Annotated in this window: 58 protein-coding genes (1 of these 58 running past the window's edge); 22 read left to right on the forward strand and 36 right to left on the reverse strand. The window is 52.9% G+C overall.

Annotation, left to right across the window (positions count from 1 at the left end):
* Positions 1–295: 295 nt before the first annotated feature.
* The 5 genes from ACEVJL_RS07515 (at position 296) to ACEVJL_RS07535 (ending at position 2,739) form a co-directional block, all read left to right on the forward strand.
* Positions 296–709: a hypothetical protein gene (locus ACEVJL_RS07515; RefSeq protein ID WP_374737374.1), complete on the forward strand. Its 414-nt coding sequence runs from the start codon at positions 296–298 to the stop codon at positions 707–709.
* 59 nt (positions 710–768) lie between these two features.
* Entirely contained in the window at positions 769–942 is a 174-nt protein-coding gene (locus tag ACEVJL_RS07520) for a hypothetical protein (protein ID WP_158097384.1), read from the forward strand.
* A 276-nt stretch (positions 943–1,218) separates the two neighbouring features.
* Complete coding sequence (locus ACEVJL_RS07525) at positions 1,219–1,380, forward strand: hypothetical protein (protein WP_006571801.1); 162 nt, start codon at positions 1,219–1,221, stop codon at positions 1,378–1,380.
* Between the two features lie 341 nt (positions 1,381–1,721).
* Positions 1,722–2,273, forward strand: a complete 552-nt coding sequence (locus ACEVJL_RS07530) for a DUF3793 family protein (RefSeq protein ID WP_087260118.1) — start codon at positions 1,722–1,724, stop codon at positions 2,271–2,273.
* A gap of 43 nt (positions 2,274–2,316) precedes the next feature.
* The gene (locus ACEVJL_RS07535) at positions 2,317–2,739 is read left to right on the forward strand and encodes a flavodoxin (RefSeq protein ID WP_337927494.1); all 423 of its coding nucleotides are present in this window, start codon (positions 2,317–2,319) and stop codon (positions 2,737–2,739) included.
* 97 nt (positions 2,740–2,836) lie between these two features.
* Here the strand turns inward: ACEVJL_RS07535 and ACEVJL_RS07540 are convergent, their stop codons facing one another.
* Entirely contained in the window at positions 2,837–3,526 is a 690-nt protein-coding gene (locus ACEVJL_RS07540) for an SAM-dependent methyltransferase (protein WP_374737375.1), read from the reverse strand.
* Positions 3,527–3,837: 311 nt separating this feature from the next.
* Here ACEVJL_RS07540 and ACEVJL_RS07545 point away from each other — a divergent pair, with 311 nt between their 5' ends.
* Entirely contained in the window at positions 3,838–5,097 is a 1,260-nt protein-coding gene (locus ACEVJL_RS07545) for an IS110 family RNA-guided transposase (protein ID WP_009261187.1), read from the forward strand.
* Positions 5,098–5,183: 86 nt separating this feature from the next.
* Here ACEVJL_RS07545 and ACEVJL_RS07550 read toward each other — a convergent pair whose 3' ends face one another.
* Complete coding sequence (locus tag ACEVJL_RS07550) at positions 5,184–5,570, reverse strand: metal-dependent transcriptional regulator (protein ID WP_374737377.1); 387 nt, start codon at positions 5,568–5,570, stop codon at positions 5,184–5,186.
* Positions 5,571–5,805: 235 nt separating this feature from the next.
* Here ACEVJL_RS07550 and ACEVJL_RS07555 point away from each other — a divergent pair, with 235 nt between their 5' ends.
* The 8 genes from ACEVJL_RS07555 to ACEVJL_RS07590 all read left to right on the forward strand — a co-directional run bounded on the left by ACEVJL_RS07555 (position 5,806) and on the right by ACEVJL_RS07590 (position 12,482).
* Entirely contained in the window at positions 5,806–6,018 is a 213-nt protein-coding gene (locus ACEVJL_RS07555) for a FeoA family protein (RefSeq protein ID WP_006571806.1), read from the forward strand.
* Positions 6,019–6,131: 113 nt separating this feature from the next.
* Entirely contained in the window at positions 6,132–8,135 is a 2,004-nt protein-coding gene (gene feoB, locus ACEVJL_RS07560; protein WP_374737379.1) for a ferrous iron transporter B, read from the forward strand.
* The gene (locus ACEVJL_RS07565) at positions 8,135–8,308 is read left to right on the forward strand and encodes a FeoB-associated Cys-rich membrane protein (protein ID WP_006571808.1); all 174 of its coding nucleotides are present in this window, start codon (positions 8,135–8,137) and stop codon (positions 8,306–8,308) included. Before feoB ends, ACEVJL_RS07565 begins: the two co-directional genes overlap by 1 nt.
* 183 nt (positions 8,309–8,491) lie before the next feature.
* Entirely contained in the window at positions 8,492–8,848 is a 357-nt protein-coding gene (locus ACEVJL_RS07570) for a metal-dependent transcriptional regulator (RefSeq protein ID WP_374737380.1), read from the forward strand.
* Between the two features lie 121 nt (positions 8,849–8,969).
* The gene (locus ACEVJL_RS07575; RefSeq protein ID WP_374737381.1) at positions 8,970–9,884 is read left to right on the forward strand and encodes a helix-turn-helix transcriptional regulator; all 915 of its coding nucleotides are present in this window, start codon (positions 8,970–8,972) and stop codon (positions 9,882–9,884) included.
* A gap of 72 nt (positions 9,885–9,956) precedes the next feature.
* A complete protein-coding gene (locus ACEVJL_RS07580) occupies positions 9,957–10,037 on the forward strand; it encodes a DUF6219 family protein (RefSeq protein ID WP_227605409.1) in 81 nt (26 codons plus the stop codon).
* Between the two features lie 18 nt (positions 10,038–10,055).
* Complete coding sequence (locus ACEVJL_RS07585) at positions 10,056–10,328, forward strand: DUF6110 family protein (RefSeq protein ID WP_006571811.1); 273 nt, start codon at positions 10,056–10,058, stop codon at positions 10,326–10,328.
* A gap of 54 nt (positions 10,329–10,382) precedes the next feature.
* On the forward strand, positions 10,383–12,482 hold the full coding sequence (locus tag ACEVJL_RS07590; RefSeq protein ID WP_374737382.1) for a heavy metal translocating P-type ATPase: 2,100 nt from the start codon (positions 10,383–10,385) through the stop codon (positions 12,480–12,482).
* A gap of 112 nt (positions 12,483–12,594) precedes the next feature.
* Here the strand turns inward: ACEVJL_RS07590 and ACEVJL_RS07595 are convergent, their stop codons facing one another.
* The 3 genes from ACEVJL_RS07595 to ACEVJL_RS07605 are packed head-to-tail and all read right to left on the reverse strand — an operon-like array spanning position 12,595 to position 14,977.
* Complete coding sequence (locus ACEVJL_RS07595) at positions 12,595–13,533, reverse strand: hypothetical protein (RefSeq protein ID WP_374737383.1); 939 nt, start codon at positions 13,531–13,533, stop codon at positions 12,595–12,597.
* Positions 13,530–14,273 (reverse strand): ATP-binding cassette domain-containing protein, encoded by a 744-nt coding sequence (locus ACEVJL_RS07600; protein ID WP_087376830.1) that lies wholly within the window; start codon positions 14,271–14,273, stop codon positions 13,530–13,532. The genes ACEVJL_RS07595 and ACEVJL_RS07600 overlap by 4 nt, the downstream gene beginning before the upstream one ends.
* Complete coding sequence (locus ACEVJL_RS07605) at positions 14,261–14,977, reverse strand: GTP-binding protein (RefSeq protein WP_227605400.1); 717 nt, start codon at positions 14,975–14,977, stop codon at positions 14,261–14,263. The genes ACEVJL_RS07600 and ACEVJL_RS07605 overlap by 13 nt, the downstream gene beginning before the upstream one ends.
* A 169-nt stretch (positions 14,978–15,146) precedes the next feature.
* Here ACEVJL_RS07605 and ACEVJL_RS07610 point away from each other — a divergent pair, with 169 nt between their 5' ends.
* The 4 genes from ACEVJL_RS07610 to ACEVJL_RS07625 are packed head-to-tail and all read left to right on the forward strand — an operon-like array spanning position 15,147 to position 18,237.
* Positions 15,147–15,821 carry a Crp/Fnr family transcriptional regulator gene (locus tag ACEVJL_RS07610; RefSeq protein WP_374737384.1) on the forward strand — a complete coding sequence of 225 codons (675 nt, stop codon included), beginning with the start codon at positions 15,147–15,149 and terminating at the stop codon, positions 15,819–15,821.
* 23 nt (positions 15,822–15,844) lie between these two features.
* Positions 15,845–16,897, forward strand: coding sequence for an ABC transporter substrate-binding protein (locus ACEVJL_RS07615; RefSeq protein WP_374737385.1), 1,053 nt, complete (start codon positions 15,845–15,847; stop codon positions 16,895–16,897).
* Between the two features lie 5 nt (positions 16,898–16,902).
* Complete coding sequence (locus ACEVJL_RS07620) at positions 16,903–17,652, forward strand: ABC transporter permease (RefSeq protein WP_374737386.1); 750 nt, start codon at positions 16,903–16,905, stop codon at positions 17,650–17,652.
* 3 nt (positions 17,653–17,655) lie between these two features.
* Positions 17,656–18,237, forward strand: coding sequence for an ATP-binding cassette domain-containing protein (locus tag ACEVJL_RS07625; protein ID WP_087339410.1), 582 nt, complete (start codon positions 17,656–17,658; stop codon positions 18,235–18,237).
* A 53-nt stretch (positions 18,238–18,290) separates the two neighbouring features.
* Here ACEVJL_RS07625 and ACEVJL_RS07630 read toward each other — a convergent pair whose 3' ends face one another.
* The 6 genes from ACEVJL_RS07630 to ACEVJL_RS07655 form a co-directional block, all read right to left on the reverse strand.
* Entirely contained in the window at positions 18,291–18,635 is a 345-nt protein-coding gene (locus tag ACEVJL_RS07630; RefSeq protein ID WP_195279725.1) for a cupin domain-containing protein, read from the reverse strand.
* Between the two features lie 20 nt (positions 18,636–18,655).
* Positions 18,656–18,985 carry a cupin domain-containing protein gene (locus tag ACEVJL_RS07635; protein ID WP_374737387.1) on the reverse strand — a complete coding sequence of 110 codons (330 nt, stop codon included), beginning with the start codon at positions 18,983–18,985 and terminating at the stop codon, positions 18,656–18,658.
* 78 nt (positions 18,986–19,063) lie between these two features.
* Entirely contained in the window at positions 19,064–19,750 is a 687-nt protein-coding gene (locus ACEVJL_RS07640) for an ABC transporter ATP-binding protein (protein WP_374737388.1), read from the reverse strand.
* Positions 19,744–20,493 carry an ABC transporter permease gene (locus ACEVJL_RS07645; RefSeq protein ID WP_374737389.1) on the reverse strand — a complete coding sequence of 250 codons (750 nt, stop codon included), beginning with the start codon at positions 20,491–20,493 and terminating at the stop codon, positions 19,744–19,746. Before ACEVJL_RS07645 ends, ACEVJL_RS07640 begins: the two co-directional genes overlap by 7 nt.
* Positions 20,483–21,502: an ABC transporter substrate-binding protein gene (locus tag ACEVJL_RS07650; RefSeq protein ID WP_374737390.1), complete on the reverse strand. Its 1,020-nt coding sequence runs from the start codon at positions 21,500–21,502 to the stop codon at positions 20,483–20,485. The genes ACEVJL_RS07645 and ACEVJL_RS07650 overlap by 11 nt, the downstream gene beginning before the upstream one ends.
* A gap of 129 nt (positions 21,503–21,631) precedes the next feature.
* On the reverse strand, positions 21,632–22,309 hold the full coding sequence (locus ACEVJL_RS07655; RefSeq protein WP_087388209.1) for a Crp/Fnr family transcriptional regulator: 678 nt from the start codon (positions 22,307–22,309) through the stop codon (positions 21,632–21,634).
* A 118-nt stretch (positions 22,310–22,427) separates the two neighbouring features.
* On the opposite strand from ACEVJL_RS07655, the gene ACEVJL_RS07660 reads away from it, so the two are divergent.
* A complete protein-coding gene (locus ACEVJL_RS07660) occupies positions 22,428–26,291 on the forward strand; it encodes an acyl-CoA dehydratase activase (RefSeq protein ID WP_374737391.1) in 3,864 nt (1,287 codons plus the stop codon).
* A 461-nt stretch (positions 26,292–26,752) separates the two neighbouring features.
* Here ACEVJL_RS07660 and ACEVJL_RS07665 read toward each other — a convergent pair whose 3' ends face one another.
* Positions 26,753–27,295: an SLOG family protein gene (locus ACEVJL_RS07665; RefSeq protein ID WP_374737392.1), complete on the reverse strand. Its 543-nt coding sequence runs from the start codon at positions 27,293–27,295 to the stop codon at positions 26,753–26,755.
* Between the two features lie 134 nt (positions 27,296–27,429).
* Between ACEVJL_RS07665 and ACEVJL_RS07670 the strand changes: the two genes are divergently transcribed.
* The gene (locus ACEVJL_RS07670; protein WP_374737393.1) at positions 27,430–27,765 is read left to right on the forward strand and encodes a helix-turn-helix domain-containing protein; all 336 of its coding nucleotides are present in this window, start codon (positions 27,430–27,432) and stop codon (positions 27,763–27,765) included.
* A gap of 39 nt (positions 27,766–27,804) precedes the next feature.
* Here ACEVJL_RS07670 and ACEVJL_RS07675 read toward each other — a convergent pair whose 3' ends face one another.
* From ACEVJL_RS07675 to ACEVJL_RS07760, 18 genes are all read right to left on the reverse strand, one after another.
* Complete coding sequence (locus ACEVJL_RS07675) at positions 27,805–28,233, reverse strand: hypothetical protein (RefSeq protein ID WP_374737394.1); 429 nt, start codon at positions 28,231–28,233, stop codon at positions 27,805–27,807.
* Between the two features lie 5 nt (positions 28,234–28,238).
* The gene (locus tag ACEVJL_RS07680) at positions 28,239–29,150 is read right to left on the reverse strand and encodes a ParM/StbA family protein (protein WP_374737395.1); all 912 of its coding nucleotides are present in this window, start codon (positions 29,148–29,150) and stop codon (positions 28,239–28,241) included.
* Between the two features lie 176 nt (positions 29,151–29,326).
* Positions 29,327–29,959 carry a hypothetical protein gene (locus ACEVJL_RS07685; protein ID WP_374737396.1) on the reverse strand — a complete coding sequence of 211 codons (633 nt, stop codon included), beginning with the start codon at positions 29,957–29,959 and terminating at the stop codon, positions 29,327–29,329.
* 4 nt (positions 29,960–29,963) lie between these two features.
* Positions 29,964–32,429: a hypothetical protein gene (locus ACEVJL_RS07690; protein WP_374737397.1), complete on the reverse strand. Its 2,466-nt coding sequence runs from the start codon at positions 32,427–32,429 to the stop codon at positions 29,964–29,966.
* The gene (locus tag ACEVJL_RS07695; RefSeq protein ID WP_374737398.1) at positions 32,426–34,546 is read right to left on the reverse strand and encodes a hypothetical protein; all 2,121 of its coding nucleotides are present in this window, start codon (positions 34,544–34,546) and stop codon (positions 32,426–32,428) included. Before ACEVJL_RS07695 ends, ACEVJL_RS07690 begins: the two co-directional genes overlap by 4 nt.
* A 20-nt stretch (positions 34,547–34,566) precedes the next feature.
* A complete protein-coding gene (locus ACEVJL_RS07700) occupies positions 34,567–34,791 on the reverse strand; it encodes a hypothetical protein (protein ID WP_374737399.1) in 225 nt (74 codons plus the stop codon).
* 76 nt (positions 34,792–34,867) lie between these two features.
* Complete coding sequence (gene ligA / locus ACEVJL_RS07705; RefSeq protein WP_374737400.1) at positions 34,868–36,889, reverse strand: NAD-dependent DNA ligase LigA; 2,022 nt, start codon at positions 36,887–36,889, stop codon at positions 34,868–34,870.
* A complete protein-coding gene (locus tag ACEVJL_RS07710; RefSeq protein ID WP_374737401.1) occupies positions 36,889–37,209 on the reverse strand; it encodes a hypothetical protein in 321 nt (106 codons plus the stop codon). The genes ligA and ACEVJL_RS07710 overlap by 1 nt, the downstream gene beginning before the upstream one ends.
* Entirely contained in the window at positions 37,206–37,430 is a 225-nt protein-coding gene (locus tag ACEVJL_RS07715; RefSeq protein ID WP_374737402.1) for a hypothetical protein, read from the reverse strand. The genes ACEVJL_RS07710 and ACEVJL_RS07715 overlap by 4 nt, the downstream gene beginning before the upstream one ends.
* 12 nt (positions 37,431–37,442) lie before the next feature.
* Positions 37,443–37,925 carry a hypothetical protein gene (locus ACEVJL_RS07720; RefSeq protein ID WP_374737403.1) on the reverse strand — a complete coding sequence of 161 codons (483 nt, stop codon included), beginning with the start codon at positions 37,923–37,925 and terminating at the stop codon, positions 37,443–37,445.
* A gap of 65 nt (positions 37,926–37,990) precedes the next feature.
* A complete protein-coding gene (locus tag ACEVJL_RS07725) occupies positions 37,991–40,183 on the reverse strand; it encodes a PcfJ domain-containing protein (RefSeq protein WP_374737404.1) in 2,193 nt (730 codons plus the stop codon).
* A 1-nt stretch (position 40,184) separates the two neighbouring features.
* Positions 40,185–40,730, reverse strand: coding sequence for a DUF7666 domain-containing protein (locus ACEVJL_RS07730; protein ID WP_374737405.1), 546 nt, complete (start codon positions 40,728–40,730; stop codon positions 40,185–40,187).
* 11 nt (positions 40,731–40,741) lie between these two features.
* Positions 40,742–41,704: a Cas9 inhibitor AcrIIA9 family protein gene (locus ACEVJL_RS07735; protein ID WP_287878494.1), complete on the reverse strand. Its 963-nt coding sequence runs from the start codon at positions 41,702–41,704 to the stop codon at positions 40,742–40,744.
* Positions 41,705–41,776: 72 nt separating this feature from the next.
* A complete protein-coding gene (locus tag ACEVJL_RS07740) occupies positions 41,777–42,028 on the reverse strand; it encodes a hypothetical protein (RefSeq protein ID WP_209342315.1) in 252 nt (83 codons plus the stop codon).
* Between the two features lie 8 nt (positions 42,029–42,036).
* The gene (locus tag ACEVJL_RS07745) at positions 42,037–43,815 is read right to left on the reverse strand and encodes a YodL domain-containing protein (RefSeq protein ID WP_374737406.1); all 1,779 of its coding nucleotides are present in this window, start codon (positions 43,813–43,815) and stop codon (positions 42,037–42,039) included.
* Positions 43,816–43,853: 38 nt separating this feature from the next.
* Positions 43,854–44,849, reverse strand: coding sequence for a hypothetical protein (locus ACEVJL_RS07750; RefSeq protein ID WP_374737407.1), 996 nt, complete (start codon positions 44,847–44,849; stop codon positions 43,854–43,856).
* 69 nt (positions 44,850–44,918) lie between these two features.
* Complete coding sequence (gene recD2 / locus ACEVJL_RS07755; protein ID WP_287878482.1) at positions 44,919–47,192, reverse strand: SF1B family DNA helicase RecD2; 2,274 nt, start codon at positions 47,190–47,192, stop codon at positions 44,919–44,921.
* A gap of 16 nt (positions 47,193–47,208) precedes the next feature.
* Positions 47,209–48,372, reverse strand: coding sequence for a YqaJ viral recombinase family nuclease (locus ACEVJL_RS07760; protein ID WP_353845855.1), 1,164 nt, complete (start codon positions 48,370–48,372; stop codon positions 47,209–47,211).
* Positions 48,373–49,193: 821 nt separating this feature from the next.
* Here ACEVJL_RS07760 and ACEVJL_RS07765 point away from each other — a divergent pair.
* Both ACEVJL_RS07765 and ACEVJL_RS07770 read left to right on the forward strand, forming a co-directional pair.
* Positions 49,194–49,394, forward strand: coding sequence for a hypothetical protein (locus tag ACEVJL_RS07765; RefSeq protein ID WP_007713156.1), 201 nt, complete (start codon positions 49,194–49,196; stop codon positions 49,392–49,394).
* Positions 49,395–49,451: 57 nt separating this feature from the next.
* Positions 49,452–50,681 carry a site-specific integrase gene (locus ACEVJL_RS07770; RefSeq protein WP_287878475.1) on the forward strand — a complete coding sequence of 410 codons (1,230 nt, stop codon included), beginning with the start codon at positions 49,452–49,454 and terminating at the stop codon, positions 50,679–50,681.
* 167 nt (positions 50,682–50,848) lie between these two features.
* Here ACEVJL_RS07770 and lysS read toward each other — a convergent pair whose 3' ends face one another.
* From lysS to ftsE, 6 genes are all read right to left on the reverse strand, one after another.
* The gene (gene lysS, locus ACEVJL_RS07775) at positions 50,849–52,354 is read right to left on the reverse strand and encodes a lysine--tRNA ligase (RefSeq protein WP_374737408.1); all 1,506 of its coding nucleotides are present in this window, start codon (positions 52,352–52,354) and stop codon (positions 50,849–50,851) included.
* Between the two features lie 51 nt (positions 52,355–52,405).
* Entirely contained in the window at positions 52,406–52,879 is a 474-nt protein-coding gene (gene greA / locus ACEVJL_RS07780) for a transcription elongation factor GreA (protein ID WP_008980237.1), read from the reverse strand.
* Positions 52,880–53,008: 129 nt separating this feature from the next.
* A complete protein-coding gene (locus ACEVJL_RS07785) occupies positions 53,009–53,683 on the reverse strand; it encodes a hypothetical protein (RefSeq protein ID WP_374737409.1) in 675 nt (224 codons plus the stop codon).
* Positions 53,684–53,738: 55 nt separating this feature from the next.
* Positions 53,739–54,986 carry a murein hydrolase activator EnvC family protein gene (locus ACEVJL_RS07790; RefSeq protein WP_110441098.1) on the reverse strand — a complete coding sequence of 416 codons (1,248 nt, stop codon included), beginning with the start codon at positions 54,984–54,986 and terminating at the stop codon, positions 53,739–53,741.
* A gap of 130 nt (positions 54,987–55,116) precedes the next feature.
* Positions 55,117–56,007: a permease-like cell division protein FtsX gene (gene ftsX, locus ACEVJL_RS07795; RefSeq protein WP_235396026.1), complete on the reverse strand. Its 891-nt coding sequence runs from the start codon at positions 56,005–56,007 to the stop codon at positions 55,117–55,119.
* A protein-coding gene (gene ftsE, locus ACEVJL_RS07800; protein ID WP_008980233.1) for a cell division ATP-binding protein FtsE crosses the window boundary here: on the reverse strand, positions 55,991–56,558 show its 3' portion. It continues 122 nt past the right edge of the window; 568 of the gene's 690 nt are visible here — the last part of the coding sequence; its start codon lies off the right edge, out of view; the stop codon is at positions 55,991–55,993. The genes ftsX and ftsE overlap by 17 nt, the downstream gene beginning before the upstream one ends.

Raw genomic sequence — 56,558 nt, forward strand, 5'->3', positions numbered from 1 at the left:
CCATCATTATGGAGAATTTCCGAACTACTTCAATTAGCTGTCTATATTGGGGTGGCCGTTAGGCCGCACAGCGGCCGCTGAGCTCCGCAACCGTGGCCGCTGGCCACCGCCGTATGCATGGACTATGCTTGGAGGCATCGATATGCAGTCTTTTTGCTATGGGTTGACCGCTTTTCTGTTTTGTGCGGCAATTATATTTGGGTGCCAGAAAATCAAAAACCTTGCGCGGCGGGCCGCTCGCCGAGAGGGCCACAAGACCTGCTCCGGCAAGGAAAATGAAGGAGTGTGATTTATCATGCCGAAAAAAATCATCTTATTCTTTCTCACCGCAGCCTTATTGTCTATCCTTACCGGATGTGACGGCAACACAGCTTCCTTCGTGGACCAAAGCAGTGATACAACCTCCGCATTACAGGATGCTTTTGATACAAGCGTTAAGGCCGAGGCATACACAAACGAGCTCTTTGCATCCATGCTCTCAAAAGAGGGTATTTCCCAATATGAGATCTTATTGACTACCGGCGGCTTTATTACCAGCGACCCTCTTGTTTATATTTCGGGGTATCAATATAGTTATGATGGCAAGAAAGAGGTATACGGGTATAAATTGCAATTAAATGACGATGGCTCAACATTCACCGTATTGGAAGAAGGTGTTGAGATCGGAGAATTTGTATGTCTCAGCGAGAGCCCTTCCGCAGAAGGTTAGTTTATCTTCTTTCTTGTGCTACCCACAGTCAAGTTTTCATGTGCTAAAAGGAGCAGATAATGAAAAAATACATTGGTCCCATCTGCTGGCTGGCCGCGGTCGTTATTTGGGTTACTATCTCATGGATCAATTATACAGAAGGCAACATGGGGTTTGCTGTGGTACAGCTCCTTATTTCCGCGCTCTGCTTGATTCATGCAATCCGCACATTTTTGAAGAACAAAAAAGCATAATATTTTTTTCAGGATCTCGTCATTGTTATGGACTACTCACCACGGATTGATGCTTTTCCTCTTGAGAAATTCACCCCAGGAAGCACTCATATTGTTTCACAAAAGTGAATTTTTGCTAACTATTGAGCAGAGCAGATCTTTTATAAAAATCATTCTTGCAGAAACAGGTCAGATTTCCTCCACTTCATTCCTGAGATAACGTTGCTCTTTACTTCTCTCCCTGTTGGCCCTATACTTATCTTGTTGTATGTATTGATTGCAAAAGGAGGGTCTTACATGTTCAGGACTGTTGTTTCCGTCATCATTATGGTAGCAGCCAGCATTGGGGGTATGTTTTTCGGTGCGCTGTTTAACAACGCCATTGGCGGGATGATCCTGTTTGCACTAATTTCAGGCATCGCCTGTATCATCCATAGTTTGGACAACCGAAACACTTGATTTTTTATGCTGATGCAGTCACGCAAAGAGCGTGACTGCATTTTCTCTTTCTGCATTTTGCTTACTGAAATGCACCACTAATCGATGCGCCTACTACATTTCTCATACAAGAAAATGTGATTTCCCCTCTGGATTGCTGGGGCACGGAAGTTACATCATCCTTGCCTGAACAAATTATCTTGACAAATTCATCCCAGTCATATATAATCACACCAATCAGTTAGCAATAACTAACCTGGTGAAGCAAATTATTTTTTTGCGCAACAGTTAGCCTTTGCTAACCATCGTACAAAACATACCACTTAGAAGAATCATTCTCGACCGAGAAATGGGGTGCTTCCATGTCAGAGGATTTATTGGTTCGCCATTGTTCCCCTACACTGGCAGGAATCAAAACAGGGAATCTGTTCTCATGCCCCTGTACCTCCCGAACAGACCTGACAAAAGAATTGTGCCGATTGAATAAAAAGCTGGTTCCGAAAGGAATCCGAGTTTTGCCGCTCAGAGTCCGCAGAGGACGTGCCCTGATTTATGTTTATCGGCCCCATGCGCTGGAGTGCGACTTGGCCGATCAACGTGCCAGAGCTCTTCTGCTGAAGTACGGATACGCGCCGGAAAATCCGAACTGCTGCGTGGTTCATTTAATCCGTCGCCTTTGCGCAGAAGAGGAATTTCCTCATGAGATCGGCCTGTTTTTAAGCTATCCGCCGGAAGACGTGTTAGGTTTTATCCAAAATGGAGCCTGCAAGCACAAGTGTGTGGGATGCTGGAAGGTCTACGGCGACGAACAAACAGCAAAGAATACGTTTGAAAAGTACGATATGTGCAGCAAAGCCTACTCCCGGCAGTGGCTGCGAGGGAAGTCCATTGAGCAGCTCACAGTAGCTGGTTGATGTTTCTGCCATAATAAATTACGAAGAAAGGTTGTTGTGTCTTATGAGTAAAGTTGCAGTTGTTTTTTGGAGCGGTACGGGTAATACCGAAGCCATGGCAATGGCCGTGGCAGAGGGTGCCAAGGAGAAGGGCGCCGAGGTTTCGGTTCTGACCGCCTCTGAATTTTCGGCAGATCAGGTGGGCAGCTTTGATGCCATTGCTTTTGGTTGTCCTTCTATGGGCGCTGAGCAGCTGGAGGAAATGGAATTTGAGCCCATGTTTTCCGCCTGTGAAAACCGCCTGAGCGGAAAGACCATCGCTCTGTTTGGCTCCTACGGCTGGGGCGACGGCGAGTGGATGCGCAGTTGGGAAGCCCGCTGCAACGATGATGGCGCCAATCTGGCCTGTGACAGCGTAATCTGCAATGAAACTCCGGACGATGATGGTTTGGCGGCATGCCGTAACTTGGGTGCTTCTCTGGTCTGAAGCTGGAAGCCAAGTGGTCCTAACCGAACACCCTATAACTCAAGCTACAAAAACAATCGGACAGCTGCTATGCTGTCCGATTGTTTTGTGCCTTGATTTAACGAATGGTACCAGTAAGCTTTATTAAATTCATAAATCGGCCGTTATCCGTTTCGATCATCGATCTATCCTCGGAGGCATATGGGTTATCGCAAGCAAGCCAATCATCCCACGCTCTGGAAAAACAATCCATTTCGGCAATGTTGAAGTCTTTAAGATGTGTTTCAAATTTAGGCTTCCACCAATCGATGGAGTGCCACATCTGCAACGCCTCTTCATCCCACAGCGGTTTCATCTCTTCCGGGATATTCTCATGGATTTCGTTTTTCATACCGGGAAAAGCAAGTGCGACCACAGCCCTCTTTTTCAAGGTAGGCCTCAGGATCTTTTTGAAGTAGGTATTATTGTTGCCGAAATAATGGTAAGAATCTATGCTGACTACGGCGTCAAAAAAACTTTGTGCAAACGGAAGCTGTCTGGCATCGAATTGCAGAGGAACTGTCTGTTGTGCTACGCCCATTTGCTGGAATCGGGCAAAGTTTTCAGTAGCGGAGATCCATAAATCTACAGCAAAGACCTCAGCCTCATATTTTTTTGCAAGAAATATGGACGAAATGCCTCGACCACATCCTAAATCCAAAATCCGCATTCCTCTTTTTATGGGCAAATCAGATGTGAGTTCCTCGGCAAGTATCCATGCATTTGGCCCCATCATGTTTTCTTGTAAAAAACGATAATCAATACCCATTGGTCATTTCTATAATCCGCCTTTCTGCGAAAGGCACCGACGGGGTTATGAAACGCAGGTGCTTTCGCCTGAAATTGATGTTTGCTATACTGTTCACAGGAGTGCTCGGTATACTACAGAGACCGTGGAGGTGAGTGGCGGGGCTGTATAACGGCAACCCCGCATTTCTATATGGTTCGGCCACCCGTTAAGGCATCAACGAATGGCGCATGACAGCAGCCCGTAAACTTATCTCTTTCAAATCGACTCGATTTTGCCGGGTGGCCAGTCCCTGCCGAACCTCCCCAAACACTGTGTCTGGAGGGAGGCAAATGGCTTTCAAAATTCTCCGCAAAAACTGCTGTGGACTGGACATTCACAAAACCTGGATATTTGCCTGTATCGGTATCACGGATTCCAATGGCCGGACAGAGTACAAGCAGGCTCGCTTTTCCTCGTTTTCCAACGGACTGAGGGATCTGGCTGACTGGCTTGCGAAATACTCCTGCTCGGATGTCTGCATGGAATCCACAGGGAAATACTGGATTCCTGTATTCAATATCCTTGAAAAGACCTGTTGGGTCACCTTGGCGCACCCGAAATACACGAAACCGCAGAAGGGCAACAAAACCGACCGCAAGGACGCCAAGTGGATCTGCGACCTGTATATGTGCGGCATGGTCAAGCCCAGCTTTATCCCACCGCCGGACATCCGTCAGCTCCGTGACCTGATGCGCTACCGTGTGAAGCTCACCAATATGCTGACCGGAGAGAAGAACCGCGCCCAAAACTGCCTCACCGTTTCCAATCTGAAGCTGGATGATGTGTTTTCTGACGTGTTTGGAAAATCCTCACGCTCCATTATCCAGTACATTTTGGAGCATCCTGGTGAGCAGTTTGATGTGACTCCGTTTATCCACCGGCGCTGCAAGCATCCTGTTGAGGAAATCCAAGCTGCTGTGGACGGGGTGGTATCCCGTGAACAGGCAGCCAAACTCAAGGAATGCCTGCTGCACATCGACCAACTGAATGCGCACAGGGAGCGTATCGAAGCTGAAATCCTCCGGCTTGCTGAGCCCTATCCTTACCAGTTGGAATTGATCCGCACGGTTCCTGGCTTTGCCGCCGCTCCGCTGACGGCTGTGGCCCTTATCTCCGAGATCGGCGTTGATATGTCGGTATTTCCCTCTGCAAAGCACCTGGCTTCCTGGGCTGGATGCTGTCCTCGAAATGACCAGAGCAATAAGAAAGTGAAGTCCACACGAATCTCCAGAGCTGGCTGCTATTTGAAGCCTCTGCTGGTTCAAATAGCAAATGCCGTCATAAAATCCGACAGGCACCCTGAATGCAGGGAACGCTACCGCAGAATCAAAGCCCGCCGTGGGCACAAGAAAGCGATTATCGCTGTATGCCGGATGCTTCTGACCGCTATCTGGAACGTCCTGTCCAAGCTGGAGCCTTATTCCGCAAAGGGTTATCTTGCCGACAAGCTGACGGAGCATTCCGTTGTTATTTCCAAGGCGGAGGGCCTGGCTCTACTTCGCAAGCGGGGCTATATTTTCAAGGACGAACTGGCCGTCGAGTCAGGTTGAGACCCTCTTCCATATCGTTTTTTCCCGCAGTCCCTGCGGCTGTGTTTTTGCGCCCTTTTTCCTTCTGCTTCGGCTATCGCTTTGTTTCAAACTTCCATTACCTGCTCCACTGTCCACTTCAAATGCTGTTGAATAGCTGAAAAAGACTGTTCACTGATGACATGCTCAATTCTGCACGCATCCTCTGTTGCCGTTTTCTCATCCACGCCCAATCGCATCAGCATTTCCGATAAAACGGTATGACGGGTATACATAGTTCGCGCAATTTCCATACCGCTTTCCGTTAATGTGATCGCTCCGTCTGCATCCACCAGAACATATCCGTTTTTCTTTAAAATAGACATAGCCCTGCTGACACTGGGCTTGGAATATCCTAAATGCTCTCCGACATCAATAGCCCGTACATAGCTTTTATTTTGAGAGAGAATGTAAATCGTTTCCAGATACATCTGGCCAGACTCATGAATTGACATGGCTACCTCCAGCAGTATTGTTTTTCTCATTATACCACAGAAAACCAGCAAGTTTCAATTTGATTATCTTTTTCCTGCTTTACACTGTTGAGTATAATTTCAAATTTGGTCTTGACAAAGGCGTATTGGTGATATATTATTTGCGATGCAGTGGTTAGGGTTGTCTAACCTTTTTTGATGGGTTCTGGTTGTTATACGCTAACCAAAGCTACCATTTTATTGACAGGTGAAGAATATGACTTTGAAAGAAGCCCTGGAAGGAACGGAGTACAAGATCCAGCGAATCGATACGGACGATGAAGAGTTGAATGCGTTTTTATTTTCGCTTGGATGTTACGAAGGAGAGCCGATCACGGTAGTCTCCCACTTAAAGGGCGGCTGTGTCGTTTCTATCAAAGACGGCCGCTATAACATTGACAATCAACTGGCGGAGGCAATTCTGATTTGAATTGCCTCCCCCCTGCTTCCAAAAATATGTGTGTCTACTGCACATATCGGTTAGCTATCAGCAACCGTCGTGTGTTGTAATAGAGAGAATAGCAAAAAGAGGAGGAACTACCCATGCGTATTGCCTTGACAGGCAACCCGAACTCCGGCAAGACCACCATGTACAACGCCCTTACCGGGCGGAACGAAAAGGTGGGCAACTGGGCCGGCGTGACGGTGGAGAAAAAGGAACACCCCATCAAGAAAGCCTATTACAGCGGGACCGAAGATCTGATCGCGGTGGATCTGCCCGGTGCCTACTCCATGTCCCCTTTTACCTCGGAGGAGAGCATCACCAGTTCCTATGTTCGCAATGAGCACCCGGATGCCATTATCAACATCGTGGATGCCACCAATCTCAGCCGCAGTCTGTTTTTCACCACCCAGCTGTTGGAGCTGGGCATTCCGGTGGTGGTCGCTCTGAACAAGAGTGACATCAACGCCAAGAAGCAGACCACCATTGACACTGCATCCCTCTCCGCCAAGCTGGGCTGCCCGGTTCTGGAAACCGTATCTACTTCCGCTGAAGGCCTGAAAGCAGTGGTAGACGCTGCTGTCGAGCTGAACGGCAAGGCACAGAAGGCTCCTTACTCCCAGGGTGACATCGACCTGACCGACAAGAAGGTCGTGGAGGATGCGGACCGCAAGCGCTTCACCTTTGTCAACTCTCTGGTATCCCAGGTGGAAAAGCGGAAAGTCCTCACGAAAGAGAAGGGTACCAGCGATGCCATTGACGCCGTGCTGACCAACAAATTCCTGGGTATTCCTATTTTTGCCGTGGTCATGTTCCTGGTATTCCAGATTTCCCAAACCTGGGTAGGCCCGCTGATTGCGGACACACTGGTGGGCTGGATCGAGACCTTCCAGGGCTCTGTGGCCGACTCCCTGGCCGATGCCAACCCCCTGCTGACCGCTCTGCTGGCCGACGGTATTATCGGCGGCGTGGGCGCTGTGGTTGGCTTCCTGCCCCTGGTGATGATCATGTACTTCCTGATTGCCCTGCTGGAGGACTGCGGCTACATGTCCCGTGTTTCCGTGGTGCTGGATCCCATCTTCAAAAAAGTAGGCCTCTCCGGCAAGTCCGTGATTCCCTTTGTCATCGGTACGGGCTGCGCTATCCCCGGCGTCATGGCCAGCCGCACCATCCGCAATGAGCGTGAGCGCCGTGCCACCGCTATGCTGACCCCCTTCATGCCTTGCGGCGCCAAGATCCCTGTCATCGCTCTCTTTGCCGGTGCTTTCTTTGATGATGCAGGCTGGGTGAGCTTCACCATGTACTTCACCGGTATCGTCCTGATCTTCCTGGGCGCTCTGCTGGTCAACAAGATTGCTGGTTACAAGAACCGCAAGTCCTTCTTCATCATTGAGCTGCCCGAGTACAAGGTCCCCTCTTTGCTCTTTGCCCTGAAGGCCATGTGTGCCCGGGGCTGGGCCTACATCGTAAAGGCTGCCACCATCATTCTGCTGTGCAACACCGCTGTGCAGATCATGCAGACCTTCAACTGGAGCTTCCAGGTGGCTGAAACCGCCGACAGCTCCATCCTGGCTTCCATTGCCGGCCCCTTCGCCTACCTGCTGGTGCCCATCGTGGGCGTCCTCAGCTGGCAGCTGGCCGCCGCTGCTGTCACCGGCTTTATTGCCAAGGAAAATGTGGTTGGCACCCTGGCCGTGTGCTTCGTGGGTCTGGAGAACTTCATCGACACCGACGAGCTGGCCATGCTTGAGGGCTCTGGTGCCGAGGTTGCCGGTATCATTGCCATCACAAAGGTTGCCGCTCTGGCCTACCTCATGTTCAACCTCTACACGCCTCCCTGCTTTGCCGCTATCGGCGCCATGAACTCTGAGATGAAGAGCGCTAAGTGGCTGTGGGCCGGTATTGGTCTCCAGCTGGGAACCGGCTACACCGTGGGCTTCCTGGTCTATCAGATCGGCACTCTGGTCACCACCGGCGCGGTGGGCGCTGGCTTCCTCCCCGGCCTGATTGCAGTGGTTGCCTTTGCTGCGGTCCTGGTCTACCTGTGCATGAAAACAGAAAAGGACCTGAAGCGTGAGTATGCGCTGAGTGGGGCGAAATCCTGATGATCGACTACATTGTGATCGCAATCCTTGTGGTTATTGTTGCCGCCGCTGCGTTCTATGTTTATAAAGCGAAAAAAAGCGGAAAAAAGTGTATCGGTTGTCCTGACGGCTGCTCCTGCAGTTCGAAACATGACGATACACATTGCAGCTGCGGAAACCATCATCATAAATAGCACATGAGCAAAGGATTGCGGCTTTTCCAGCGGAAGGGCCGCAATCCTTTTTTGGTATCGTCTTGTTCACTAAAAGCTTTCCGCTGTCTGCAAGAATACATCAACTCGAGCAGAAAAGAATGCAGTGTTCATAGCTTTAACACCAGTCTCCCGAAACGCAGACCAAAAGGATGGTAATCGTCCATGACATTAAAACGAACAACGGAAGATTACGTAAAAACAGTCTTCATTTTATCCCGAAAAGGAGATGTGCGTTGCCATCAGCTGGCTACATGTCTATCCGTTTCCCGCCCCACCGTTTCTGTTACCGTCAAATCGCTCTGTGAAGCTGGCCTTCTCTATATGGATGACAAAAGAGCGCTTCATTTGACTGACAAAGGGCTTGAGCTTGCTCAAATAGTGGAGGAACGGCATCAGGTCTTGTGCGACCTTTTGGTAGGACTTGGTGTAAGTGCCGATATTGCCTCCAATGACGCATGCAGGATGGAACACGCAATCAGTGATGAAAGCTTCCGCGCCCTGAAATCGCTGACTCAATGAGTCATGCACTCTTTTTCATCATAGAATCTGGTCAAACGATTTGTGTTAGATCCGAGAAATACCGGATACGATCGATCTTATTTTTGATCGCAGGCTTTCTCTCTGAAAATAGGTGTTGGATATGTTGATCGAGTATTTGCAAACCAAATATCCGGAATATGTGCAATGGCTCCATGATATCCCAGGTGCGCATGTTTGCCAATTCACATTGTCAGGATCGCCGCAGGAAGACCTTTCCACGCTTCCGGCACACACCCCCGGCCAGATATACGAAATCTTTTTTTGCTTGGGCGGGCAGGTCGTTGCCAAGCGACCAAATGCAAAATCTCATACAATCGAAAAATATGATGTACTTGTCCTTTCCAGTGTTTGTGCGCCCGATTCAGTAAAAATCAGCGGGAACCTGCAAGGAATTCTTATCACGATCGAACCAAACCTATCCCATGACGGACTTTTTTCCGTCTTCACCTCTTTGGGACTTCCTATAGACCTGTGTCAACTTACCTCCAAATTAGCCGCACACTATGGCTACACCACGCTTTGCAATCGTTGCTGGGGCCAGGCCATATTTGATTTTTTGGCGCATCTGCCGAAAGAGGCATGCGGAAGATATTGCCTCTTGAAAGCTATGGAACTGCTCTATATCCTCACGGTAAAAGACCATAGTTCCGCATACTCAACAGCAAACCAAGTGCCCAAAAATCTTTTGGATGCACGGGCATATATGGAGTCGCATTTGTCCGAGAAAATTACAATAGCAGATTTGAGCCGGCTTCTTGCTGTCTCACCCACCTACCTAAAAGCAGAGTTCCGACGTATATATGGAACGTCTATTCACGGCTGTCTCACGGATCTGCGTATGCGCAGGGCCGCCGAATTGATTCATTGCACAGATCTGCCGATCTATCAGATCGCTCAGCAAGTAGGCTATATAGGAATGAACCAGTTCAGCTCTGTTTTCAAGCGTTATTATGGAGTAACACCTGGGCAGTTCAAAAAAATGTCGAAAGCCGAGATACATTGTCTTTTTCAGTGATGACAAAGTGAATTTAGTTGGCTATAATGATTGGACGCTCAACGCTATCCTGAGATATAAGGGGTGATTGCGATGAAACAGCATCGTTTTTGGGCCTGGGGCGCGGTAATCTGCATGATCATGGTCATGATTACCGGCTACAAACGAAAATAACAGAAAGGAAGTATCAGAATGAGTGTCTATACGAAATTGGCCTGCTTTGTGGGCGGCACACTGTTTGGATCTTTCGGAATCAAGCTGCTGTCCAGCAAGGATGCTAAGAATGCATATGTCCATGCGACTGCTGCTGGTCTGCGTATGAAGGATTCCGTCATGGGAACCGTTGCTACTGTGCAGGAGAATGCCGCCGACATTCTCGCTTCTGCCAAGGACCTGAATGAGGCGCGGGCTGCCAAAGAGGCAGAGGATGCCGCTGCTGCCAATCTGGACAGCGTGGAAGCCTGATGACAGCAGAGGGAGCCGCCCGTGCGGCTCCCTCTTTTCGTGAAGGAGGAACCTATGAACGCAACCATATTGCATGAAAGCCGGGGACGTATTCGAATCAGGCTGAAGCAGAATCGCATGACGCTGGAGCAGGCCGACCGGCTGGAACTCTGGCTGCAGAATAAAGCCTGGGCTCGCCGTGTTACTGTCCACGAGCGGACATGTTGCATCATTTTACAGTACGAAGGAGACCGGCAGGCCGTTCTGGACGATGTCCGCTGTTTTTCCTGGGAGAACGCAGAACAGCAAATCTCTCTGCCCGCCCACAGCACCCGGGCGCTTAACCGAGAATTTGAGGAGAAGTTGGTCAGCAAGGTCATGATGAAGGCGGCCTGCACACTGTTTCTGCCCTCCCCGCTTCGCATTGCCCGGATCGTGTGGCATATGATCCCCTTTGTGCGCCGCGGTCTGCATTGCCTACTGCGCCGCCGCATCAAGGTGGAGCTGCTGGATGCCCTGTCCATTTCCATCTCCGCCTGCCGTGGGGATTTCGGAACTGCGGGTGCGGTCATGTTCCTTTTGGAGCTTGGAGAGCTTCTGGAGGAGTGGACCCGGAAAAAATCCGTGGAAGACTTGGCCCGGTGCATGTCGCTGAATGTGGATCGAGTCTGGCTCCGGACCGCCGAGGGTGAGGTACTGATTCCTATTTCCCAGGTTCAGCCTGGGGATGCAGTAGTCGTGCGGGCCGGCGGAATCATCCCTGTGGACGGAGTGGTACTAGAGGGCGAGATCACCGTTAACCAGGCATCCTTGACTGGTGAATCCATCCCCGTGCCCAAACGTCCCGGCGGAGCGGTCTATGCCGGAACTGTGGTAGAGGAAGGCGAATGTGTGCTGGAGGTCAAGAAAGCCTCCGGACAGAGCCGATACGACCAGATCGTCCACATGATTGAGCAATCGGAACAGATGAAGTCTGCCGCTGAGAGCAAGGCTGCCCATCTGGCCGACAAGCTAGTTCCCTATACCTTTGCAGGAAGCCTACTGAGCTTCGTCCTCACCCGCAACGTGGCCAGAGCGCTTTCCGTGCTGATGGTAGATTTCTCCTGCGCCCTGAAGCTGGCCATGCCGCTGGCAGTGCTCTCGGCTATGCGGGAGGCTGGAGACGCACATATCACCGTCAAGGGCGGTAAATTCCTGGAGGCAGTGGCCGCAGCCGATACCATCGTTTTTGACAAGACCGGCACCCTGACCCACGCCTGCCCCAAGGTGGCAAAGATTATCCCCTTCGGCGGCAGAGACGAACGAGAGATGCTGCGGGTGGCTGCCTGTCTGGAGGAGCATTTTCCCCACTCCATGGCTAACGCTGTGGTCGAGGAGGCCAGGCAGCAGGGACTGACCCATGATGAGTTCCACTCCAAGGTCGAGTATCTGGTGGCCCACGGCATTGCCAGTACCGTCAACGGGGAGCGGGTGCTCATCGGCAGCGCCCACTTTGTATTTGAGGATGAGCACTGCCAGATTCCGGAATGCGATCAAGAACGCTTTGACATGCTCCCGCCGGAGTATTCCCACCTGTATCTGGCAGTGGGTGGACAGCTGGCAGCTGTGATCTGTATTTCCGACCCGCTGCGGGAGGAAGCAAAAGATGTGCTCGCCACACTCCGCGCTCTGGGAATTTCCAACACAGTCATGCTCACCGGAGACAGTCACCGTACCGCTGCAGCCATTGCCGCCCAGGTGGGGGTGGACGATTTCCGTTCGGAGGTGCTCCCGGTAGATAAGGCAGACTATGTGGCCCAGCTTCGTCGGGAGGGGCATACCGTTCTGATGGTGGGCGACGGCATCAACGACTCGCCGGCCTTGTCTGAGGCAGATGCCGGCATTGCTATCAGCGATGGCGCCGCCATCGCCCGGGAGATTGCGGACATCACCATCGCTGCCGATAGCCTTTGGGAGCTGGTGGAACTGCGCCGGATTGCTATGGCGCTCATGGCCCGCATCCATTCCAACTACCGCTTTGTTATCGGCTTTAACGGCGCTCTGATCGCCCTTGGCATGGCCGGGATCATTCCTCCCGCCACCTCTGCCACGCTGCACAATCTTTCCACTTTGGGGGTCAGTTTGAGAAGTATGAGTCCACTTCCCCATCAGAAAGAGAGGAAACAGGTTCTATAAAACTACCTGGATCATACTTGGAAATCAGGACGATCCTTTGGAACCTATAAATGCTATAAAAACAGAACTACCTCAGCCGTGCTCCGCGGCTGAGGTAGTTCTGTTTTTTCTTCTAAACTTGTAACTTGTTATCAGCCTTCCAATCGGTTGCTTTGGAAAGTTTTTGGCAGTATAGTCCATAAAATTCATCGTGTGTCAAGGATGCAAGCCACTCAGTAGAAGGACAGCAGGCGCTGGGACTCTCCTGCTGGCTTTTTCCCTGGGCGTGCTCGGGATAAACGATCAGATCTCCGTTGGCAGCATAAAAGGAGCAAAGCTCCTGACACAAAATCTCTTTCACCATACGGCAGGCAATCGACTGGGGAACAGAAGTGCGGGCACAGAAGTAGGACGGGATCAGAACCGGACCTTCCCGTGGAATCTGAAGGAAGGTCTCCTGTCCGTCTGCCCGCAGGGCATATAGAGAGGGCACAAGGGCAGTGGACGCCTGCCCCTGGCGCACGGTCTGAAAGGCGCCAATGGGCATATCAGTCACCAGACTGCGCTCCAGCAATGCTTCTGCTGCTTGATGTTCCCATCGTTCCCAAACCGCTTTCACCACCGTCTTGACCGCCGAGTTGTTGATGCCGCCAAATGCCAGACCGTTCCAGTCAGCCAGGGCAGTATGTCCACAGACCTCCGGTTCCCTGGTATAGTAGACTAGAGGAATGGACAGGAACGGCAGCAGAAACGGCCCTCGCTCCACAGCATCCAGCATAGGACCGGAACGCAGGGACATCCAGCTTCGCACCGGATAGAGATCATCTTTCAGTTTGCAGAAAATGTCTGGATCTTCGAATACCTCCAGATCGGCAGAAACGATGAGGTCGGGAAGAACGGCATCCGGCCGGGCCAGATATTCAGACATGTGCTCCGGATATCCCAAGCCGAAATAGCGCACTTCCAATTGGATCCCATCGGAGAGCAGTTTCTGCGTCAGCCCATCCAGGAACGCCTTCTCCTGTCGGTGAAGTACGCAGATATGATTCCAGTAGAGCAAAATATGTGTCATGCCAGGAGTTCTCCCTTCCGTAACAACGTCTGATAGCGACGCTGGGTTTGGTATTCGGCTTCTAATTGCTGATAGAGGGCCGCTTCAGCCGGAGAACGTCCCACCACCGCGGTAATTGCGCCGCCGCCAAGTACGATCCGCCGCTCCGACATCAACGCTGTATGGGGGTCATGGGTGACCACCAGAACCAGCTTGTCCTGACGGCGAAGCAAATGCAGCGCCCGCTGCTTGTCGATCCCGGCGTTTTCAATCTCGTCAATAAGTACGATGGGGCTGTCACAAACGAGGGCGATATCCCCGATCATCAGGGCCCGTGACTGCCCACCACTGAGCTGGTTGAGGTTTTGACCCAATGTTACGGGTTCTGGCGTGATCTCATTCACCAATTTCAGAATTTCCTTCGGGGTAATCTCCCGGCTGCGACAGCGGGCGTGCAGGCGTAAAAAATCCTCCACCGTGGTGTCCAGAACAAAGCGCATGTTCTGTCCAAGATGGGCTACCAGCTGACCCGATAGCCTCTGCCGATGACAGCGGGATACGGGAGCTCCATCCAGTAAAATGGTGCGTCCGGTAACCGAGTCTCCCTGGGCCAGCTGCTCCACATCTTTGATCAGCCGGGACTTCCCTGACCCAGTGTTCCCCACAATGGTGTACAGCTGACCACGTTTGAGATGAATGGGCAAAAAGGATTCCACCGTTCCGCGCTTGTCATGCCCAGGCAAAATGGTCAGGCACTCCATACCGGCGCCTCCTTTCCAAAGTCGATCTTACCCACAACGCCCTGCTGGAACGCTCCGCCTACCCGGCGTTCTCCCACACAATAGGAGCATACCCCGCTTGGCATGGTATGCCGAAGCACATCCTCCTCGGAGCCGCAGTTGGTGGGCTGCTCCAGCAGCCACTGTGCCAGGCGGTCGATGCCATATCCGGCTAAACCATCTACCGGGAACAACGCTGCCTTTGGGTTTAGTTCCCCAATTTGCCAGGAAATGATCTCCAGCTCAGCCTGGGAAACCATATCAGTTTTGGTCAGCACCACAAAGTCCGCCTGCGTGAGCATGGGGCCAAGCTGTCCCGGCGCCTTGCAGCTGGCAGTACAGTCCAGGACGCATCCCGCCACCATGTGGATGGTGGCAGGGGAACAGCGATGACACAGGCCTGCTGTCTCAATCACTAACGTATCGCAATTCCGGTCATCAGCCCAATCCCACAGCTCAGGCAAATTGGACACAAGGAAGTGATCCGGGCAAATATCCCCGCTCAGGCCAGTGACACAGGGTAATCCCAGTTCCTCAAAGACTGCGGCATCTCCGCTTTGCAGGCAGTCGATCTTGCAAACGCAGGGGGTTGCCCCGCTCTGCTTGAGCAGCGGAAGAAGAGATCGCAAAACAGAGGTCTTCCCTACTGCAGAAGCTCCAGAGAACAAGAAAATGTGATTTGGCATGCGTGTGCTCCTCTCCAGTCATGCAGTTAGCATCAGCTTACCACCTGACTGTGCCACTTGTCAGTATCAAGTGAGACTGAGAACGCAGCTTTTTTTCTTGACGAAAGCGATATTCGGCATGTACAATATTATACGGTTAGCGAAAGCTAACCCATTGAAATGAGGTGAGGTGTTGGAACAAACTGAGCTATCTCACAAGCTGGCACTTTCTGCTTTTTTGGCAGATGTTACACTGCCTGGGACAAAGGTGTCCACTCAGATTTTCCGGAGCGGACAGATTGTCAGCGACATTCCCCGGGGGATCCCATCCATCGGTCTGATCACAAGGGGCAGGATCGAGGTCTATTCCGTAGCATTGGACGGAAAGGATATCCTGCTCAACGAGCTGTCGGCTGGAGAATGCTTTGGTATCTGCAATCTCCTGACTCAGTGCGAACTGGAGACTGTGCTCAGATGCAGCGTGGAAACGGAAATCCTCTATATTCCCAAAGCTGTACTGCAGGAAGCCATGGCTGCAAATGGCACACTTGCCCTTCGCTTTGCTGCGGTTTGCAGTGAGAAAATCCAGTTTCTCTTGAAGCGGATTGAGCTACTCACCATGCAGTCCTGCCGGGGGCGGGTCATCGCCTTTCTCCTCGCCCATAGCAAGGAAGGCGGCGAGGTAATCTTTCGGGGCTCACGGGAGGATCTGGCCCGCCATTTGGGCATCAGTCGTGCCGCCCTGTTCCGTGAGCTGGCAGCGCTGCAGACCATGGGAGCTATCGAGTCCCACGGGAATCTGTTCCATGTAATGGATCCGGGCCAGCTGGAAGATCTGCTCTATCATCCATCCAACACCAAATAGACCACCCAGAAAGGAATACGATCATGAAAAAGCTCTTGTCTCTCATTTGTTCTCTGTCTCTGTCTGCGGCGCTTCTTGCTGGCTGCTCCTCCACCCCCCAGGAGCCCACCGTCTCTCAGACACCCTCTGATTCGGAAACTCCCACCACCAGTCAATCGGTCACGACGGAAGCTGTGGATGTGAAGGTGATGGCCCTCAAGGGTCCTACCGCCATGGGAATGGTGCAGTTCATGAGTGAGACCGATAACGGCTCCATAACCGACAACAACTACGACTTTACCATCACAGCCATGACAGATGAGGTCTCTGCGGCCCTTTCCCAGGGTACCACAGACATTGCCGCAGTTCCGGCCAATCTGGCTTCCGTCCTCTATAACAACACAGAGGGCGGCGTACAGGTTCTGGCGATCAATACGCTGGGTGTGCTGTACATTGTCGAGAGTGGGGATACCGTTCAGTCCATGGAGGATCTGCGTGGCAAAACCATCTATGCCAGCGGGAAGGGCGGCACGCCTGAATATGCTCTGAACTATGTGCTGGCCCAGAACGGCATCGATCCCACCAGTGATGTGACCATCGAGTGGAAAAGCGAACAGGCAGAATGCCTGGCTGCGCTGACCGCTCAGGAGAATTCCATCGCCATGCTGCCCCAGCCCTTTGTTACCACCGCCCAGAGCAAAAGCGACCGCATCCGGGTGGCCCTGGATCTGACGGAGGAATGGGACAAGCTGCAGGCGGACAGCGAAACACCCTCTACTCTGGTCACCGGAGTGGTAGTGGCCCGGACGGCTTTTGTGGAAGAACATCCCGAGGCCGTCTCCGCCTTCCTGGATCACTATGCCTCTTCCGTGGAGTTTGTCAACTCCAATGTCGCGGATGCCGCACAGCTGGTCGGTTCCTATGACATCGTCACCGCGGAGGTTGCCCAGAAAGCCATTCCCGCCTGCAACATCGTCTTTATGGAAGGTCCCGCAATGAAGGATCGGTTGTCCGGCTATCTGACCGTTCTCTTCGACCAGAACGCCAAATCTGTGGGCGGCACTCTGCCCGCTGACGACTTCTACTACAGCCGCTGAGGAAGATGAAACGCGCCGGAATACTACGGCCCTGGGCGGTGTTTGTATGGCTTCTGGTCTGGCAGATAGGGGCCATGGCGCTGGATCAGCAAATCTTACTGGTCTCGCCCATACAGGTTCTGGCCCGGTTGGGGGAGCTGGCCCTTCAGGGGTCGTTCTGGAAGGCTGTGGGATTTTCCATGCTGCGGATTACCGGCGGCTTTCTTTTAGGGGCAGCAGTGGGTACCGTTCTTGCAGCGTTCTCTGCCAGGCTGCGCCTGGTGGAGGAGCTGCTGGCCCCCCTTCTGCTGGCCATCAAGTCCATCCCTGTGGCCTCGTTTATCATTCTATCCCTGATCCTGTTTTCTTCCCGCAATCTGTCCATCCTGATCTCGTTTCTGATGGTTCTGCCGGTGCTGTATTCCGGGGTTCTGGGCGGGATCCGTGCCATGGACAGTCAGATGCTGGAGATGGCACAGTTGTTCCGGATTCCCACGCTCCGGCGGATCCGTTATGTGTATCTGCCCCAGGTGCTGCCCTATTTTCAGGCGGCCTGCGCCTCCGCTTTGGGCCTATGCTGGAAGTCGGGAATCGCTGCCGAGGTCATCGGTATGCCCACAGGCTCCATCGGTGAGCGGCTCCAGCAGGCCAAGGTCTATCTGGATACGCCGGATCTGTTTGCCTGGACACTGGTCATCGTACTGGTAAGCCTGTTATTTGAGCGGTTCTTTTTGGTAGTGCTGAAACAGGCTGCGCACCACTTGGAGAGGATGTGAGCCATGCAGGATATTGTGATGCATGCGTTATGCAAGTCTTTTGGGGAAAAATCGGTGCTGCGGGATGTCTCCGGCACATTGGCGGCCGGCCGCATCACCGGGCTGATGGCCCCTTCCGGAGCAGGAAAAACCACCCTGCTGCGCATCCTCATGGGACTGGAGCAGGCGGACAGTGGCCGGATCGACGGTCTGGATGGTCTCCGCCTCAGCGCAGTATTCCAGGAAGATCGTCTGTGTGACCAACTGGACGGCGTTTCCAACCTCCGCTTGGTAACACCGTCCCTGAGCCGCGCAGAAGCCAGAAATGCTTTGGAGGCGGTGGGACTTGCCGACTGCATCGGTCAGCCCACCCGGGAGCTTTCCGGAGGACAGCGGCGCAGAGTGGCGATTCTCCGTGGTCTGCTGGCTGACTATGACCTTCTGATCCTGGATGAGCCTTTCAAGGGTTTGGACCGGGAGACCAAACAGCTGGTGATAGAGGATACTCAACGCCGATGCATGGGAAAAACCGTGCTCCTTGTCACCCATGATCCCACAGAGCTGGATGCGCTGGGTGTGACCGAATTGCTGACTGGATTGGAATAAAAAACGGGCTCCATAGAAGCGTTTTGGCTTCTATGGAGCCCGTTCTTTTTCTGTCAGCAGGACGGGGTCTTCACGACCACCAGGTACATCTTGAACGCTGTCACCGCCTGTACCGCGTGAGGGATGCCGGCGGGCATGATAATGGCTTCTCCTGCGTTCAGGGTGTGGGGAACACCGTCAATGGTAATCTGTGCCGTTCCTTCCAAAATGGTCGCCATAGCGTCTCCGGGAGCAGCGTGGGTGCTGATGGCCTCACCCGCATCAAAGGCAAACAGGGTGATCCCCGCACCGGGCTGTTGGGCCAGGGTCAGGCTGACAACCTTACCCGCTTCATATTCCACTTGCCCCTTCAAGGTAAAGGGCTGCGCATGAGGGACATTCTTAATCAGGGTTTCCATGAGTTATTCCTCCTAAATCATTATGAAAGCGTAATCTGCAGCAGCTTGCAGCCATCCGGAGCAACTACTGCGTGGGCCGTATGGGCGGGAACAGCCAGGCAATCGCCCGTTTGAAGACAGTAGCTGTCCTCCCCCGCAGAGACATCAAGCGCCCCCTCCAGAATGTAGTAGAGGGTATCGCCAAAATAGCATTCCTCACTGATACTCTCCCCGTCGCCAAAGGCCAAAAGAGTCATTTGGCAGTGTTCCTGCCGGCTCATGGCCATACTGACCACGCGGCCAGGTTGAATCTGAATCAGCTGGGTGAGCTGCTGGGGCTGCTGTGTGGGCAGGTTGCGTAAAAAGTCCATTGCTCATACCTCCATGGGTCGTTTTATCCATATGATACCCCAGGAAACGGGATCATTCCATTGCCACAGCAACAACGATCAGGCTGTAATGCGACCAATAATTTCCCGCCGGATCTCCGTCAGTTCCGGCGCCGAGGCATCCCGGCCTTCCTGGCCAGGCAGGGTGATCCATGTTTGAATGGTGGTTGGCCTGGGTGTCAGGACAGCAATCCGGGTGGCCACGGTCAATGCCTCATCAATTTCGTGGGTGACAAACAGAACGCCCGGCTTTTTGATCTTCCAGATCTCCAGAAGCATATTCACCATCTCCATGCGAATGCCGTAGTCCAGCCCCTGAAAGGGCTCATCCATCAGGAAGAACTCTCCGCCGAAATGGAAGGCCCGTGCCAGCGCACATCGACGGGCCATGCCCCCGGAGAGTTGCGTAGGATAGTACCCCTCAAAGCCTTTCAGCCCTACATCCGAAATGAGGGTACGCACAGCCTCCGGCTCGGCATCCTCACGAACCAGACGGATGTTTTCTTCCACCGTTCGCCACGGCAGAAGGCGGGGACTTTGAAACATATAGCTCAGCCGAGTATTGGTTCCCTCGATGGTACCCGTGTCAGGTGTTGCCAGGCCTGAAATCAGGTTAAGAAGTGTGGTTTTTCCACAGCCGGAGGGACCGATCAGGGCCACGATCTCCCCCGGAGAAAGGGTCAAAGACAAGTCAGACAGGACAGGTAATCCGTCATAGGACTTGGTGATCCCGCTCAGTTTCAGCATGTCACACCTTCTTTCCCACAAAAAGCCATCCTCAGCAATCTTTGTGTGAGATAGCATCCCAATACCAGCAGCAGCGACCAGGCAATGATGGCATCGGGCTCGATGTTGAGCCGGGCCGTGGTGATGGCTCCTCCGATTCCGCTGTTTGTAGTAAGAACCTCTCCCATAACTGCCAGCTTCCATCCGCCTCCGATCACGATTTCCAGCGCTGAGCGGAAATAGGGGCGGATAGAAGGAAGGGTTACATGGCGCAGCATCTTCCAGCGGGAAAATTGGTAAAGGCGCGCCATCTCCAACAGCTGTGGATCTACGCTGCGGACGCCGTGACTGAGGTTGATCACCACAGTTGGAACTGTGGCTGTGGCCACAATGAAGACGCAAGGCTTTCCGTTAAATCCGAACCACACCAGTGCCAGAACCACCCAGCATACGGGCGGAATGGCCTGGAGCACATGGATCAGTGGGGTTCCCACATCCTCTATCTTGGGACACAGGCCAAACAACAGCCCCAGAACAGCGCCAACGCCCACACCGATGGCCAGACCGGCAATCAGCCTCAGGATCGTTGTTCCTATGGTGGCTCCGAAATCCGACTGCGTCATCAGCCGAACCAATGTAGAAAGGACCTGGGCAATGGGGGGCACCACCAGCGGCGGGAAAAAGAGAGATGCCAGCTGCCAGGCTCCCAGCAGCAGGCACACTCCCAAGGCACGGTGGAACCACAGTCCCGCCTTACCCTGCATAGAACAGCCCCTCATCGGGCAGCTTTCCACCGATCATAGAGGGCTCAAAGTTGTAAAGAAGGTTATAGAAGGTATCCAGTTCCTCTTTGGCGTCCTGGGCACTCTTAAAAGTCAAGCCCATATTGGGAATCGCTGCCTCCACAATTGCGGCTTTCATGCCCAGATACTCCTCAGCCAGCGCAGCAGCCTCAGCCGGGTGATCCAACACCCACTGCACGCTCTCCTCATAGGCAGCCTGGAACTGGGCGGCCAGCTCAGGGTTCTCATCCAGGAAAGTCTGGGTGGTGCCGAAGCCTGCGTTAGGGATCATAGTATCCGTGCCGGTGGAGCGCTGCCACTCGGTTTCAAAGCTGAGTGCCCGGCGCACATTCTCATTCTGTGCCATGGCGGAAGTAACCTGGGGCTCGATCAAAGTGGCGTATTCCGCCTCCCCAGAGGCCAAAAGGGCGGCTACTTCTGCGGTACTGGCGTAGACCACCTGGACATTTTCACCCACCGTCAAGCCGGCCTCACTCATAAAATACTGGGTGAGCGCATCCGGAGGAGAGGACTGAAGCGGGATATATACCGTCTTACCCTCCAAGTCGCTCCAGGTCGTGAAATTCGGATCGGTGGTCATGAAGTATGTAACGCCCCAGGTGTTCACATTCATCAGACGTACATCTAGTCCCTTATTATAGAGGGTGGATATCACGGTCAGGGGAAATGCGTACAGGTCATGTTCCCCGCCCTGGACCATAGCCAGAAGTTCTTCCGGGGCATTCCACACATTCAGGTCAATTGTCACATTCTCCCCCAGCAGCTGCTCCTCCATCATGTGAAGAACCGGCAGAGCAGGCGGGGCAGTGGGCACGCCTACAGAGATGGTAATCGGTTCGGCGGCCTGGCTGGATTCCTCTGCTGTGTCGTTTTGGTTGGTGCTGTCCGCAGGCGCATTGCCCCCGGCACAACCGGCCAGGGCAAAGAGCATCATAGCAGAAGCCAGGATGGAAGCAAGAGTGCGTTTCATTTGAGATCCTCCAATCTGAATCAATATAATCCTGCTTGTGGTTAGATATAGCTAACCACAAGCAGGATTATTACATAAAACAACAGGACCGTCCGTTGCTATGGCAACGGATAGCCCTGATTTTTCTGTCTATGCGGTTAAAAACTTACTGTCCAAAATTTGAATAACCTGTCCCTGATAAGTAAGAATACCCTCTTTCTGCATTCGGCCCAGTTCTCGGGAAAGGGCGCTGCGATCTACACACAGATAGTCCGCCATCTCTCCACGTCCCATCTCCAAGCGTATCTCACCATTGGAGGCAACTGGCAAACCTTGAAGATAGACCTTAATCCGATTGCGAAGCCGGTTCTGTGCCAAAATACGCATTTTCTGGTTGAGGAATAAAGCTCCTCTTCCCATTTCCTGCAACAAATTGGCGGTTACCCGCATCCGGTATGGACACCCGTTCTCTTGCTGCAGCAACAAAGGGTCAAAGTCCAGATAGAGCACCTCTGTATCGTTAAGGGCATCAATTTGAATGGGGCTGTCTTGGGACATGGAGCAGACCAATGTCTCCCCAAACACGCGCCCCCTACTCAGGCGATCAATGGTTAGTAGATTTCCGTCCTCGCTGTAAAGTGAGATCCTTAAGGTGCCAGACATAACAACGCCGGGGCGCTTTTGGCAATCACCGATCCGCAGCAGAATTGTGTCCTTTGGAATTGCCCGCACTTCTCCATGCAGGCAGTTAAGAACATTCTGATACTTTTCTTCCGGAATACCGTCGAACAGCTGGCAACGGCGCATCGCCGCAAAAATCGAACCCATGAGATCCCTCCGTGTTGCTGTGGCAACCGACAAAAACAAAAAGCTTCTTTATAGTTAGCAATAACTAACCATTATTATACTGCTTAGACAATGAAATGTCAATGTAAGGAGGCTGTCTATGAATGGGATCGGTTTAGATTGCGGAACTGCTACTGTCAAACTGGCTATGCTCTCACAGGAGAGGGAGCTTTTGTGGTTCAAATCCTCCGCGCATCATGGTGCCGCAGTTCAAACAGTTCGGGCACTTCTCGGCGAACTACTGCAGGCGGATAGCAATGCTTGCGGCTATCCAGTGATGCTTACCGGAAGCATAGGAAATCGACTTTTAGATGTCTGTCCCGGACTTTTAACTCTGGGCGATATTCCCGCCATCCATCGCGGCATCCATCTGCTGGCGCCGGAAGCGAAATCTGTCATTGAAATTGGAAGTCAGAGCGCCCGTTTCCTCACCGCTCTGGATTGTGGCACTCCGCCCAGATTTGCAGTGAATGAACACTGTGCCGGGGGCACTGGTTCCTTTTTTGAAGACCAAATGTCCCGGCTGGGCCTGCGGATCGAAGACTATTCCGAACTGGTAGCAAAGGCTCGCTCCATTCCCCGCCTCTCTGGCCGATGTGCTGTCTTTGCCAAAACGGATATCATTCACCGACAGCAGGAGGGAGTGCCTACTCCTGACATTCTGCTGGGGCTCTGCTACGCAATGGTCCGCAACTATAAAGCAGTCATTGTGCGGGGACTTTCTGTGGAGAAGCCTGTGGCTTTATGCGGCGGAGTTGGCTACAATGCGGGGGTTCTTCGGGCTATTCGGGATGTTTTTGGTCTCACGGAAGAAGAATTGATTTTACCGAAGAATTTCCTCTACGCCGGCGCCGCCGGGGCTGCGCTGGCTGCTCAGGAGGCAGGCACCTGTTCCATGGGAGAACTACTGGCCTCTCTGTGTGGGCAGGATTCAAACACGGAAGACCGGCTGCACCGTCGTCAGCCACTGGGGCCTGATCCCAAGGTTTTTGTATCTGATCCGCCTGTTTCCGGCCATATCCCACCACAGGGCTGCGCTTTGGGCATTGATGTAGGTTCTACCAGCACAGACCTGGTTCTCACGGATCAATTCGGAGAACTGGTGGACTTCCAGTATCTTCGCACCGCCGGAGACCCGGAGGCAGCGGTGCGAAAGGGCCTGGAGAATATCCGCTCCCGTTTTGGGCGGATTCCCCTTCTGGCAGTTGGCGTCACTGGCTCCGGACGAGAGCGGATCGGCCGGCTCATCGGTGCGGATGCCGTGCGAGATGAGATTACAGCCCAAGCAAGAGCTGCCATCCAATGTATGCCCAAAGCAGATACCGTCTTTGAGATCGGCGGTCAAGATTCTAAATACATCTCCCTTCAGAATGGGCAGGTTACAGACTTTCAAATGAACAAAATCTGTGCTGCCGGAACCGGCTCCTTTGTTGAGGAGCAGGCCGCACGCATGAACATCCCTTTGAAGGACTTCGGCCGCCTGGCACTTACTGCAAAGGCCCCTGTGGAATTGGGAGAGCGATGCACAGTGTTTATCGAGACCGCCATCCAATCTGCCCAGGCACAGGGAGCCACCCAGGCAGAGGTCACAGCTGGTTTGTGCCAGTCCATTGTCCGAAATTATCTTCACAAGGTAGTTGGGAGCAAACCAGTAGGACACCATATTGTGCTCCAGGGCGGTGTGGCCTATAACCCCGGCATCGTGGCCGCTTTCCGCCAGGAATTTGGAGATCGGCTCACAGTCTCTCCCTGCTTCTCCATCAGTGGAGCATACGGCGCCGCCCTGCTGGCACTGGAATCCAAGAAAGGCCCTACCCGCTTCCATGGGTTCGACAGGCAGCCGGAAGCGGAGGTCGCCCTGTCCGCGGAGATTCAACGCAACATCGCCTTTTACCAGCGTGGCCCACGGTTGCTGTTGGAAGGTTATGATCCAACACCTGTCCCCGGAAGGAAAACGGTGGGTGTACCTTTTGCCCTGATGATCCACAAGTTCTTTCCTATGGCAAATGCCTTCTTCCGGCAGTTGGGATTCAATGTACTGCTCTCGCCGTCTACCAACGAGGAGATCATACGCCTCTCCCAACAGACAGCCCAGGCGGAGACCTGTTACCCGGTAAAGCTGATCCATGGTCATATGGCCTGGTTGGCAGAGCGCGGTGTTGACTATATCTTTCTCCCCTCCATCCATGCCATGAGGCATGAGACCTCCAAGGTTGAGCACAACTACGGCTGTGTCTATATGCAGACCGCACCTCAGTTGGCCGCCCGTGCCCTTCGTCTGGCGGAGCGGGGCATTGAGTTGCTCAACCCTGTGTTCGATCTGGACTTTGGGCAGGAAGCGATGGCATCAGCTATGCTGGGCCTTGGAAAACAGCTTGGCATCCCCAAACTGCGGTGTCTCCCCGCCCTGATGGCCGGAGCCCAAGCGGTACGCCGGCATACAGCAGCAGTAGAGCGGCAGGGTCGTGAACTGCTTTCCTCTCTGAATCCTGAGGACAAAGTACTTGTACTGATCACCCGGAACTACGGTCTTTCCGATCCGGTGCTGAATATGGGAATCCCTCGTCTGCTGCTGGAACGGGGGCACAAGGTAATTACTCTCTCCCATTTACCTGCTCACGACCTGGATCTGTCAGCGGACTACCCCAATCTGTACTGGCCCTTCGGACAACACATCCTCTCCGGGGCGAAACTCGTGGCCCATCACCCCAATCTGTACGCCGTCTATCTCACCAATCACGGCTGCGGACCGGATACGATGCTCTCCTATCTGTTCCGGAAGGAGATGGGCGAAAAACCCTATCTGCACATCGAAGTGGATGAGCACTTCTCACCAGTAGGCGTTATTACTCGCATCGAGGCATTTCTCCAGAGTCTGGAAAGCCGTTCCTCTCAGCCACTGCCGGATCACTTTAAGCTCACAGCTGTGGAACACTGCTCTACCAAAGTCGTTGATATCCCAGAATCAAACCACGGCCCTTTATATGTTTTGGATCTGCCGCCGTTTACCACATATCTTAGGAAATATGCTGAAATGGTATGGAATGTGGAAACCCATCCCATGCCTCTGGGCGGCACTTCCCTAGTTTTGGGCCGGGGGGAGACCAGTTCCAAAGAGTACCTTCCCTTCCCCGCATTACTGGGTGGTATTCTGAACGCAGCGGAGAAGGAATCCGATTCCTTTCAGATGCTGATTCCCTCCACCCAAGGCGCGGAGGCCGACGGCCAGTACCCGTGGGCGGTGGAGGCAGTGCTTGCCAACCGGGGACTGGAGCGGGTAACACTGGTTTCCCCGGAACTGGAAACTTTGCCGGAGAACATCCCAGATCCAGACCTGTTGTTCCGAGCTGTATTGGCAGGAGATCTCATACTGTGCGCCCCGCCTGAGCAGCGCAGCGCACTAAGTCCAGACGACATTCCAAATTGGGACAGCCTGAGCACGTTGGCGGCGCAAATCGGAAGCATCCCTGTCAAAAGCCAGCCTCTTGCCGCGGTGGGAGAACCCCTTACGCTGTTTGCTCTAAACGACGGGGTGCTGGGAACGCTGGAGCAGCAGGGCCGGTCTCTGTATCGTGCCCCCTTGAGCGAGTACCTCTGGTTTCTCTGGCGGGATTCCGGGAGTGTTATAGCCGCTTCCTGGACAGAGCAAATGACAGAGCTGGGCCGTCTATTGAGGGAGAGGAGCAGCTTCTCAAAAGATCCGGAAGGGATGCGTACTGCAGCGGATCAGCTACTGCCGGGATTTGCCGGGGCCAATGGTCGGTACCGTTTGGCTAAGGCACGGGAACTTGGCCGAACATCGGCTGGTGTGCTAACTCTGGCTCCCCGGTATGAAAACACAGAAACAGTGCTTGATATGACTGGCGCACTAGACGGAACCTCTCACTTCCATCTGGCTATGGACAGCGACTGGGATGAGAGTTCCTGGTCCCGCCTAAACTCCTTCCTCTATTATTTAAAATAGGCCTGAGAATCTTGTCTCCCGCCCGCGCAGACAGTTTATACAAGCTTCCTTTTGGTTTTTTATCCTTTGATGCTACTGAATAACCACTGGAGGAGTGGAGAAGGAAAAAATCTGTTGCTGATTTGACTCAATGTATGTTCCTGAATATGGATCGTGTCTGGTGGTGCACAGCTCAGGGCAGGTGGTACTCCCTATGCCCTAATCCAACCAGTAGATCCACGGCGGTCTAGGCAAGCGGCATCATCTCCGTGGACTAAGTGGTATTAGATGGCGAGACCACCGTCAATTAGGCACTCCTTCTCCGGAGAGTCCATCTAAAATCCCACACGTACCGGTATTGTTGTTTTTGTTGGAACTGTAGTGAAAGAAACCAGTCTCCCTGGTCCGCGCCACGAGGAATAGCTAAATCTATGTACGGTATCTGAAAGCATATCGCACCCAATGTAGGGTGCGATATGCTTTTATTGGACTATTCTGCTAATCTTCCCCGTATCTGGATGAATTAGCACAAGCGGCAGTCTGCGCGTCTCTGCAATCCGCATTGCTATTCGTATGCTACCAGCTTTCTGCAGATCATTATTATACACTGCCACCAAGCAGTCGGCGCATTCCACCATGTAAGCTGTGCGCTCTTTATACCCCTGCGCTCCCACTCCCCTGCTACCTATTACAAATTGGTCGCAGTTCACCTTTAGGCGGCGCAACCTTTCACGACTTTTGGGGTCCCATCGTTCGTCATGATCTGAAAAGGGATACACTAGCACAATTTTCAATTCTGGGCATTCTTCCTGCCATCGCATTTCCAACAGGATCTCGCCGGCCCATAAATCGACACCAAGAGCTCCACCGACATAGTACCGACGTACTCCACGCCGGTACAGTTCTATAAAAACATCATGCAACCGCTTCTTCAGACGCTTGCACGAAGTCATATATTCTTTGTATTTGAATTTGAACTGCGTAGGCCGTTGACTAACAACAGCACACGAATAAAACTTGTCCATCTCATCTCCTCCTTTTTTCAATAGTACAGTAATACAGCTCATTATACCTGCTATGGCTGAATAAGTTCAACTATGGCCGCTTAATTTTTCGTGCCATGGCGGATAAAATATAGCTATAGCATGGAGGGCTGCCAATGGGTGAATTATTAAAAGAGATGGGCCAGCGAATGCTGGATCGCCGCAAACAACTGAGATTAACACAAGAAACTCTGGCTAAAATGGCACATGTAACCCCGCAAACTATTTCAACTGCAGAACTGGGAACAAAAGCCATGCGGCCTGAAACTATACTGAATGTCTGTGAAGCATTGGACATCAGCACAGACTATTTACTGCGCGGTCGGGTCATAGAAGACGATGCACGCCTGCTTCATCAAAAGATTTCTTCATTGACACCCAGCCAGTACCGCCATCTGGAAGATATTATTGACAGTTATATTGCTGCCGTTCAAGAACAGAAAGAGGTATAGGATGAGGCTTTATCTGTCTCCCCTATACCTCTTTCTTTATTATCTACGGAATGCAGCCATTGTACTGGCTATCAGGTTGCGGGTCACATCATCAATCTCCGGCGCTTCTCCCACTTCCGGTATATACTCTGGCTTCTGCGCCTGTACATTTGATGTCGAAGCCGCTTTCTCTTCTTCCATTCGGCAGACGCCCGAGGCAGGAGCAGGATTTTCGGTTTGTCCTGTCTCTTGCCGCATGATCTCACGTACAATGGCTTCGATGGCGGCTCTGTCAATGACCGGAGCCATCGCTTTCAAAGGCTTTGGGTCATCTGCAAAATTCGCATTATAGTATGTGATTGCGTTGGCAATATACTGGGATTTGCTATGAGGAGGCTGAAGTTCCAACAGTTCAACGGCAGCCCGCTGTACAGGGTCGCCAATATTGAACCGCAGAGAAAATCGCCCCCGTTCCTTTTTGGCCGCCATACCCATCACCTACCCACCGTTTCCAGTCGATAGAGGTATTCAAAGCCGGCCGCATTGGCATTGATGTTCGTGACGAACAGCGGCGTCCCCACCTTACCGGAGGCTTCAATCTGCCGGCGCAACAGGATCGCGCCGCCGCCCACAAAGACCACCTTACTGTAGCGAAGATCCAGCATCCGCTCCCGGAGCGTACTGAACAGGTCGTTTACAAATTCCTGTGCCAGCCGCTCCACCAAGCGCACGGCTTCAGCCGGATACGAGGTCTTCCTGCCAGCAAGAATTGCATCCACATCGCTTTCATCCAGCAGCAGATCCAGTTCCGAGTTTCCTCTGGACCTGATCTTATTGTAGAGCAGAATCACGCCGTTTTCCAGCGAATCGCAGGAGGTAAGATCAGCTTTTCCGTTTTTCAAAAGAAGATAATCCGCCGTGAAACCGCCGATATCCAGCACCACCGCTTTCGGGTCATCCATGAGCGTGTGAAGCATGGTTGCCGCCGCCGCGTACGCCTGAGGGTAGCAAACCACATCGGTAATGCGGATGGCGTAAGGCTTATCCCGGTACACGAATTCCACGATTCCATCTCTCTTGAAATAATCGGTAAACTTTTTTGCCTGGGCGCCAAAATGTGCCGGCGGCAATCCTACCGGCAGCTGGATATTGTAGAGTTCCTGCTTACCGATTTGACGCGCCTCCAATTCCTCTGCGATAGCAATCAGCGTAAGTACAAAGAAGCGATCATCTTCCGTCTTGTCCTTCCGGAACGGGATGCGCTCGTTGGAAAGCGTGTAGTAATTTCCCCGGTATTGCAGGCTCTGGCCAAAGGGTTTTGTAATGCTCTGCTGCAGGCCGGAAACAAACGGGCTGCAGTGGACGGTTTTGATTTGCTTGTTGCCATGATCGACACCAATCAACATAGGTAGTTGCCTCCTTTTTTGCTTTATACATATCCTTTACGCCTGGATGACGCCTTTCTCAACAGGAGGACAAAAAACACAAAGCCTATACCATGGTAAAACAACGATACCGCCGGGAGAAGAATTTTTTCTTCTCCGGCGGTATCGCATCCATCCGATGTAAATCAGTATATATTTTATGTGTGTACGCTGTATCGAGCCTTTGCTATGTCTTCTATTCCATGCAGGATGACGGCGCCGCAGATTCCTCTGCCATAAGGCGTATACTCCTCAAAAAAGAAGCTGTACGGCTGGCTGTCATCATAGAGGACAATCTTTTCCGTGCCGCGCCACTGGAAATGCTGTTCCAGGATCTTCCCCAATTTGTGACGCAGAAGCCGGCACCCGGTAACCTCATGGAGATTTTTCCGGCAGCGGAATTCATATCGGCGTGTTACCAGTTCCGGGATGGAGAGCTGGCGCCACTCGGCACCATCCATATCCTCTCCGGCCCCTGAAAAGGCGCGGAATGGCTCATAGGGAATCCGCACATCCTCTTTCCAGCCATGCACCTTGTCGTTGCCATCTTCCTGAAGCCATGTGAACCGGATTTCCAGAATCTGCGTACCATCTGGCCCCTTTGTCAGCCGCAGACTGGCAAAGGAACCGCAATCACTCGTCAGTACCCTTTTATTCGGCTCCTGCTCCAACTTTTGCAGTTCGCTGCGCAGGATGGCAAACCGATGCGGAGACTTTTTCTCCCATGAGATGGTGCGAATATAAAGCAATTCCTTGTCGCACCGCACTTTTATCATAGTCCGGTCATTCATATGTTCATTCCTCCTTTTCAGGGAGCGCCCCTGCGGTATGCAGAGCCGCCCGTTCTACCAAAAATGCACCTTCCACATATTTTTCTTTGCGAGAGGTCGTTGCTGCGCCGCCCAGGGAATCGAGATACTGCTGCCCGTTCTTAGATTTAGAGATATACACATAAAACGGGCTGCTGACATACTGATCCCGTGCATAACAGTTGACATACCTCCTTGCCAGAACAGAGACTGCCCCCAGCTCCGCAGCCTTCTGCGTTGCCAGAGCGACGGCCATCTCCATGACCACTTGTTGCTCATCGTCATTGATGCCGGTGGTGTAAATGCGCTCCAGAAACAGCACCAGCTTCTCACTGACAATACGACCGCTCTCGGTTGTGTTCTCTCCGGCCAAATCAGCAAAAGAAAGCATCAGTTCTGTCGGCTTTTGAAACGCCCCTTTCGTCAGACGAATGCAGGCGCGGCCCACGATCTCATCACCTTTTCTGATCAGGATGATTTTCTTGTTGGAATCAAAAGCCGCCAGCAGGCACTCTCGTTGGCTCCCCGTTCGGTAAGACAAGCAGGTGCCATAGGGCAGCTCGCCTATCTGAATGGTGTGGTAGAAATCATCCGCTTCTTCGGCAATAAACTTGCCTCGCTCCAACGCAAGGTTCTTTTGCCATGCGGTCTCCTGCTGCTCACTGATTGGGTGGTTAATTTCCCTGCGCAGATCGTCTGCGAAATATTTCAGCACATAGAACTGGCCCATGAGTTCAGCCTGCACGATTCTTCTGAGTGCCTCAATAGCCGCATCGTTTCCCTGCAGATAGTTATATAGCGGAGTCACCAGGCTACTGCCTCCTCGAAGCAGGAAGTCTGTGATACGATTTTGGTTCTGTTTCACAAACTCGTCTGAAATGGAGAGGCTTTCTTTTAACTGAGCCCAATCCATATCCGTGGTCAGGACAGAGGCGCGAACCTGCGGCCAATTTTCACACCCGGCAAGCAATGGCAGGTTTCTGGCCGCAAAGACCGCATCCGTTTCCGTCTGGAGATCTGGGACAAAGGGGCAAAGCTGGGTGTAATGAAACAGCATTTGCATAGCTGTCCGCCTCGTCAGCCCGCGAATATGTCCGAATCGCTTCCGATACCATTCGCTGAACGGTTGCTCCAGCAGGCATTGAGCCAGCTGAGTCAGTTGCTCATCCTCCGTGTATCGGCTGACCAGATCCCGCTTGAGGAGCTGGCGAAGCGTGAGCATACGCTGGTCTACCGGGAGCGGGGTCAGCTTTGCATACAAGCGGACATAGATTTGGTCCTGCTGCCACAGCAGCCGCATCTCTTCAAAGGTGTATTGCTGTCCTTCCTCCAGGCAGTCAAAATAGCTGTCTGTGCGCTTTGCAGCATCGCAATCCTGTAAATTCTTTTCTGACAGGGAATTGATATTGCAGTGCTCACAAAAGCAGTCTTCAAACAGGAGCGCATAGCGGCTCAGAGAAAGGAAAATCTCACTGTTCTGATCCACCAACTGTAAAAAGTGCTTTTTCCGGTGTTCCACCGCATAGACAAGGATTGGAAACTGATACGAGCGGATCGCACCGAAATCCAGATGGAGGCAACCGGCATACAATGCATTCAGGTAACTGACCTGATTGCACAAGATCTCCTCACGCTGTTCTTTGTTCAGCGGTGCTTCCTGTCTGATGAACCAGTTCAGATCATACTGTCCCGCACGGTTTTCAAACCATCGTTGGAAAAAGATGCTCAAATCATCTGCATCATGTTCAAAGACCTCCAGCAACTGGCGGAACTTCCCGATATCGGTTTCCCGCAGCCATTGAAGCTCTTTCAGGCGGCCAGAATCAAGAAATACGGTCACGCCCTGCTGGTACAGCAGGCCGAGGATCTTCTGCAGCGGTGTATTCTGCTCCAGAAGTACCAGCGTCTCTTTTTCGTTGCTATGCCAGTTGAACAGGCAGGCGCCAAGAAATGGAAAACGCATCATGTCCCGCTGATGTGCGGTCAGTGAAGAAAGCCCTTTCCAATCTGCTACAGGAAAAAGCCAGAGATTATCCAGGATAGCTTTTTCCTCTTCTTCGTACTTGACATAGGGCAAATAGTATTTCAAATACTCAAAAGTCAGCGCCGTTGGAACATTCAAAGACGCTGCCTCCAGTACCTGTTCCGTCGGATACTGTGTCAGGCTCTCATGGCAGTCATCTGCCGATTTGAGCATCGGTTCGATCCTGTCATCCTCGATCTCACAGGTACACAAAGCATGGTACAAATCTGCAAACTCACCGCATTCAACCAGTTTCCGCTGAATTTGGGAGCTCCTGTTTTTCTTCAGCCGCGCCTGCAGTTCCAGCCGTTCGACCTTTTCGCACGCCCCGTCCAACTCGTTCTCAGAAAACAAGCCCGTTAGGCTCAGTATCAGGCCGTCAGTTTCCATGCGGCCCAGCAGAGACAAATGTTTCATCGTATTGGTCATGCTGCTGCACCTCCTTCGATCATGTTCTTCACCATATCCAATAGTTCTTGTTTTGGCCTGGTCTCGTACTTTGCCAGCATTCCGCACAGCACAAAGAAATTCTGTGTGTCTATCGGCGTCAGTTCCTGCACACAGCCGGCAGGCCATTCCAACAGTTTTTCATAGACCATATTCATGGCTTGCTGTTTTTCTTCTTTGTAATAATACTTGTCTGCAAATTGAACCAAAGACATCGCACTTCCGTTATAGATCTGCGCCAGCTTTTCCTTTCTTTTCAAAAATTCCTGCTGCTTTTGCAGCATCTGCTCCTGCTCTTTTTTCTCTGCAGCGGCCTTTCGGTCGGCTTCGAGTTCTTTTTTTGAATAGAACCGTTTTTTCAGGCAGTCACCATCATAGCCCCCGCTGTTGCCCCGGGCAATCAGCTGCCGCAGGACAGAGGCCAGGGTAGGCCTGTCGTAGAGCCGCTGGATCATCGGGTCTTTAAGTGCGCTCCAGACAAATGCTGTATAGTGTTCCGGCTCAGTCTGGAAAACCGAAGCATCCACCCATTCGTAGAGCTGGCGGTGCTGCTCCGGATCGAGGAAAGGCCGGGAAATTCTGGTGCGAAGATTCTCGTTTCCGTAACCACCAGTATTCTCGCAGAAAGAGCGGTGAAAATAGAACCGATCTCCGAAAATCTCCTGCAGCTGTGTAAATCTGTATTGGTTCAGCAACTTTTCGACAAACCGATAGCATTTCCAGCTGGAAATACGCAGGGCATAGTCCCGAAGAAGCTTCAACGGGTATGCGTATTCACCCTCCGCTCGGTGTTTCTCAAAAAAAGCCCACAGGTCGATTTTCTTCGTTTCCACCAGAAGGGTAAACGCCTCCTCGGTGTGCTGTCGAAAGCAAGTGAAATACTCCATGTAGTCGGCACCGGTCAGTTGCCTATACCGGGCAAGCCACTGTCCAGTAGTTGCCGATCCAAGCGAGCGAAGCATTTGCATCGTGAACAATTCCAAATAGGTGTCCCGTTTTAACTCGACCGCCAGGCAATCATATTGCGGGTCGAACACATCGAACCGATAATTAAATGACTGCTTAATGTTTCGGTTCATCCAAAGGATAGTTTTGGGGGAAGACGGTGAAAGGCTTGAATTTACAGCCGCCCACAAATCCCGATTGCCCTCATATTTGATGGAGAAATCCTTGTAGCGGGTAAATAGCCAGCCTACATATCCATAGAGCGAATCCGTCAATGCCTCCGGGCAGTTGAGCAACATCTTGCAGCACGCCGCCGCAAGTTTCTCGGCAGGAATGCTGTTAGAGGATAGCCGATACGGAATTCTATCCATCCACATTGCGAGTGAGTTTGTCAGAATGATTTCATCTGCTCTGTACCCGGCTGCAGTCAAAACTGCAAACTCCCGGCTATCCTGTTTCATATTCATACAAGGGATCTTTACCAGTGTTCGCAGTACAAGATCCGCCTTTGACCGGCAGGCTTTTACCCGCTCGGCGTAAGTGCGGATAAACCACTCCAGCACACCACAGTTAAAAGCCAGTGGCATCGTTCGCTCCGGACCAAACAACCGGAGCAGCTGTGCGTGCATTGCCTGATATCCTTCCTCCCGGTCATCAAACAGAGAAAGGACAAACAAGGCTTCTTCTGTCTTGGTGTATTCCGTCTTTGCCAGGGCATCCAACAGGGCACGCTGGCGCACAGTATCTTCCTCCAGATGATACAGAGCACCGCTCAGGTACACATCCCCATCAGCGATTCGCCGGATTTTCTGAAGAAAGCCACTACGCTGACTACCCACAAACATCTGGTCTGCGTGGAGTGTGCGGGTAACGGCAAGTGCCAGTGCCAATGCACGGACAATACGGATATCTGTGCCCAGCTTATTCTCAAACCGCTCCAGCACCTCTCCAGGATAGCGCAGGCTATACTGCTCAAAATAGATAGAGACATCCACATCTTGCTGCCAAATCTGGGCAGCTGCGATCTGGCGATAGTGCATTCTTGCCTTGTCGTCCTGAGAAGTCTGTACCACCAGTTCGGCAAAGGCATGATACAATGTCAGATCAATGGCTTTCTGATAGGCCGCGTATGCCGGCATGATTTCTTGATTCACAGTTGTCCCTCCTTTCGTGATTACCTGGGCCAGTGGCCCCCAGTGGAGTAGTTCCATTCGATGGTTCCATCGTCGTACTGGAGAATTCCATGTGCCTGCAAGCTCCAGCCATCGCGCACTCGCGTGAAGAGTGCCGTTGTTTCACACGGCCGGATTGCTTCGGCAACACTGGTGCAGCGATATTCACTGCCGTTACGATTGGTATAGGTCTGGTTCACGGTTGGCGTGATATAGGTTCTGTCCATATCAATTCCTCCATAAAAACAGGGGGAGAGCGCCGAATTATGGCGCTCTCCCTGTTGTTATTGACTGGCCTGGTGTTCAGGCCACGCCCGCCATACGGAAAAACTCCTGCGGTTCCAGCACAGGGACACCCAGTTCCTGCGCCTTGGACAGTTTGCTGCCGGCCTTTTCGCCGCAGACCAGATAGTGGGTCTTACGGGTCACCGAGCTGCCGGCAATCGCCCCCAGCGAGGCGATCAGGCTGTTCATCTCATCGCGGGTGTAGGGCTCCACCTTTCCGGTCACCACAATGGTTTTCCCGGCAAAGGGATTGTCCTGCGTGTTGTTTTCCGCAACCGGCTGCACCGGCTTCTGGATCTTCATCATCATCTGCAATTCCTCCCAAATACAGAAATTTTCTTCTTTGCTGAACCACTCATGAATATTATTGTGCAGCGTATCTCCAAAGTCCGGGAGCTGTCGGAAGTCGTAGCCGGTGTAAACGGCGTCCCGGAACTCGTCCAGACTGCCGTGGAATACCCGGCAAAGGACACCGCTGGCCGTGTTGCCGATCATGGGGATGTCCATGGCGATCACATACCGCTCAAACGTCGTATTCCTGCTCTGCTGAATGGCGCTCCAAAGGCGCTGCCAGGATCTCTCTCCAAAGCCGTCCATACGCAACAACTCGTCTTTATGCTGATCCAGGCGGTAGATGTCCAGGTAGCTGTGAATCCAGCCCCGGCCAATCAGTTTTTCCAGCGTTGCTTCGGACAGTCCCTCAATGTTCATCGCCTTTTTACCGACAAAGTGGACGAACCGCTTGAGCTTCCGCGTTTCGCAGTCGGCATTGTCGCAGAACAGCGTTTTAATCGTCCGTTCCTCGCCGTTCTCATCGCGCCCCCTGGTTTCGTGGATACGGGTGGGTTCCCCACAACACGGACACTGGTGGGGGTATGCGCTTTCCAGCACAAAACCGCCGCGGTCCAGATTGTCCTCCACATGAGGAATGATGAGATTCCTTTTCGATACCAAAATACGGTTTCCCGGCATCAGTTCCAGATCTTCGATAAAGGAAAGATTGTGCAGACTCGCTCTGGACACCTCGCAGCCATCGATCTCCACTGGCGCAAAGACTGCGACCGGAGCAATCTCGCCGGTGCGTCCGGGCGTCCATTCAATCATCTGGAGCTTTGTTTCAAACAGATCATCCTCAAATTTGAAAGCCAGTCCGTCCTTATAGTGGTGGCCTGTGCGCCCGCAGCTTTTGGAGAAGGCCACATCATTGTAGGTGACAACGATGCCGTCGATGGGAATGTCATTGTCTTTGGCATACTGCTGCAGCTGCTTGATCCCGTCCTCCGCTTCCGCCTGTGTCAGCGTTCGCTTGGTCACCAGATACTTGCAGGTGGTAAACCCCAGCGTAGAGAGTTCTTTCAGCCGTTCCGACTTGCGCGGCAGGTTTTCAAATCCCTCCAGCACCGTAAACGGCATGAACATCAGGCGCCGCTCCATACAGGTCTTGGCATCCAACAGGCGTACCGAACCGGCCGCCAGATTGCGACCGTTTTTGTAGGTCTCTCCGTTATTGTCCACCAGCGAAGCCTTTAGCTGTTCAAAATCGCTGGGTCGGATGAATGCCTCCCCGGTAATCACCAGACGGTCTTCATACTGGATATGTGCTGGTATGCCACCTATGGCGCGGGTATTGTGGGTCACAATTTCGCCCACATCCCCATCACCTCTGGTAGCGGCTTCCAGCAGTTCGCCGCCCTCATAGGTCAACTTGATGGTGAGCCCATCCAGTTTGAGCATGAACATCACCTGATGTTCCCCCATGAAGCGGCACACCTCCACGATGTCTTTCTCCTTATCCAGCGACAGCAGCGGAATCGGGTGATTCGTTTTCTCCAGCTTGCTGATTGCCGTATACCCCACCGTACTGGTGGGCGAGTTCGCCATCTGGATGCCCGTCTGCCGCTCCAGGTCTTGAAGTTCCTCAAACAGCCGATCATAGACAGCATCGCTGACACTGGGCGCATTAAGATTGTAATATTCATGGCGATAACGGTTGAGCCGGGCGGTCAGATCCTGCTGCTTCCTTATCAATTCCTGATTCATCACACTACCTCCTCATTCAGTACACGAAACGCAATAATCAGCGTTTCTTTTTTATTGCTGCTGCAGGTAAACGAACTGCACACACCATTTTCAAATGTCCAGGTGCTGGCCGGCCCCCACCAGAGCATGGCGCCGCGACCATCATTTCCGGCATTGATCTTGTCGGCAGGCTGATTCAACACCTTCGTGCAAAATCCATTTGAGGTAATCCATGTGACCTCACGCAGTTGATTGATGCACTCCGTTCGGCAATGATCGACGATTTGCAGACGGATTCCGGGCCGCAGCGCGCGTTTCAGCTGATTCAAGTTTTTGATCACGCGGCATCCTCCTTACTGTTGCGTTTTTCCTTGACAGCGTAGCGGCCGAAATTCAATTCGTGGATGATGTGTTGGATCACTTCGTCATCATCCCATGCGGCAAAAAGAGAAGTCCGCTCCGGCCCTTCCCCCACATGGACACTTACCTGTCCACCATAGATCTGCATCACCACATCCGGGCGGTGGGCACAGACGATTGACAAATTTCCAAGCTGTTTCATAATTCCTCCTGTTCACACAACATGCAGCCAAACCATGACAGGGCGGCGAAAGTCTGCAGTCGCATAATTCTTTCTGATATTGACGGGACGGTAGTGGCCATCCAAATCGCATTCAACACTTTGCTCCACTCGGCCTTTATCCCGGGCCAATTCTTCACGAACTGCCTGCAAAATACACAGGCGAGTTTTCAATGTGTCGCTCTCTCTGCAACGAAGCGAAGGGCAATACACATATTCGTGCGGGTTCTCCTTGAGCATGAAGCCATAGGTCATGTACTGACGGCATTTACGCTCCCGCTCCCGTTCGATGTGCTTCACATAGGCCACAGCGCTTTTAATCCCCTCCGTCAAACAGAGGCATCCCATCTGCTGGCGCTGTTCATCGGACAGAGGAATCTCATCCTTCTTCTGTCCCGGCAACCCCTTATAGATGTGGAAGCTCTCAGGAGCATAGCGATAACCGCGGATGTTATACTCAAATTTCAATTTACTCAATGTAAAACCCCTTTCTTAAATGAATGGCCGGACGCTCCAAGGAACGTCCGGCCATTGAACCTGTCTCACGCGGCTGCAGGGAACATCTGCGGCTGTATGACTTCCGTATTCTCCATTAAGTCGGCCAACAGCACATCTGCCAGCAGATGGCCAGCCAGATGCCCGGTGTGGATAATCACACGGTCTTTTTGCATCTGGATAAATTCCTCCTTCCGCAACTCACGGCTCCGCTCGGCCAGCTTCAGGTCGTGGCCGGTAAGACGGGCCGCTATGACCTTCTGCCACTTCAGCAGAAATTCCGTTGCCTGTTCGATGTCCTCATATTGGCGGTCAAACAGGGTGCGTTTCTGCCTCACAGTACCATCCGGCTCGATTTCAAGCGTGTAATAGGGGTCTTCCGGTTCATTCGTTCGGCGAAGGAACATGATGAAGCTCTCCCGTCGCTCGATGCGCTCATAATACCGCTCGCCACTTCCGTCATTCCCGACGCAATGGTGGAGCATACGCCCCTCTTTGATGATGGCTAAGATGTTTTGGGGCGCAAGCACCGTGTAGTCGCCATCGCTGTAGACATATTTTTTCTGTAGCTCCATGCAGATGTCGTTGACATGGGGATATTTTGCTGCCATTTTCGATGCCTGCTCCTCCAGACTCCCAGCTTCACTCTGGATGACCAGTTCATCGTGTCGCTGGCGCAGTTTGCGCACACGGTAGACGATCTCGTCACTGATGTCATAGTGCAGCCGTTCCGCCATAGCAAGGTAGTCCTGCCAAGTGGTCAGCGCCTGCCGGCAACTGCCATCAAAATACTCTTTTTGCCGTTCCAGATAATTTCTAATCTGTATCAGGCTCATGCGGTCTGCGATAAACAAAAGGTCTCTGGCTCTGATTCGCTCTTTCTGGAACCAACACAACAGGTCATTGGGGATACTCCGCTTTGTCCGCTTTTCCAGCTGTAGCCAGGCTAAAGTTTCTGTGTCTCCATCCAGTTGTCGCAGCCTACGGAATTTCTGGGTATCCAGCCCCAAAGCACGGATCAGCCCGGGTTCATCCGGATACAACACCAATCCCCGCACACTATTGCAAGATTGAAAGCATTCCTCCGTTAACCGTGACAATCCGGCTTTCCAGATTTGCTCCACTCGGGGAAGCTGCTTCAAAACAGCCAAGTATTTCTCCGGATCAGTCACGGGATGGCTATGTACCCATTCCACCAATCCAGTATGACGAAGCTCCTTTTTTGCGAGATCAGGCAAAGTCTTTCCATACACCCGGCCAGACTGATTCCAGCTATAGTTGTAATAGCAGGGGCTTCCCATGATCCAGCGCACTTCTCTTTGGCAGTACATTCCCCAGTAATAGGAACGGATCTCTCCGCTGCGGTCATAAATCGAACGCCGGAACTCATGCCAATAAGGTTCGCTACTGGGAAGAATGTGTTTCCGGTAGGTCCTGTTCGCCCAGAATTCTCGGATGACAAACCCATCCTTACACCGCTGGATGAGATAAGCATAATGCCTCTGCGTCTGAAAATAGCCAGTGCGGCCCAGCGCCTTGAAAACAACGGGATGCCGGCAGCAGATGCAACGCCCCTCTTTGTTGTGGTAGGGATGCCCGGAAATGGGCACCTCCTTCCCGCAGAAGGTGCAGTAGCCGATTTTGGCTCCGCCGCGCTTGTAGTGGTAAAATATAAAATTTTCCCGCACGGCCACCTTGTCGGCCCAACGGTCCCAGTCTTTCGGCAATTTCGGCACCTGAGCAAGATCTTTGTCCCATGGGTCGGTGATCCGCTTATGATGCCGGTCCAGCTGTTCTTCCCTCACTTTTCTCTGAAAATCGAGGATGCCGAAATATCCGCCCCGTTCGCTGGAAAAATACTGCTGCACCATATCTGAGTCTTCTGTACCCACCCAGCAAACCGCATCATAATCCTGTCCAGGCCATTCCAGTCTGTCCAGCTTGGCATCTCGCCACTTCTTATCCAAATAGTCGTAGGTAAGGAACTGGCGCTTCTTTTTATCTAGAAACACCTCATAGGCCGGATTGTCCCCATCCAATCGAAGATGATCCGGCAGATAAAGCGCCACCTTCAAAATGCCGTTCTGAACCATGCAATTCATATAGCATTTATACTTGCGACGAATGCGGGTATACCCGGAGTAGGTTCTCACTTTTTCCGGCTCGTCTTCAAGTGCCACCTTTTTCATTTCTGGGGACGCCGTCAGTTTTGGCATCCCCAGAAGAATAGATTTCTTCAATTCATTTCACCGTCCTTTTTTCAAGATCGGCTCCATACCACTCATTGGGTCGGAGTTTCTTCCCATCAATGGTCGCCACCACAATCTGCTGGATACAGCCGGTGACCGGATCTTCCTTGGCAAACGCTAAAACATCACCTTTCCGGCTGCCTTGTGCAACAGGGTCAACACCACGCACAATAGCGTACCCACAACATGCCACATCTTTGTCCTTCTTCACATGGCTGTTCCATTTCCGTTTCGGATGATCGGCCATAAACGCAAGACCAAGGGTGAAAAGTTCTTCCTTGGTCAGCCGCCTAAGAACCGTCAATTCAGTACAGGAAATCTTTGAGTCGAATTCGTCTTCATCAATGTCGCCGCCGGCGTTGACGATATAGTATTCCGAGTGATCCACATCACTGTAATAACTCAGACAGTCCAGAGGGTCTTCCGCACAGTGGAAACCGTTTTTGCGGCAGTTGGCTTCTTGGGTTACGTTCAATCCCATCTGGAACTGATAGCCGATACAAACCATGCCAGGATGAAACCCTTTGTACGCGATCATACGCTACCTCCTTAACCAGCTTTTTCCATGCTGAAATCCAGCATAGACATCTGGCCATCAGTAGAAGGCTTCTTTTCCGGCGCCGGCTTTGGTTCCGGCTTTTTCTTTTCGGTGGGCTTCTTTTCCGCTTTCTTTTTCTTGCCGGTATTTCCGGTAGTCTTGCCAATATAGGGCTTCGACACAAACTTTTCCTCCTGCTCCTGGTCCTCCTTGGCATCCGGGTCGCGGAAATAATCTTCCGCCCACTGGTAGCACAAATCGTCCGGAATATCGCAGCCGTAGCCTTGGCCACCCTGTCCGGGCTGGATACCACTGGCCTTGAGTTCGTCCTGAACATAGTCCCACGCCTTCCGGCTGATGTACTGGAAGCAATGGATCATGGTTTTCTTCGGGTGCATGGTGAGCCGGGCAAAAGCCGGATCATCCAGGCAGAGCGTCTGGATATACTCCGAAACACACTCCTTCATGTTTCGACGGGTCAGCTTTTCCACATCCTTACTGACACGTTGCATGGAGGCGGATACCACTTCATCATCGCTCATGGCGGCAAGGCGATCCATCTGCTCCTGCAGGGCCCGCTTTTTCTCCGCCTGCTTGGCCTCCCATTCAGCCTTGCGTTTTGCTTCGGCAGCCTCATGCTCGGCACGACGCTTTTCTTCATCGGTATCCTTGGACGCGCCATTTCCGGCGGGCATATCCGTTTTGTTGTCATCCACATCGTCACATCCGCAATTCTCTTCCACGGGGTTATCCTTTGGCGCTTCCACCATCTCAGCGGAAACGGCGGACGCCGCATCAGGATCAGGCTGGGGTGCCGCTTCGTCCTCGGACTGGACGGACGAACGGCTGACCGGAGGTACCGGCAGCTCGTCAAAGCTTTCCTCTTCCTCAAAGGCATTTTCGCCCGTGAGTGCAGTAGCCGACGGTTTGCGTCCCTCCTGTATATCCAGCGACATCTCTGAAAAATATCCCATAGTGAACTCCTTTCTGTAAACAAAAAACGGCATGGACGGGCCAAAGCCCATTCCATGCCATCGTTACCAGTATCACAGCACATAGAGCAAAGTGCTGAAGCTGTCAAAGCAGTAGCAGACCACATTGGGGTACTGCTCCGCCCATTCTTTGATTTGTTCCTGTACTGCCTGCGCCACCATCTGTGCCGAAATATTCCAGGGCGGCGGAACTGTCACCGTGAAATATCCCTGTTCCATGCTGGGGCGCACATCCGCATCCAGCTGAACGCATTGCTCCAAAAGCGCCTCCAACTGTCCCTTCTTCGTTCCTTTTACAACAACCATCAATCTGCTCATGCTCCTCCCGAACCCTTCTTTTTGGCGAGCATTGGAGAAAATTTCACCTGTTGAAACTGTGTATCTCCGTTCACATAGTAGTAAATTCGTTTCATGGGATACTCTAGTTCCACAACATCAGAAAGAGACATTGGCCGTCCGTTGCAGTCTTCCGGCAACCCCACACTGAGTTCTGAAAACAGGCGTTTCAATACCTCGGCATCACTTTGCTCGGTCGGACAATAGACTTCTCCCGTCCAGACCATGCGATATTGAGCCGCAGGCGGCTGCTCATAGCCGGCCTTTCTTACCGCTTCCATATCCTTGAAAGCAAACGGAATCGCTCTCTGCTCGTCCAGTTCCAGCTGATAGAGCACAAATCGCTGTTTCCTGCGCTGGGGTTCCAGAAGGACGCCAAGCGCCTTCCTGCCATGGCGCAGAAAATCTTCATGCTCTTCCCGGGTCAGACCCAAATATTCGGTTAAACTGATACTCCTCTCTGCCAGGTGCTGCCATTGCTCGGTGCAGTCCTCAATATGCGCCAGCTCACACCAGCCATTGAGGTACTGTTCTTTGAATGTCTTTTTTTCCAACTCCTTTCTTCGCTGATTTTCCCGGCGCAAGGCAAGCTGCCAATCGTCAAACCCCTTATAGTTGGGATTCCATGTCAGCCGCCTGCAATTCATTCCGTACTTTCGGGCTGTCAGATAGATTTTTGAGGCTCCCGCCATGGTCATTTGGTTATTGTACTTGTCCATATCGTGGGCTTCTATGATCTCCTCTGTACCGCTCTGCGCCAGAAGGGCAAATAACGGTTCCAGTGGACTTGTGTTATTGGCTCCGGCAATCGCAGCAAAGGTGCGTCCAGTCAAACAGTGGGATATGTCGGCTTTCAGCAACCCCTCAATGACATACACCACACGGGCAGACGGATCACCAACCAGGTGTACCGGGCTTCCCGATGAAGCGCCGTCTCTCTTGGAAGAAGAAGAAAACCAGATGTATTTGGCGCCAGCTTTTTCCGGCGGGTCATCTTTGTCCTTCAGCGGCACATCCAGCATGATTTGAAACCCCTGTAATCTGCCGTCAAAACCAACGGCTGGAATCAAGATTCCAGATGTTTTTTTATAAAAGGCCATGGTCCAGTAGCCGCAGTCATCGCGGTAGAACCCTGGGACACCTTCCACCTTACAGCCCATCTGTATCAGACGCGCCGTAATAGAGCGGCACAAAAAGGGCGGCGGGGTGCTCTTAAAGCCCAGCGATTCAATTTGTTCATCAGACAGCCCACGCTTGGGTGAACGAAGGTGCTCCCTATGAGCTGGCCGCAGTGTAAGCTGGGCCAACAGCAGGGATAGCGTCTGATGGATCTCCGCAGGGCTCGCTTTCTCCGACTGCGGTACAGTTTTTCGCTCGGAAGTAGAATGACGGCCGGCGTCAGCCCGGGCCCCCGAAAGCGAGGACCCGGTGCTGACCACCAGCTTAGGAGCTTCATTCCCGGAGCGTATATGTTCTTCATGGCAGTTGTCGCACAAAGCTTCTGCTATTTCCCAGTAAGCGTCCGAGGTCGTCGTATTGTTGAGCCGTGCATACAGCCCAAGCATTCCGCCATGCTCGCCGCAGTAATTGCAGCGCCACACATTTTTGACGAAATTGACATTCATCTTTCCCCGGCGATCGCCACAGAACGGGCAATCCACATAGACACTATTTGACTGCTGGCGCCTGATACGCAGGTGCAGCAGTTCCACGACATCCATGATATTGAACGGAAATTCATCCGGGTATGAGCCCATCTGTCATTCCTCCCTTTGTACCCTCGCTGGGGTTCATATCAGCCAGCCTTCTGAAGAGAATCGAGCACCAGCTGGGCGGCAGCGCGCACCAGGTTGTTCTTGCTCTTGCCCGGAATGAGATAAAAGCGCAGATTGACCGGGCGTTTCTCCGCCACCTGCGCGATCGTCATGCCACGGCAGATGCCATCATCCACAACGACCTGTCTGGCCTGTTCCAGCGTCATCACCTGCAGAAGCTCTTCCACAGGAGTATTCTGCGTGTAGGTCGGAGCCTCGTCCTGCGCAGGTGCATCGTTGCCCTTGGGTTCGATTCGCATCTCAGCCTTTTGGGTGGGCAGCGACAGTTCATCCGTCTGCTCCACGGCTCCCGGCTCAGCAGCAGCCATCACAGTATCCGTGGGCACCACTTTCTCCGCCTTAACAGGCTCCACCGGCAGCCGCTGTTCTACCAGCTCCACAGGCGGAGCCGTCACAGCCGTTTCCGGGGCCACAGGCGTCCTCTGCTGGGTTTTAAGGTCGTTGGCCGGGAATTCCCCCACAGAGGGCGTAGCAGGCTTCTGAGGGGCGCTGGCAGGCACCTGCCGCGGTTCCGTGCGCTCCGCCTGAACAGGAGTAGTCGCAGCTGTCTTTTTCTCGGCGGTGGCCTGTGCGTCGGCGCTGATGAGTTGAATACCGAAGCCGGCATCCGTGAGCGCCTGGCTCAAAGCCTCATTCTGGGCGCCTCGGATAAAGTCCCGGTTGTCCTGAAGCTGCTGTTGGGCCACGCTCATGCTGAAAGGCTCAGCATCGCTGCGATCCAAGAACACACGGGCCTCGAAAATCGCCATCTGCTCGGTGATCCGCAGCGCCGTCACGCGCATACGCCCGTTGGGATGGGCCATGCGGAACCACAGCTTCTGATAGGGCAGATCCAACCTCATACTGTCCTTGGTGCGGCGGAGGAACTTGAGCGGGTCAAAGCCCGGCACCTTGTTCAACTCTGCTACGGCGGGTACGGCCTCATACATGGTTTTGGCATTGCTGCTTTCGTTCATTTTGCAAACCCCTTCCTGTTAAATAAAATAGGAGACGCACTGTGCTTTTTCTGCACTTTACGTCCCTTTTTAACCTGCGTATTTCAATTCTTTTTCCGCTTCGTTCGGGAGCGGGATGCCGGCGCGTCTGGCATAGGCCTTAAAATACATGCCAATGCGTGCGCCCAGCAGCGTATTTCGCTTGCTGATCTCGTTGCGGTGAATCGCCATGAACAGCACCTGCTTCTGTCCAATCAGCACCACACGCTTTTTAGCACGGGTGATTCCGGTATAGAGCAGGTTGCGGTAGAGCATGATGCTATGCGCTTTCAAAAGCGGCATGATAACCGTTTCATACTCAGAACCCATAGACTTATGGATGGTGGTGGCATAGGCAAGGTCCAGATTGACCATATCCTCTACGCTGTATTCCAGTTCTCGGCCAACTCCAAAATCGAGGCCCACACGCTTTCCGTTCTCACCGTCTTTGATATAACGGATAAAGCCCAGATCACCATTGGACACCTTTGCGGTGTTCTTGGTCTGCATAATACGGTCATTGACCCGGAAAACTTTGACGCCGATTTTGATCTCGTCTTCGGCGGAGCGAAACGGGTTGACCACTTCACGGATGGCCTCGTTGAGCTGTTCCGCTGATGCCGCACCTTCTGAGCGGAAGGGCGACAGAATCTGCACCCGGTCGATGCCGCTTTCCTCAATCTCTCTGCAATAACGGGAGATAATCCGCTCGGCGGCATCCGCCTGGTTATCGCTCGCCATGAACATGAAATCCGGCCCATAGTACAGCTTGGTATTGCCCTCGTTGATAAACTTGGCATTGTAGGCTATCAGGCTGTCTTTGGACTGGCGAAAAATCTGATCCAGCACAGTGACAGGCACCAACTTGCAGTCAATCAACTCACGGAACACATTTCCGGCTCCCACGCTGGGAAGCTGGTCCGGGTCGCCTACAAGCACGATTCGTGCCCCGTCCTTGATACGAGAGAAGAATTTATCTGCCAGCCACATATCTACCATGGAAAACTCGTCCACGATGATCAGATCAGCCGACAACGGCTCCTGCTGTTTCGTTCGGTTGACATCGTCCTCTTCGCTGCCGAGACCCAAACCACTGTGAAGTGTCCGGGCCATATCAAAGCCGGTGCTCTCTGCCATACGGCGGCTGGCTCTGCCCGTCGGCGCCATTAAGACGATTTGGCCGTCAGGGTGCAGCCGGCGATATACCTCCAGGATCGTTTTCAGAACCGTTGTTTTTCCGGTACCGGGAGAGCCTGTGATAATGGAAAGATTGTGGCGGTACGCCGCATAGACGGCAGCCTCCTGTTTGGAAGACAACACCACGCCCATCTCACGCTTGACCCGTTCCAGTACCCGCTCGATCCGCTCCGGTTCCGACGGCTCCACCAACCGCATAGCAATGCGGCGGGCGGTCTCGTCCTCCTGTGCAAACACCCGGGGCAGATAGATGTTATCCTTGACCGACACCACTTCTCCTTTGAGAATCATGTCCTGCAGCACATCTGCGACTTCCTGCGCCTGAAGGCGAAGTGCCGGCACAGGAATCTTGTTGTTGAGCAGCCGAAGTGCCTCTTTCTGCAGGGTTTCCCCGGGCAAGAACAGGTGCCCTTTGGAGCCTTTGCCATCTTCCAGCGCCCAGAACAGTGCTCCTTTGACCCGCATGGGGTCATGGAGGTCACCGCCGTTCTTCTGAACAATGGCATCTACACGCAAAAAGCCGAATCCAGATATCTGGCACAGTTCAAACGGACTCTTTTTCAAGATGTCCACACTGGCCGGCCCGAAATACTGATAGATCTTGAGCGCCGTTTTCGGCGTGATCTTAAACGGGGAGAGCAGAACCAAAAGATCCTGCAGCATCCGGCTCTCCGCATAGGAGGTCTTAATCTCCTCCAGCTTGCTTTCCGTGATACCCTTGATTTCCAAAAGCCGTTCCGGCTGCTTCTGCAGAATGTCCAGCGTGTCCTCTCCAAATCGGGATACAATCAGCGCGGCGGTCGCAGGCCCGATTCCTTTGATAAGGCCCGATGCCAGATACCCCTCCACACCGCTTTTGGTGCGAGGGACGATCTCGCGCCACTGCTCCACCTGAAGCTGCATACCATACTTGCCCTGCTTCCATTCACCGTCCAGTTCCAGCTCCACCGCATCCGTGCGGGGCAGTTCATAGCCGGTCGCCACAAAGCGGATCAGATGGTCTCTGTAGCGGCGGGTAGAACGGGCCTCCAGCGGCACCTCTTTGTCAGCAGTCTTCACACTGATAATGCAGAACCGATTTGCCGGGTTGTGATAAATCGTCCCGTCATAAGTTCCTTTATGGATCACTTCTTTTTTCCCTCCTTTAAGCCGCCTTGGTATCAGCTTTCACACTGAACCGGCGAAACTCCGAGATCGTGACATACTGCTCGTAGATATCAGGATGATCCAGTTTCAATCGGATCAGATTGTCCTTGTCGATGTTAGGCTTCCGCACCGGATTGTAGGTGACCGTATAATTTATGCCGTCCTGCTGGCAAATGGCTTTGCAGCTCTTGCCCATTTCGGCAATCAGTGCTCCCTTCAGCCGCTGCATATCCGCATCGATTTCCTTGCTGTTCTTTTCAGCACGTTTCTTTTCTTCTTGGAGCTGGAGATACCGCATCAGCTTGGCAGTCAGAGAATAATCAAAGGTCACCACAGGGGCGTCCTTATCCGCAGGGCCCGTATGCCGGCGCACGCTTTCAATTACAAGATCGCCCTCCTCGGTATAGGGCGGCGGTGTTTTGGCAAGGACATGGTTCTCCCAGAAATGTTGTTCCAAGAAAATCATCTCATCCTCATAAGCCTCGTCGCGGCGAATCTCACGAATGATGGTTTCTTCCTCGTTGTTGCCGTACAGACAGCAGAAGAAGCAGCGATTCACATCCATGACGGCCATGTAATGGCGCCCCTGGGTTTCGTAGTAGACCGGAACAGTTTCTTCCCCATTCAGCCACCAGTGATCCTTGGCATTGTAGTTTGTGGTTTTGATTTCCAGAATTGCGGTCGTACCATCCGGAAGTTCCACAAAGTAGTCCACATCCGCCAGCATCCAGGGATACTTGGGGTGCTGGAACATCTTCTTGACCTGATAGATCTTGTAGCCGGTCCGGTGCTGGAAAATTTTCGCCACTAGCGGCTCCAGCAGATGCCCCATTTCCAAAGCAACCCAGTTTTCTTCGTTGTCCTCAACCGCTGCAATATTCAGCTTGTCGTAGTACAGGTCACGGGCCGTCCGCCAGGGTGATATACCCAGCAGCGCAGCCACATCACTGCCACCAATTCCTTTTCGCCGATAAGCGAGCCATTCCTTTTCGGATAAGTCTGCGGTCTCGACCAATACCCGTGGTTGATGCGTTTCCTTCAATGCCGCACAGCTATCCGGCATACTCAGCACCCCCTCCTCGTCGGGCGAGGAACGACGTGCGCCTTCATCACCGGGCACTGCCTCTTGATAGGCTGCTGCAGTTTCTTGAACTTCCTCCAACTCTCGTTCGATTTTTTCTCTTTCACCATGATGTCATGGTTCGGCATTTTCGTGTTCATTTGTATACCTGCCTTTCTGATTTTTGATATATCCTCAAAGCCGCTTCCGGCATTTGGGCAAAAAAATAAGCGAGGGTGACTACGGCATACGCCTGCTGTCCACAGCAACCTGTGAACCAAAGTCATCCTCGCCAATAGGGAATGGGCATTCCCTGAAAATAGAAAAAAGCCAGTAATATACCGACCCATACGGGCGCAGTAATACTACTGGCACAAGTACAATCTTAACTGCGTGTGCAATGCGGGCCTTTGGCCTGCGGTACAGAACTTAGGTCTGTATCCCATACGGGAGGCGCACAAAAATCAATTACGAATCAAGTTTAGCACAATATATAGTGTTAGTCAAGTGTTGTTATCTATATATAGTGTTTTAATTATTTCTTTGTATCTGTCTGAGAATAAAAAATGAGAATTTGCAGAATTCAACCCGTTCCGTCCCTATATATAAAGCGTATAGATATGGCGTGTGGCTCCACCGCCTGTCTGTGCTCCTTTTGTACCTTGACAGACCCTATAATCTTTTCCTTTGGTGTGATACAGGGGTTGTGGATAGTGTGTGATGACTGCATGGAGCACGCCCATGGCTGAAATACTGCATAGCAGGCCCTGACAATACGCGGCGGAAAAGCCCGGCGCAGGAAATGGCCTTTGGAAGAGACCTGATACTTCCCGATGAATTTAAATGACTTCATTGTTTTTGTTGAAAACCTTTCCCTACAAACAGTAGAGGATATATGTAATTGCAAATAAAGGAGGGCAATTATGGAGAAAAGAAAACCCAATGACCTTTCGCCTGAGCAGTGCTTGGCGGTAGATACGGAATCGCTCTGCAAGCTGCTCGACTGCGGGCGGCACACTGCCGTTCAGATCGGCGACCTTGCCCATGCTCGCATCACCATGAATTCTCGTGTCCTCTGGAGCGTTCAGCGCGTAAAGGAATATCTTTACGAGATCTCATGCTGACAGAATCCTGCCCACCAGGGGCGCAACAGCACACCAACCATCGGGAGGTATCAATTTATGCCCAAAATTAGAAAAGACAACAAGGGCCGCAATCTCCGGCCAGGCGAAACCCAGCGTTCAGACGGCAGCTATATGTTTGTCTATATGCTGGGGAAAAAGAAAAAGTACATTTACGATACTGACTTAGCCGCTCTTCGCGCAAAAGAAAAGCAACTCACGAAAGATGCCGATGACGGCGTTCGTACCCAAGAGGCCATGAAAATCACCCTAAATGACATGTTCAAAGTTCTCATGGATACGAAACTCCAGTTGAAGGCTTCCACGCGGGCAAATTACGAATACCTTTGGAGCAGTTATATTAAGGACGAGCCGTTTGCTAACACTCCTCTGCCCAATATTCGTAAAAGCGATATCCTGACATTTTACACTAAGCTTTTGAAAAAGGGCTTTGCAATCAACTCGCTGGAAAGCATCAATAATCTGGTTCATCCCGCACTTGAATTGGCAGTCGATGATGACTATATCCGAAAGAACCCCAGCAAGGGTGTTTACCGTTCTCTAAAATCCGATGGAAGCGGAAAGCCTGCAAAAACAAGGATTGCGTTGACCAAGGAGCAGCAGAAGAACTTCCTGCGCTTCATTTCCAAATCGCCAATGTATAGTCACTGGCTGCCCGTCATGGTCGTGCTGCTTGGTACGGGACTGCGTGTGGGAGAGTGTACTGGGTTAACCAAAAACGATGTGGATCTGGAGAACAACACTATCTCCGTGAATCACAACTTGATTTATCGGGTCATTGATGGGAAAGCAGGCTTTCACATTACCACTCCCAAAACGGCAAGCGGTACTCGCACTATTCCCATCCTGTATCCGGAGGTTGCCGAACAGCTCCGTGCGCTGATTGAAGTGATGGACGCCTTGTACCCGGAGGATCTCGTGATGAACGGCTATCATGGTTTCCTCTTCCGAAACCGCTCTGGTTACTTTCTCAGTGCCCACAACATCAACCGGGCCATTGAGCGCATCTCCATCGCCTACAACGCCGAAGAAATGGACCAAGCAGAATTGGAAGACCGTGAGCCGGATCTATTGCCTCATTTCAGCGTACATAATTTACGGCACACCTTCTGCACCAGACTTTGCGAGAGCACAAATGACATTAAGTTCATCCAGCAAGTGATGGGACATGCTGATTTCTCCACCACCATGGACATCTACACCCATATCACGCAGGAAAACATGAAGGAAAAAGCAGAAGTGATCAAAGGCAATTTGGTGCTGATGTGAAAATTACAAAAAAGGGCAAATCCGCATCTCGAACGCGGATTTGCCCTTCATTTTGGCCCGTCTGGTGTCGTCTGGTTTCAAGCAAAAGTTGTAAAAAAGTTGTAGTCGCAAGCCCCTTTTGCTTCATCTTGTGTTGTCCGTTTCCGTCAGACACTACATATTGTGCTTTACTTGTCCAATGGCTTCATCGTGGGGAACAGAATGACCTCACGGATGGAGTCGGAGTTGGTCAGCAGCATGACGCAGCGGTCGATGCCGATGCCCAGACCACCCGTGGGGGGCAGACCGTACTCCAGAGCGGTGAGGAAGTCCTCGTCCATCATACCGGCCTCGTCGTCGCCCTTGTCCCGCAGTTCCACCTGCTTCTGGAAGCGCTGGCGCTGGTCAATGGGGTCGTTGAGCTCGGAGAAGGCGTTGCCCATCTCACTGTGGCAGATGAACAGCTCGAAGCGCTCGGTGAGACGAGGATCGCTGGGAGAGCGCTTGGCCAGGGGGGACACGTCCACGGGGTGCATGGTGATAAAGGTGGGCTGAATGAGCTTCTCCTCCACCTTCTGGTCAAAGCACTCGTACAGAGCGTTGCCCCAGGTCTTGTCGGCGGTCTCAGGCAGCTCTACGCCGATGGACTTGGCGGCAGCCACGGCCTCCTCGTCGGAGGTGATGGCCATAAAGTCGATGCCGCAGTACTTCTTGACCGCTTCGTGCATGGGCATACGGGGCCAGCCGGGGGTCAGGTCGATCTTCTCGCCCTGCCACTCCACCTGATAGGTGCCCAGGATCTTCTGCGCGGCGGAGGACAGCAGTTCCTCGAAAAGATCCATCATGTCGTTGAAATCGGCATAGGCCTGATAGAGCTCGATGGTGGTGAACTCAGGATTGTGCTTGGGGTCCATGCCCTCATTGCGGAAGATACGGCCGATCTCATACACCCGGTCCATGCCGCCCACGATGAGCCGCTTCAGGGGCAGCTCGGTGGCGATACGCATATACATGTCGATATCCAGGGTGTTGTGGTGGGTGATGAAGGGCCGGGCAGTGGCGCCGCCGGAGATGGTGTTGAGAACAGGGGTCTCCACCTCCATGAAGCCACGGGCATCCATGAAGTCACGGACGTACTTGATAAACTGGGAGCGGATGATGAAATTCCGCTTCACCTCGGGGTTGACGATCAGGTCCACATAGCGCTGGCGGTAACGCAGCTCCGTGTTGGTCAGGCCGTGGAACTTCTCAGGCAGGGGCAGCAGGGACTTGCTCAGCAGGGTCACCTTCTGCACACGGACAGACATCTCGCCACGCTGGGTGCGGAACACCTCGCCCTGCACGCCCACGATATCGCCGATGTCGTACTTCTTAAAGCGGTTATATTCCTCCTCATCCATCTCGTCCTTCCGGGCGTAGAGCTGGATGCGGCCGGACTTGTCCTGCAGATCACAGAAGGACACCTTGCCCATGCCGCGCTTGGACATGAGGCGGCCGGCAATGGACACCGGCTGACCCTCCAGGGCGTCAAAATTTTCCTTGATATTGGCGGAATCGTTGTCCACCGCATAGCGGGTAATCTGGAAGGGATCGTTGCCGCTCTCCTGCAGGTCCTTCAGCTTGTCCCGGCGGATCTGAAGCAGTTGGGACAGGTTCTCCTCCTGGGGAACCGCGTTGTTATTCTTCTCGGCCATGTATGCGCGCACTCCTATCTCTTTCTCTCCGGGATTCCGGAGTTTGTATTCTTACCGCTCTACCTTCAGCAGCTTGTACTCCACGCTGCCGGCGGGAGCGTCCACAACCACGTCGTCGCCCACATTCTTACCCAGCAGGGCACGGCCAAAGGGAGAGTCCTCGGAGATGACCCCGTTCATGGGATCGGCCTCCTGGGAGCCTACGATCTTATAGACCAGCTCCTCGTCAAACTCCTTGTCCAGCACGGTCACGGTGGAGCCGATGCGCACATAGTTGCCGCCGTCGTCGCTCTCGTCAATGACTACATAGTTGCTCAGAATCTCCTCCACCTCAGCAATGCGGGAGTAGAGCTTGCCCTGCTCGGTCTTAGCCTCATCGTACTCGCTGTTCTCGCTCAGGTCGCCGAAGGAGCGGGCCTCCTTGATCAGCTCCGCAACCTCCTTCTCGCGCACCGTCTTCAGATAGACCAGCTCGTCCTGCAGCTCCTGCAGGCGCTGAGGAGTCAGTTTATATTCTTTCGCCATGATATCTCGCACACCTTTCCAAACTTAGGCCGGAGGGCAGCGCCTCCGGACCCGGTCAAATATACAGGGTAACTATAAAAAGTTATAAGGATACAGTCTGTGTTATTATAGTTACTTTTCCGCCCTGTGTCAAGTAAATTCTAGCTCAAATTTACCAATTTTTCCCGTTTCCCACAGAGCCGCCAAGAGGCACAGATCCTGCCGGTCCTGGGGAGCCAATGCCTCTGCCTGGGGGATCACCTCTCCCATCTGAGGCGCTGTCCCCCACAGCAGCAGATCCTTCTCCCCCGCTCCCTCTCCGTCAAAGTAGACCGCCAGGGACACCTCCGTTCCATCCGGCTGCACTGGCAGGCCGTATTCCCTGCGAAGCCATAAAGACAGCTCCTCCCCGCCCTGGGGCGCGTTGACAGCTACCTGACGTACTAAGGGACACAACAGCTGAGCTGTTCGGGCCATATCCCGGTCCACGCTCCGGCTTCGAAGGGCTACGGTAGCGCTCTCCGGAGGGATCCCCCGCCGCTTCAACACAGCCAACACGATCTGTGGGGTATAAAAGCGCAGAAACGGGACAGGATCTACGCCGCTCAGCCCCCAGCGCTCCAGCACAGGCCACTGGTCAAAGCCCCGTGGAACCAGGACTCGCCGCACTCCGCCTTGAGCCAGCCGCTTTCCGCCGCGGCGCAGCCGTCCCTTCTCCCGCCAGCCGCCGGGCCGCACCCGGACCTGGAGCACACCCAGTCCATACAGGTCATGCCGCTCTGCCCGCTCCCGGCCATCGGGACTGAACACCAGCTGTCCCAACAAAACGCATCCCCCCTCCCGCAACGTTATGCGGAAGGGGGGATGTATTATGTGTTCGTTACAGCTTCTTCTTTACGCCGCCGCTGGTGGCATACAAAGTCATGCTGCCCAGGAAGTAGTTCACCGGGTCCACACGGCTGCCGTTCACACGGATCTCGAAGTGGAGGTGGTTACCGGTGGAAGAACCAGTGGTTCCCACATAGCCCACTACCTGGCCCTGAGACACCGTCTGTCCCTTGGACACGCCACGGCGACTCATGTGGGCATACAGGGTAGAGGTACCGTCGCTGTGGCTGACCACTACGTAGTTGCCGTAAGAGCTGTTATAAGTAGAGGTGGTTACCACACCGCTCTTGGCCGCCAGAATGGAGGTACCAGCCGGAGCAGGAATGTCAATGCCGGTGTGATTGTTGGGCCGTCCGGTCACCGGGTGGGTCCGGCCTCCAAAGAGGGAAGAAAGGGTATTATAGCCAGGTAGAGGCCACATAAAGCCCGATTCGCTGACTACGTTGGAGATCTGGCTGGCCAGTTCCTTCTCCGCAGCCGCAATCTCCTTATCCACTGCATCGGCCGCCGCCCTCAGCTGAGCTTCTGCCTTTTCCACCTCAGCCTGCTGGCTGCTGATCTGATCGATCAGCGCGTCAACTTCAGATTTTTGCGTCTTCAGGCTGGCCTTGGCAGCCTCCTGCTCGTCCTTGGCCGCCTGCTGCTCCTGGCGGGCAGTCTCCAAATCCGCCTTATCCTGCGCGATCTGCTCCCGGATGGCAATGAGCTCATCCATGACCTGGTTGTCATAGTCCATGATCTCTTCCACCATCATGGCATTGTCCAGCAGGTCTGCAAAGTCCTTGGAGGAAAACAGGATAGACCAATAGGAGACCTCACCCTGCTCCTCCATGTAGCGCACACGCTCACAGAACAGCTCATACTGGGCCTGCTCCTTCTCCTCCGCCTCGGCCAGCTCCACCTGCTTTTGGGCAATAAGCTCGTCGTATTTGGAGATCTGAGTCTGAATGGTATCGATTTCCGCCTGGGTCGCGTTGATCTGCTGCTCCAGCAGAGTCTTCTGCTCCAGGGCCTTGTTTTTGTCTTCCTTGATGGCTGCCAACTGATTCTGCAGCTCCTTCTGCTGATCGCGCAGATCAGAAGCGTTATCCTTCAGTTCATCAATTTCCGCCTGAGTTACAGCCGAAGCGGGAACTACCATAGTCTGGGGCACCAGGGGGATGGCCAGGGACAGCACCAGAGCCACCACCAGCAGGCGCTTTACAATCGTTTTCCAGTTTTTGGTTTTCTTCTGTTCCATTGCCTGCCTCCTGTTATCGAACTAAAATATTTGCCAGCATGGGCAGAAGCATCAAGACAACCAGCACACTTGCCATCACGCCCATGAAAATACGCTGCTTTTTCGGCCGCACTGCAATACTCCTTTCCCGTTAAACCTGCAGGAACTTCCGGATGGCCAGCACCGATCCCACAACACCGATCAGCAGTCCCGCACCGCAGAACACAGGCAGGATGTTAACGATCAGCGAAGTAAAGGGAAGGATGGTAACCAGGGACATTCCGTCGGACTGAATGACCGCCTTGCCTACCAGTTCATATACACCCCACTGGAGGAAAAATGCTACAACCGCACCGGCCAGTCCCAGGATCATACCCTGCACAATGAAAGGCCATCGGATAAATGCGTTGGTAGCACCGCACATCTTCATGATGGCGATCTCCTCCCGGCGATAGAAGAAGGCCAGTTTGGTGGTGTTTGCAATAATAAACAGGGAGACTACCGCCAGAATACTGACCAGCACGATAGCTACGCCGGCAGCAATGTTGCGCACCGTGACGAAGCCCTGAGCGATATCGAGTGCTGCACGGGTGTTTACAATACCCGGGATCAGCTTCACCTGCTCTACCGCAGCTTCCATCTGTTCAATATCCTTCACATGGATCTCAAAGCGGTCCCGAAGTACCTCATCAGGCAGGTCGGCCACCAGGGGATTGTTCTCCCGTCCTGCCTTGTAGTCCTCCATGGCCTCACCCTTGGTCACAAAAGTGACGTCAGATACGTTAGGCACCGCCTCAATCTCCGATTGCAGCGCACGGGACTGCTCCTCTGTGTAAGTTTCATCCACATAAGCCAGGAAAATATTTTCCGCTTCCAGATCACCCAGCATGTTGTCCAGGTTGACTGCAACCAGGGAGAAAGACCCCATGATCAGCAGACAAGCCACGATCATACATACGGCAGCAAAAGACATAAATCCATGGGTAAAAATAGAGTGGACACCTTCGCTGCAATAATATCCCAGATCAAATTTTTTCGCCATTGTAGTACCCACCCGTTTCGTCATTGATGATTCGGCCATCCTCGATGGCCACGACCCGCTTTCCAAAGCGGTTGACCAGATTCTTCTCGTGAGTCACCACCAGCACGGTAGTCCCCAACTCATTGATGCGCTCCAGCAGCATCATGATTTCCAGCGAGCGGTTGGGGTCCAGGTTACCGGTCGGCTCGTCGGCAATGATCATATTGGGGTTGTTCACCAGAGCCCGGGCAATGGCCACACGCTGCTGCTCGCCGCCGGAGAGCTGTCCGGGATACCGGTCCGCCTTCTGCTCCAGGCCCACCAGCTGCAGCACATAGGGGATGCGCCGCTTCAGGTCCCGGTTGGACGCGCCGATCGCCCGCATGGCAAAGGACAGGTTTTCGTATACTGTCTTTTTCTCGATCAGACGGAAATCCTGGAAAATGATACCCAGCGTGCGGCGCATCAGAGGCACCTGCTTGGGGCTGATGTTGCTCATGCTGTATCCGTTGACCATGAGTTTGCCCTGGGTCAGGGCGATCTCACCGGTAATCAGCTTAATGATGGTAGAC

It is taken from the genome of Flintibacter porci, assembly GCF_041925195.1.
GTDB lineage: Bacteria > Bacillota > Clostridia > Oscillospirales > Oscillospiraceae > Lawsonibacter > Lawsonibacter porci.

Excerpts from the sequence above, each read along its gene's own strand:
- ACEVJL_RS07515 (WP_374737374.1), top strand. The coding sequence starts at position 296 with ATGCCGAAAAAAATCATCTTATTCTTTCTCACCGCAGCCTTATTGTCT.
- ACEVJL_RS07520 (WP_158097384.1), top strand. The coding sequence starts at position 769 with ATGAAAAAATACATTGGTCCCATCTGCTGGCTGGCCGCGGTCGTTATT.
- ACEVJL_RS07525 (WP_006571801.1), top strand. The coding sequence starts at position 1,219 with ATGTTCAGGACTGTTGTTTCCGTCATCATTATGGTAGCAGCCAGCATT.
- ACEVJL_RS07530 (WP_087260118.1), top strand. The coding sequence starts at position 1,722 with ATGTCAGAGGATTTATTGGTTCGCCATTGTTCCCCTACACTGGCAGGA.
- ACEVJL_RS07535 (WP_337927494.1), top strand. The coding sequence starts at position 2,317 with ATGAGTAAAGTTGCAGTTGTTTTTTGGAGCGGTACGGGTAATACCGAA.
- ACEVJL_RS07540 (WP_374737375.1), bottom strand. The coding sequence starts at position 3,526 with ATGGGTATTGATTATCGTTTTTTACAAGAAAACATGATGGGGCCAAAT.
- ACEVJL_RS07545 (WP_009261187.1), top strand. The coding sequence starts at position 3,838 with ATGGCTTTCAAAATTCTCCGCAAAAACTGCTGTGGACTGGACATTCAC.
- ACEVJL_RS07550 (WP_374737377.1), bottom strand. The coding sequence starts at position 5,570 with ATGTCAATTCATGAGTCTGGCCAGATGTATCTGGAAACGATTTACATT.
- ACEVJL_RS07555 (WP_006571806.1), top strand. The coding sequence starts at position 5,806 with ATGACTTTGAAAGAAGCCCTGGAAGGAACGGAGTACAAGATCCAGCGA.
- feoB (WP_374737379.1), top strand. The coding sequence starts at position 6,132 with ATGCGTATTGCCTTGACAGGCAACCCGAACTCCGGCAAGACCACCATG.
- ACEVJL_RS07565 (WP_006571808.1), top strand. The coding sequence starts at position 8,135 with ATGATCGACTACATTGTGATCGCAATCCTTGTGGTTATTGTTGCCGCC.
- ACEVJL_RS07570 (WP_374737380.1), top strand. The coding sequence starts at position 8,492 with ATGACATTAAAACGAACAACGGAAGATTACGTAAAAACAGTCTTCATT.
- ACEVJL_RS07575 (WP_374737381.1), top strand. The coding sequence starts at position 8,970 with ATGTTGATCGAGTATTTGCAAACCAAATATCCGGAATATGTGCAATGG.
- ACEVJL_RS07580 (WP_227605409.1), top strand. The coding sequence starts at position 9,957 with ATGAAACAGCATCGTTTTTGGGCCTGGGGCGCGGTAATCTGCATGATC.
- ACEVJL_RS07585 (WP_006571811.1), top strand. The coding sequence starts at position 10,056 with ATGAGTGTCTATACGAAATTGGCCTGCTTTGTGGGCGGCACACTGTTT.
- ACEVJL_RS07590 (WP_374737382.1), top strand. The coding sequence starts at position 10,383 with ATGAACGCAACCATATTGCATGAAAGCCGGGGACGTATTCGAATCAGG.
- ACEVJL_RS07595 (WP_374737383.1), bottom strand. The coding sequence starts at position 13,533 with ATGACACATATTTTGCTCTACTGGAATCATATCTGCGTACTTCACCGA.
- ACEVJL_RS07600 (WP_087376830.1), bottom strand. The coding sequence starts at position 14,273 with ATGGAGTGCCTGACCATTTTGCCTGGGCATGACAAGCGCGGAACGGTG.
- ACEVJL_RS07605 (WP_227605400.1), bottom strand. The coding sequence starts at position 14,977 with ATGCCAAATCACATTTTCTTGTTCTCTGGAGCTTCTGCAGTAGGGAAG.
- ACEVJL_RS07615 (WP_374737385.1), top strand. The coding sequence starts at position 15,845 with ATGAAAAAGCTCTTGTCTCTCATTTGTTCTCTGTCTCTGTCTGCGGCG.
- ACEVJL_RS07620 (WP_374737386.1), top strand. The coding sequence starts at position 16,903 with ATGAAACGCGCCGGAATACTACGGCCCTGGGCGGTGTTTGTATGGCTT.
- ACEVJL_RS07625 (WP_087339410.1), top strand. The coding sequence starts at position 17,656 with ATGCAGGATATTGTGATGCATGCGTTATGCAAGTCTTTTGGGGAAAAA.
- ACEVJL_RS07630 (WP_195279725.1), bottom strand. The coding sequence starts at position 18,635 with ATGGAAACCCTGATTAAGAATGTCCCTCATGCGCAGCCCTTTACCTTG.
- ACEVJL_RS07635 (WP_374737387.1), bottom strand. The coding sequence starts at position 18,985 with ATGGACTTTTTACGCAACCTGCCCACACAGCAGCCCCAGCAGCTCACC.
- ACEVJL_RS07640 (WP_374737388.1), bottom strand. The coding sequence starts at position 19,750 with ATGCTGAAACTGAGCGGGATCACCAAGTCCTATGACGGATTACCTGTC.
- ACEVJL_RS07645 (WP_374737389.1), bottom strand. The coding sequence starts at position 20,493 with ATGCAGGGTAAGGCGGGACTGTGGTTCCACCGTGCCTTGGGAGTGTGC.
- ACEVJL_RS07650 (WP_374737390.1), bottom strand. The coding sequence starts at position 21,502 with ATGAAACGCACTCTTGCTTCCATCCTGGCTTCTGCTATGATGCTCTTT.
- ACEVJL_RS07655 (WP_087388209.1), bottom strand. The coding sequence starts at position 22,309 with ATGGGTTCGATTTTTGCGGCGATGCGCCGTTGCCAGCTGTTCGACGGT.
- ACEVJL_RS07660 (WP_374737391.1), top strand. The coding sequence starts at position 22,428 with ATGAATGGGATCGGTTTAGATTGCGGAACTGCTACTGTCAAACTGGCT.
- ACEVJL_RS07665 (WP_374737392.1), bottom strand. The coding sequence starts at position 27,295 with ATGGACAAGTTTTATTCGTGTGCTGTTGTTAGTCAACGGCCTACGCAG.
- ACEVJL_RS07670 (WP_374737393.1), top strand. The coding sequence starts at position 27,430 with ATGGGTGAATTATTAAAAGAGATGGGCCAGCGAATGCTGGATCGCCGC.
- ACEVJL_RS07675 (WP_374737394.1), bottom strand. The coding sequence starts at position 28,233 with ATGGCGGCCAAAAAGGAACGGGGGCGATTTTCTCTGCGGTTCAATATT.
- ACEVJL_RS07680 (WP_374737395.1), bottom strand. The coding sequence starts at position 29,150 with ATGTTGATTGGTGTCGATCATGGCAACAAGCAAATCAAAACCGTCCAC.
- ACEVJL_RS07685 (WP_374737396.1), bottom strand. The coding sequence starts at position 29,959 with ATGAATGACCGGACTATGATAAAAGTGCGGTGCGACAAGGAATTGCTT.
- ACEVJL_RS07690 (WP_374737397.1), bottom strand. The coding sequence starts at position 32,429 with ATGACCAATACGATGAAACATTTGTCTCTGCTGGGCCGCATGGAAACT.
- ACEVJL_RS07700 (WP_374737399.1), bottom strand. The coding sequence starts at position 34,791 with ATGGACAGAACCTATATCACGCCAACCGTGAACCAGACCTATACCAAT.
- ligA (WP_374737400.1), bottom strand. The coding sequence starts at position 36,889 with ATGAATCAGGAATTGATAAGGAAGCAGCAGGATCTGACCGCCCGGCTC.
- ACEVJL_RS07715 (WP_374737402.1), bottom strand. The coding sequence starts at position 37,430 with ATGAAACAGCTTGGAAATTTGTCAATCGTCTGTGCCCACCGCCCGGAT.
- ACEVJL_RS07730 (WP_374737405.1), bottom strand. The coding sequence starts at position 40,730 with ATGATCGCGTACAAAGGGTTTCATCCTGGCATGGTTTGTATCGGCTAT.
- ACEVJL_RS07735 (WP_287878494.1), bottom strand. The coding sequence starts at position 41,704 with ATGGGATATTTTTCAGAGATGTCGCTGGATATACAGGAGGGACGCAAA.
- ACEVJL_RS07740 (WP_209342315.1), bottom strand. The coding sequence starts at position 42,028 with ATGGTTGTTGTAAAAGGAACGAAGAAGGGACAGTTGGAGGCGCTTTTG.
- ACEVJL_RS07745 (WP_374737406.1), bottom strand. The coding sequence starts at position 43,815 with ATGGGCTCATACCCGGATGAATTTCCGTTCAATATCATGGATGTCGTG.
- ACEVJL_RS07750 (WP_374737407.1), bottom strand. The coding sequence starts at position 44,849 with ATGAACGAAAGCAGCAATGCCAAAACCATGTATGAGGCCGTACCCGCC.
- ACEVJL_RS07765 (WP_007713156.1), top strand. The coding sequence starts at position 49,194 with ATGGAGAAAAGAAAACCCAATGACCTTTCGCCTGAGCAGTGCTTGGCG.
- ACEVJL_RS07770 (WP_287878475.1), top strand. The coding sequence starts at position 49,452 with ATGCCCAAAATTAGAAAAGACAACAAGGGCCGCAATCTCCGGCCAGGC.
- lysS (WP_374737408.1), bottom strand. The coding sequence starts at position 52,354 with ATGGCCGAGAAGAATAACAACGCGGTTCCCCAGGAGGAGAACCTGTCC.
- greA (WP_008980237.1), bottom strand. The coding sequence starts at position 52,879 with ATGGCGAAAGAATATAAACTGACTCCTCAGCGCCTGCAGGAGCTGCAG.
- ACEVJL_RS07790 (WP_110441098.1), bottom strand. The coding sequence starts at position 54,986 with ATGGAACAGAAGAAAACCAAAAACTGGAAAACGATTGTAAAGCGCCTG.
- ftsX (WP_235396026.1), bottom strand. The coding sequence starts at position 56,007 with ATGGCGAAAAAATTTGATCTGGGATATTATTGCAGCGAAGGTGTCCAC.